The following is a 57,671-nucleotide window of genomic DNA, read 5'->3' as shown; positions in this document are numbered from 1 at the left end:
CATCATGATGTTGCTCAAGGGCTTTTATCTCAGTTGCAAGTATGGGGCTGTCAGCTTGTTGAACTCGATGCTAAAAAGCACGATGAAGCAATGCAAATTATCCAGGTAATGCGTCACTTAACTACGTTTGTGTATGGTCAGTTTTTAGCGAGGCAAGGGCATACTTTAGAGGAACTTAGGAGTTGTTCATCACCAATTTATCAATTGGAACTGATGATGGTAGGGCGTTTATTTGCGCAATCTTCGGAGTTGTATTCAGATATTATGCTGGCTCAGTTTGATAACGTTGAAGGGTTGCTCGCGCAATATCAAGATACTTTTGCAAGCACACTTGAGAAGTTAAGAGCGGGAAATAAAGCTGCACTTATTGAGGCATTTGGCGAAGCAAAGGCGTATTTCTCAGATTCTACAGCTCACTTTTTAACGCAAAGTCGAAGTTTATTAAATAAAGCAAATGATGCAAAAGTGCTTGATTAAATCACGTTCAATAAAAAAGGGCCTTATGGCCCTTTTTTTTAACCGTCAACACTCACGGCTTGAAGTGATTCACCTTGGTAGCACCCTAAAACACGAACATATTGCGTGTGTTGTTTAAGTTGCTCTAAGGCACTTTGTACATGATTGTCTACTAGGTTTGCTTCTAAATCGACATAGAATACTTCTTCCCAAGGATTACCTGGTACAGGGCGTGATTCTAATTTGACCAGATTAATGTTGTGCTCTTTGAAAATCATCAGTGCATCGGCAAGTGAACCAGCTTGTTGCTTGGTTGCCATAATTAAACTGGTTTTAGTTGGGATTTGTTTTGAGACTTGCAACGGTTGGCGCGCAACAACAATAAAGCGACTGTGGTTTTCTTGTTGATTAGCAAGGCCAGATTTTAGTACCTCTAAACCAACGTGCTTGCCTGCTTGTGCTGAACCGATGGCTGCACTATTTGGCGTTTCAAGTGCAGATTGGAGTGCGCTCGATGTTGAGTCACACGTTTCATGCTGTATCTCACCTAGCCCTTGTAAAAAGCGGCTACACTGTGCAAAAGGTTGAGGGTGGGCAAAAATTTTACTTAATTGACTCAGTTCGGTATCAGGTGAAGCCAATAAGCAATGCTCTACACTGTGAGTAACTTCACCAACAATAGAGACTTGCGCGTGCTGGAGTAAATCAAAAACTTCATTGATACTACCAGAACTCGTATTTTCAATAGGAAGCAAACCGAAATCTGCTTGCCCGCTTTCAACTTTTCCTGTTATTTGTTCGAAACTAATACACCCTAATTCCACCAACTTTCCAGGGCGGCGACTAAAGTACTTATGGCATGCCAACTGGCTATACGTTCCTTGACCTCCTAAATATGCAACACGGTGAGTTTCACTCATTGCACCAGGGTTTAGGTTTTTTTGTAGCATTGCCTGCTGATTTAACACAGAATCTTCTAATATAGTTTGAAAAACATTATTAACATAATAAGCATCTAATCCGAGCGATTTTCCATAGCCTATCAACTTCTCGAGCAAAGCTTGCTCTCTTGCTTCGTCACGGATTGGTTTATTGTTTGCTATTTTATATTCGACAACGCCATGGCTAATACGACGACGTTTAGCAAGTAATACAAGCAGGTCAGAATCAATTTCATTGATGTCATGTCTGAGTGTGTTTAATACATCATTTGTCATTTGGGTTCCTCATTCCAAAAGCTACCAATAGGGTAGTAAAAACAAAAAAGCCTCCCAGTTGGGAGGCTTTTGCTATTCGGTTGATTAAATCTCGCAAACAGGTAAGCCTCTTTCATCTGATAAAGAAAAAGAAGCTAATAAACGTAAATGTGAAACGCGAGAAATGTATATTCATATCTTAAATGTATGTAGACTGATCATTAAAGTCAACACTCTATTGTGTTTAATAGCGCATTCGTACTGCTTTATTCTCATATTTAAGTTTTTTTGTGAATATTTACAAAAAATTTATAAATCTAAATAGGGATCTGGTATATTTCTGAGTGTAGATTCAAATAATAACAATTATTAATAAATAAGGTTGGATTGTGGTGTATAGACGCCCACCATCACGTTTTGGTGTTAACTCATTAAGTATGAAGCTTTCGCTGCTTATATCAGCAATTTGTTTAATTGCAGGTATCTGTGCAGCTGCATTAATGCTCAAGTCTGAAGAAAAACAGCTTGTATTTGAAGAGCATGAAGTATTAAAGCTTTCAAGCAATCGGTTAAATCAGCAATTTAATAATTTAGTGAAAACCAAAATTAATATTGCAGAGCAAGCAAACAGAGTGGTAACAAACCAACTGTTTTATAGCTCTTCGCAGCTGGCTGATAACCAAGATGCGGTATTAAGTTTTGAGGCAGACGGCAGCATTCGTAGTTCTTCTAACGATGGCTTTTCCGCCGCGTTTTTACCCCAAAAAAATTACTCCCCGTTTTATAAAAAGTTACTACATGACTCTGAGTCGCTTTGGAAAATACTATCTCCTACTCTTATTGAAGATTTCTCAAACTTTTATTTAATCACTAAAGATAACTTTATCCGCATTGCACCATCGAATTGGGCGTTAAGCGTTGCTGGTGATCATCAATTTACTAAAGACAGTAATTTTAACTACGCACAAGAAGCGCAAAACCCCACACGTAAAGCGGTCTGGTCTAATGTATATTACGATGAAATTTCGCATAAATGGGTCATCAGCATTCTTGTGCCTATTTATATTAATAATGAATTCCTCGGTGTGACTGGCAGTGATTTAGCTTTAGATACGTTAATCTCTCAACTCCCTATTGGTGACAATGATCAACACCTCTTTGTGTTTGACGGCCAAGGCCAATTACTTTCACACCCTAAGTTGACTAAAAATAAGTATGAAGATTATGGACAACGCGGCAAGCGACTAAATAGTAATGACTTTGTAAATGCCGATTTGCAAGAGCTTATTAGCCAAACAATTAAAATGAAGTTACCTAAAAATGCGGACTCTTTTATTCAAGATGGTGAAACACACATCATAAACATCCGTAAAGTAGAACATTTGGATTGGTACATCGGCATATATAAAAAACGCTCCTCGGCATTATCTGCGTTACAAGAGCTAAAGGTGAAGTTTTTTGGGCTGTTTATTTTATATGCCATTCTTGTTGCTTTATTGCTTCATCAAGCACTGTATCAGCTAGTACTGAGGCGTATACATTCATTAGTTCATGCAGTAACCAGCTTTGGTAAAGGTCATTTGCAAATTGAATTTCCTAAAGAAAATAAAGATGAAATAGGCACGCTTAACGGCTCTTTTCGTGACATGGCCGTTGAAATTCGTAAACTTATCGATGGCTTAAATCAACGCATTACAGAAAAAGAAATTGCCGAAAAAGCCGCAAATCGGCTTTCAAAGGCTGTGTCTTTTTCTGGTACTGGGGTTGTGATCACCGACCATAATTTTGTGATTGAATACGTAAATCCGAAGATGCTGGAAATGTCCGGTTTTGAGGAAAGCCACTTTTTGAATTCAGCCTTGCTGAGTATTGTGGCTGAAGAAATGGCTATATTAGTCGATGATATTGATATTGACCTGCGCAGTCGTAACTATTGGCGGGGTGATACCTTAATTCAAGGGCTAAACAAACAACCAATTTGGGTATCTTTGAGTATTTCACCTATACGTGAAGACAGTGGAGAGATCAGCAGTTACGTTGCATCCGCACAAGATATTTCGTTTGTTAAAGAAAGCCAAAGAAAAATGGAACAACTGGCTTACTTCGATACCTTAACAGGGCTTGCAAACCGTACATTTTTTAGAATGCAGTTACGTAAATCTATGGCGCTTGCTGAGCGTGGCCATTACGCATTTGCATTGTTTTATTTTGATTTAGATGAATTCAAACGTATTAATGACACATTAGGGCATGATGCGGGTGACCAACTTCTGGTGGAAGTAGCTAATAGATTGAAGAAACGCCTGCGTGCTGAAGATACTATATCGCGATTGGGCGGTGATGAGTTCGCAGTATTGCTCAGCGGAATTGAACATCAAGATCACGCAACAGAAGTGGCTAACACGATTCAAAAAACCCTAAATGAACCTATCATGTTGGGTAACAATGAAGTGATCATCAGTGCCAGTATTGGTATCACCATGGCGCCATATGATAGCCAAGAAGAAGACCAGTTACTCAAGCATGCAGATTTAGCAATGTATGAAGCTAAAGCAAAAGGCCGCAACACTTACCACTTTTATAGCCAAGAGTTAGATGCAGCTGCAAATGAACGGTTATTTATTGAAAATGAATTACGCAGTGCTATTAAAGAACGTCAGTTTGTTTTGTATTACCAGCCACAAGTTGATTGTAGAACAAATCAAGTGGTTGGCTACGAAGCATTGACACGCTGGTTCCATCCAACAGAAGGTATGATTCCACCGACCAAGTTTATTCCTATTGCAGAGGCAACAGGTTTGATTGTGGAGCTTGGTGCTTGGGTACTTGAGGAGTCGTTTGAATTTGCAGCAAGGCTTGCAGCGCAAGGTCGTGAAAATAACATTTCGATTAATCTATCAGCTCGTCAGTTCAAAGACTCTAAACTAGTACCGTTACTGGCATCGATGATTCAAAAAACGAATGTACCTGCAAAGAGCTTACATTTAGAGTTAACAGAAAGCATGTTGATGGGGAATGTTGAGGCTGCAATAACACAGTTACACCAGTTAAAAGCTCTGGGCGTGTCTATTTCTATTGATGACTTTGGTACGGGTTACTCGTCGTTAAGTTACTTGAAACGTTTCCCTGTTGATATCCTTAAGGTTGATCGTTCGTTTGTACAAGACATACCTGAAGATTCTAACGATATGGAAATCACCGCGGCGATTATAGCCATGGCACAAAAGCTTAAACTTGATGTGGTCGCTGAGGGTGTTGAAACTATTGAGCAAGTTGAGTTTTTACAAAACAATAACTGCTTTATTGTGCAAGGCTATTTCTACAGTCCACCTATCCCCGAGCGAGAGTTACCTAAGTTATTTGATAGGCTCAGTAACCTGAGTAAAAGGCACTAGTTTAATTTGTTTGTTAACTAAATAATTGCTAACACCATTGTTAATCTGAGCACCAACTAACAGCTGTTAGCCAGAGCCTTTTCGCTGCATTACACAAGTACAATAAATAAAAACGGCACCTAAGTGCCGTTTTTATTTAACTGCTAAACTGGCTAACCAATTGCTGGGATAAGTCCTGCCATTTGCATTCCTTGCGCGCTGATAATAAGCACTCCACACAGTGCAGCAAGCACTAGTCCAACATTTCCACCAATCACAGTGTAACCTATATGCGCTTGTTGGCGTTGTTTATACACCATAGCGACAGGTAAAAATACCGCTAATACAACAAGTGCAATTGCGGCGTAGCCTAACGCCATTATAAAACCCTGAGGATAAAAAAGTGCAAATCCTAGAGGAGGAATAAACGTAATAAGAGCCGTTTTGATGCGATCTTTACTTTTATCACCTTTTTTAAATGCATCGGCAAAAAAATCAAACAACCCTAAGCTCACGCCCAAAAATGAAGTGGCTAATGCCAAATCGGCAAATATATTAACAGCAGAAGCGACGGCTGAATTGTTTGCAATATTAGCCATGCTTGCAACAAAACCTGGCAGCCCAGTACTTGTTAGTAGCTCACTTTGGCTCATGATCCCTTGGCTAATAAGTTGCCAAAAGATATAAATAGCGAGCGGTAATGAAGCACCTGCGATCATCACACGGCGCAGTGTTTTTATATCGAGCCCCACATACTTAACAATCGAAGGAATAGAGCCATGAAAACCGAATGAGGTAAATACAACTGGAATAGCGGATAAAATGAGGCCTTGCTCAATTGGCATTTCAAGTAAATGCTTTCCATGTACATAAGGCGTAAGCATGTAAAATAAACTGGCAAGTACAACAATTTTAACGGTAAATAAAATTCTGTTAAGTTTATCTACTTTACTTGTTCCTAGTGTAACAACAGTACCAATGATTAATGCAATAATGACAGAGCCAACTTGTGGAGCGATATTAAGGTTAAGACCAGTATTAATCTTTTCTTGTAATTGCGCGCCGCCACCCGCTATATACGCAGCACAGAGTGCATAAAACAAGAACATAACCGAAAAGTTGGCAAGATACTGTCCGCGTTTGCCAAGCCATGATTTTGCTAACGTGTTTAAAGTGGCTTCACGTTCTGCATGTTGATGTAATTCAAGCATAAGCAGGGCGGTGTAGGTCATTAACACCCATGTTGCTATAATTAATACAAGTGCAGTACTAAACCCAAGTCCTGCACTTGCTATTGGCAGCGCGAGCATTCCTGCGCCTATCGTGGTACCTGCAACAATTAACATGCTGCCTATTGTTTTATTTTTAAGCACTCTTTTGCCCCTGAAACTTCGTGAGAGGCAAGCAAGATATAACTAGTTGGCGCAAACTTAAATAGTTTTGTCATAAATCAAAGAAAATAAATGTAACCTATGATTTACATGGGCAAAACAGATTAAATAATTTAACCGAGCATTGAGCGCAAAGTGTTGACTAATTAACCAAATCTGGTACTAATGGTTTTCGCTTATGCAGCTTTATTAATTCAACAAACAAAGAAAATTAAATGCAACTAACTAACCGAGTCCATACAACGCTTTGCTCATGGCTGATTTCATCAGTGATGCGCTCGTGCATGGATTGCGGTAAAGTATAGTCCTTATATTTAACCGCGGTATAACGCGGTTAGAATCTTTTCCCTCCTGTCGTTGTACCGCTTCCTAAAAGGAATAGTCCGGTGAACGTAAAAATCTCGTATTTTTTTATGGTGTTAGTATGGTCAACAACACCACTAGGTATTGTATTTAGTAGCGCAACGGTAGAACCAACTTTAGCCGTGTTATTACGCATGCTGATTGGGCTTATTTTGGCTGCGTTTGTGGTCGCAATAGCCAATATAAGAATACCTTGGCATAGACGTGCGTGCTTTTTATATGGCTATTCAAGTATGGGAATTTATGGCGGTATGTTACTCAGCTATATGGCTGCTCAAACTGTTCCGTCAGGATTAATCTCACTAATATTTGGCTTGGCTCCCATTTTATCTGGGTTGCTTGCACAGCGCTTACTAAATGAACCTAAGTTTAGTTTAATAAAAAGTTTAGCGTTGCTCTGTGCGTTATTTGGCTTGTACTTGGTGAGTAAAGAACACATTCAGGGCTCGATGTTACAAATGCAAGGATTGGTCTATGTAGCTTTAGCTGTGTGCTTTTTTAGCCTTAGCGGTGTAATGATAAAGCGCATACGTATCGCAATACACCCAATGGCAACAACATTTGGTTCTTTAATTTTTGTGACGCCGCTATTTTTTATTACTTGGTGGTTTTTTGGCGGTCAGCTTGATAGCCAAGCATGGTCAGCTAAATCTATTTGGTCAATCGTTTACTTGGGGGTTTTTGGCTCGTTAGTCGGGGCATTGGCGTATTTTCATGTGCTGCAAAAGTTGACAGCAAGCACGGTTGCGCTGACCACTTTAATTACACCTAGCTTTGCAATTGCCTTGGGGGCATGGTTAAACGATGAACCTATTAGCATACAGCTTAGCGTTGGGGCAGGAATTATTTTGATTAGCTTAGCAATTTTTCAATTTAGTGAAGGGTGGGTGAATAAAAAAGGTAAGCTAAAAAAGCTTACCTCTTAATGACTTAAAATTACATTTTTGCTATTTGAATAACCAAGCGACGGTTTTTATCACGGCCTAAAATGTTGTCATTGGTTGCGACATGGCGTTTTTCACCAAAGCCCTGTGTTTCAACCTTTGACTCATCAACACCAAGGCTTACCATATAATCTTTTATTGCCTTAGCGCGCTTTTTGGAAAGCTCAAGATTATTCCAGCGGCCACCGTAGCTGTCAGTATATGAATCAATTGATATAGATGAGATGCTTGTATCATGCTTTAAGTATTCAGCTATTTTATCTAATCGTTTTTGTGACGATTTAGTAAGCTTACTGGTATTGGGTTGATAATTCATTATCGTGAATGAAATATCCTCAAAATTATAAGGTAATAACTCATCACGGCATTGCAAAAAAGCCCAGTAAGCTTGTTTAAAATTAATACTTGAAAGGCCAACGGCAATTTTATCGGCACTATTTTGCCAGTCTTGGTAATAAAAAGTGGGGTGATAGCCTTTTTCAAGTTCCGTAAGCATTTCCCATGCGGTTTGGTTGCCCAGTTCGCCGTCAAACTTACGCAGTAGCTTCATATTTGCAAGATCACGTGCAGGACGGCCCGCTCGCCACGCCGGAGGGACAGCCTTGAGACCTGCCACACTGTAATTATCTGGCCTCACAACCATGTCTAAATTAAAGAGCACATCTTTATTTTTACTAGCATTTGCACTAAAGATAGCTTCCCCGTAATAAGGAACCTCATGATTTAATTGACATTGTAGTCGTGTTGTTTTTACAACATGCCATTGCGATGTATCAGCGTTGGCGCTGTACTGTCGCATTGCAGCTGATGCTACGCAGCTTGAAAATAGGGCAATTGTTGTAATACCAACAGAGAGTAATGATAATTTCACAGTAGTGGACTCCAACAATAAATTACTTTGTAAAAATGCCTGTCAATACTTTGGCTAGTCAGCAAGTATAACAGTTACTCAAAGCCTTGTATTAGTATGAACATTAACATTAAAGTATTAAGCAATTTATATGCCCATATTCTAATCCTTTAATTAATACTTAAACCCTCTAGCCTAGAGGGCATCAACTTTGTCATAATAGAAAGCTTACATTCATAAACCAAGAAGACTATGGCAAATACTGAACAAACACTTTTCGCAAAACGTTTCCGTGGCTTTTTCCCTGTTGTTATAGATGTTGAAACAGCGGGTTTTAACAAAGAAACTGATGCGCTACTAGAAATTGCTGTATCTATTTTAAAGATGGATGACGAAGGGTTGTTGAGTATAGATCACACCGTGCATTTTCATGTTGAGCCTTTCGAAGGGGCTAATATTGAGCAAGCCGCAATTGAATTTAATGGAATTGATCCACATTCACCTCTTCGTGGTGCGGTGCCAGAAGATGAAGCAATAAAAGAAGTTTGTAAGGCGGTGCGCAAAGCTCAAAAAGCGGCAGGGTGTCAGCGATCAGTTGTGGTTGCCCATAATGCGGCGTTTGACCATGGCTTTTTGAATGCAGCTATTGAGCGAAATAATATCAAGCGCACGCCGTTTCATCCTTTTGTTAGCTTTGATACTACCTCGCTTGCAGGCTTAGCACTTGGGCAAACTGTTTTAGCAAAAGCGTGTCGTGCAGCAGGAATCGAATTTGATAACAAACAAGCTCACTCTGCTTTGTACGACACTGAACGTACGGCTGAGCTTTATTGCTTAATAGTCAATCGTTGGCAGCAGCTCGGTGGATGGCCGCTCGCTGAAGAGGCACTAGAAGATGGTGAACAAACCACAATAGAAGACTCAGCCGCTAAAACGACTGAGTAATCTTTCCTTCGCTCATTTTTACTAAATGAGGTGGATAAATACGCGAAAAGTTTTTCGAATCTTTAGCTATTTTGAGCTCTACGCCAGGGTGCATGAGCTCATTAACCTTAACCCTACTAATAGACAACAGTTGTGTTATTTTTTGCTTAATTAGGTGCTTTTTACGTTTAGTATTAGCAACTTTAATGTTTATTTGCTCTTCACTGGCCGTAATTTTATCGAGCAGTAATTGCCTCTTTTCAGGAAATGGGATTTTAATGGCTTTTTTTCGAGCTTGTTTAAGCGCTGCAGATTTTGTAGTTAACAGCTTTTCAAAGTCACTAACCTGCACTTGCTTTTGACGTAAATCATGCCAGTTTTGCGCAAGATATATTCGTGTTTTGGTCCCCGATGGCGCGCCTAGCTCACCTGTTTCAATTCGCATCGCATTTAAAACACTTCCACCTATTATTTTACCGCGAGGGTTACTTGCTTTACCAACTCTGATCAAACGGCGTGCGCTTAAGTCACAATGTAATGCTTGGCGCTCAATAAATAAATCCTGCTCACCTTCGACCGAGCAATATTGTGCATATCCAATTGAAATTGTTCGGGCTGCTTTGATTTTACAACTAAATGCTTCGTTATCTTCGCGTTTTCGACCAATTGCACCTTGCATTACGGTCACAGCACTTGCACTTTCAATAGTACCAGATTCAACAAAGCCCAGTACTGTGACATCACCGCTTGCACACACTTGCATGCCGTCTTTGATATCTCCGCTGATAATAACACTGCCGTCAAAATCAACATGACCTGTACCAATATCCACGTTATCGAAGCACAGTACATCATCAACACGCATACCTCGCGGTAGTGCAACAGGCACACCTTTACAATCTGCAATCAGAATGTTTGAGTTATCAGGGTCTAACTTAGTACCTTCAAAAGGCTGCAATGGTAAATCTTTGCCAGGGCAAGCAGGTATTAAGTCACCAAACACAGTATAACCATCTTCGCCATTGGTTGCTGCGACTCGCTGCATCAGAGGCGTACCCGGCTTCACTGTTATAATTGCACCTAAGTTGCGCATATCAACCTTGCCGCCTTCTTTAGCTTGCGGGCTTAAAACTCTGTCTTGTGCCGTTGAGCATAAACGTACAAACTTTGCATCTGCACCTTCTTTAGGGCGACGGCCATGAGCAACAATTGCTGAATAAGACATACCGGGCGACTTTTCGAATTGTTGACCTAAAAATGAGTCAAGGGCACGAGCACTTATACCTTGTACAACACCCGCTTCTAACAGTACTTCACGAGCTTTATCCACAGACATTATCTCACCACCACGCGCTGTGGTAAGGGTTGCTTCTGCAACCATGTTTTTTTCGTCAATTTTTATACTGATCGAGGCGTCAACAGCCTTTGCTATGTGAAGAGAGTCATTGCCTAATCCATTACTAGGAGAAAATAACTTCCCTATATTTGCAGTTATCACTTCATAATCAGCGAATTGAGATTGTTCAATTAATTCTATTAATTGTGAGCCTGTGACAGGAAAGCCACTCTTTTTAGGGTGCTCGGCAATAGACACAAAACCAGATTGTGTATCATGGATAAACAGCGACATTTATGACTTCCTATAAAACTATGCCTGTTTTTATTATCATTCACCAAGGTGTAATACTAAATGGCGATTATGTATGCTATTTGAGCACAAGAATGGTCTTATGTTAAGTAAATGTTCTAATTATTTTTCCGAAAGTGTAGGCTTGTTTACAAATTTACCTGTAATTAATTATAAATAAAGCACTTTTACTAGGGTCTGTTGACCTTTGCGGATTAAAATTTGTTCAAACTAGGAGCGGTTTAATCGCGGCGTGAGGTTTGTAACCTAGCGGGCTAAGTCAAAACCGAACAACAAAGAGTAAATCGCTCTTGGGCAGAACCCGAAGGGCAGCGCCTGTTTGGCATTTATGCTGCGTTATCACCTATTTATGGGGAACAACCACACCACATAGGTGCTGCCTTGCCTAAATACCAAACAGACTGCTGCAAATTTAACCTTGAAAGGTCAACAGACCCTAAAATAAAGTTGTTTAGAGTCTTGAGTATCAGCGCCTTAGTCAGTTATACTGCTCGCACACTCTGAATGAGTTTACTAATTCAGGGGCTGATTAGGATTCGACGGAATTCAAGAAGCCCGAGGTGCATGTCGAGGTGCGGTTTGCCTCGTAAAAAAGCCGCAAATTAAAGTAATCGCAAACGACGATAACTACTCTCTAGCAGCTTAGGCTGGCTAGCGCTCCTTCCATGTATTCTTGTGGACTGGATTTTGGAGTGTCACCCTAACACCTGATCGCGACGGAAACCCTGGCCGGGGTTGAAGCGTTAAAACTAAGCGGCCTCGCCTTTATCTACCGTGTTTGTCCGGGATTTAAAGGTTAATTAAATGACAATACTAAACATGTAGTACCGACGGTCGAGGCTTTTCGGACGGGGGTTCAAATCCCCCCAGCTCCACCAATATCGGTTTTTAAATTCGTTAGTTTAAAAACCCTAAAAAACCCGCAACTTGAGCAATCAAGCTGCGGGTTTTTTTTAAACATAATTTTACAAAAGATGATTGCTAACTGTACAAATTGATTTTTAAGGTGCTATTTTAATGCGTGCTATTATACCCTTAACACCAAAGCAATGAATTATAATAATGCCTAACTATTTACCGCCTTTTACTTTATCAAACAAAACAATGATGGTTTAAATGAAGGTTTAAATGCGGGTTTAAGTGAGGGTTTAAAACTATCTGACGTTGATAAAACCATTTTGGCGTTTATTGAGCAAGACCGCTATATCACCAATGTCCAGCTTGCTGCAAAATGTGGCAAGTCGCAAAGCACCATCGAAAGGCGCATAAAAGTTTTAAAAGACGTAGGCTTGATAACTCGTATTGGCGCAAAGAAAACAGGGCTTTGGCAGGTTAACTCCCCCTTTTAATTTTAAACAACCGTTAAACTAGTAATGCGCGAAACGCTTTGTTGATACTTAATGAGATCCATAAAAAGTCAGGGCCATTCAAATACATACGATGTTTCACCTGCTAAGTTTGAGGAAGATTCTGAGTTAAAAGCCGTCTAGTGAAAGCTGGGAAGCCCAGTTGTAGTAAATGAAGAAGGCGACGTTTAATATCGCCTTATTATGCCTAGGTAAGGCTTTAGTATTTAAAAAGACCCAGTTTTTCGACAATGCCTTTTTCTAGTTCGTTTAACTGCTTTATTGTGCCGTCAAGAAGCTCTGCTTCTTGAGCCAATGATTTTGCCCCATGATTAATTTTTTCCATTGTAGATAAAATACCTTCAGTGGTGCACGTTTGCTGTTCTGAACTTGCGGCAATTCGCTCGTTCATGAGGTTTATTTCATCGACTTGCTCTGCAATATTATGAAAAACATGCTGGCTTTGTTCATTGGCTTGAATTACTTGGCTGCTAACGTGTTTGCTTTTTTGTGATGCTTGTACGCATTCACTGGCGTTGGTTTGCAATGCGCTAATGATGCTCTCAATTTCAGACGTTGAATGGTACGTTTTACTTGCCAGTGCGCGTACTTCGTCTGCAACCACTGCAAATCCGCGACCAGATTCACCCGCTCTTGCAGCTTCTATAGCGGCATTGAGGGCAAGTAAATTAGTTTGCTCGGCTATACTTTTTATTACATCAAGTACTTGGCTTATTTCACTGCTTCTGCTGTCAAGTTGTTCAACCACACTCGATGTATGATCTAACTGATTTTCAAGCTCGTGGATCAGTGTGCTGTTGTTACTCATGCTTAATTGGCCATCTTGGCAGAGGGTCTGTACTTTTGTGGTTTGGTCGGCAGTTTGTGTTGCGCCAAATGCAATTTCTTTTGTGGCTTCACTTAGTTGGCTCAAAGATGAAGTAGCAGCATCAGTTAATGCATATTCTTGCTCGGCTTCGTATTTAGATCTCACCGTGGCTTCGTTTACAGAGCCTGCAATAATCTCTAATTCAGTGGCTGTTTTACCAAGACTGGCAATAATTTGTTGTACTTCGTTAATAAAGCGATTAAACCCAGCCACTAAGTAACCAATTTCGTCACTCGATTGATAGTTAATACGCTGAGTTAAATCACCACCGCCACGCACCAGCTCATCAACTAGTTGGTTTACACCAACAATAGGTTTAATAATGATAAAGCGACACACGTAAATAATTGTTACACCGAGTAGTAAAAATGAAATAGCTAAAGTAATTACCATGGTTTGAACTGCATTGAAAATACCTTTATTGAGCTCATCTTGGCTGTATTTTATATTTATTGTGCCAATTTTTTGTTCTGAAACAGTCAGGGGTAATTGATGAGCGATCACGTTTTTCGCATTAACAAGTTGCCCCACGTTGCCTAAAAGTTTATTTCGATGATCAACTACTTCAATATGCTGAATATTATGGTTTTTTGCAAAAGCATTAATTATTTGTGCGATTAGCGGCTTATCATAGGAGAAAACAGGCTCAGCTAAAATAACGGTTAATTGTTGATCCAGTGCTGTGATGTTTTCTTGCCATTGCGCTGTTTCACTATTTTTTAATAAGTAATAGTTAACACTCACAACAAAGCCAAATATGATGATGAGACAAATACTTAATGCGACGGTTATTTTGTATTGTAATGATTTCATTGTGTTGTTGTGCTCTCATTAAGTGGGTCGAACCAAAGCTCTGTGCGAGACAGGGGAGTCATTGAACTTAAATTAGGGTTGCTTAGAGGAATAATAATACGCTGTTTTAAATTGGCCTTTTGTAAAACCATTTGTACTTGGCTGTCACTAAAAAACATGCGGGTAAAGCTGCCATCTTCAATCATTTTATTTAACGATTGCGTTAGTTTTTGTGCAAGTTGTGCGTTCTTTTTTGCAACAAAAAAGTACAGCGGTGCGGTGTATTTTAATAGTACATAGGGATCTACGGTTAGATTTAGCTCTTGGTGATTAACTATTTCATCCCAGGGCTCATTTACACCACGAGGAAAGTAATCGAAACGACCACCTTCAAGCATAGGGAATAAATTTGGGTACTTTAATGTGGTGACTACATTTAGGCCGTTTTCTTTTAAAATGGTTGTATCAGGCCACGTTTTTCCTTGACCAGCACGAAACCTTTTTAAATCATCTATGCTACTGACGTGCTTAAACAGATCTGCATTTTTTTGGGTGACGATTGCTAAGCGCATCCCTAGCAGGCCTCTAAAAAGTGGAATGTATACCGCTTGGTAATCTTGCTCAAGTGATTGTGAAGTCATGCTCCACATAACATCGAGCTGGCCTATTTTTACATCATTTAAAATGCGGGCATTTGATATGTCTTTATCGCTTTCATATGGATGAATATAGTCTAATTGTGCTTTGTTTAGCGCCTCTTTAAGTAATTTATGCGGTAAAGAGGTATCGCCAGAATAGCTTTGCAATTTAATGGGTTCTGCGAAGCTTAAAAAACTCATGCAGAGCAAAAAACTTGAGAGTAAATAATACATAAAAACCGTGTTGTTATAATTGTGTGAATTACAAACTACGGTTGTTTTAGTGGCAGCTCAACTGTTTGTTTTATGCATACGTATTCAGTATTTTGGCAAGTTAAAAACTACTGGGTGATCATTATTGCGATATCTGTTTTGTAATCATGCTGAAGTAGACTAATACGAACCGTTTTACCTTCTATAGAGTAAAATAAGGTTGAATTACTTGCATAACTGCGATTTAAATCAGGTTCGCCAAGTTGTTGGTTATAAAATGTGACAATATCAGGTATAGACTGCGCAGAGTAGCCTGTTTGTACCATTGGGTATTGATTATCAACATGCATTGTTAATTTGTAGTCTGCTGGAACGGGCACTAAGCTTAAGTTTGCGGCGCTTGGCCATACAGTAAATGCCAGAGCAGCACACATGAAAGTTATTATTTTTCTCACAATTTTTCCTTATTAATTAGATTTTCGCTCGCTATCAAGTGAGGCTACATACGATTAAATTTTATTACGTATTAAATCTCGGACAATAAACCGTGCAGGGTGAATTGCTTGATTTACTCTCTCACTAAAAGGACTTGGAGCGCCACTTAAGTGGCTTACTAAATGTTCCGCAGCTAAGGGGGCGCTGCATAAACCGCGGGCACCAAAACCCGTTAATATATGTAAGCCCTGTTGAGTCTTTTTTAGAGGCTGATATTGATATCGCTTACCTTGGCGCAGGTTTGCAAATGCTTTTGTGTAGTCTGCTTGCTCTGCCCATTCTCCTGCCATAGGGAGATGATCGATAAAACTGCATCTTACTGCCGCTTTGGCGTCGGTGATATTACCTAAGCTTGATGCAAATTCGCAATGATTATAAAAATTAAGTAGTTGCTCTCGGTTCGTTTTATTGTCTTGCTCGGTGACGTTGCGGCTTTTTGAGTTTTTTTCAAAGGTCGCGCCCATACAATGGTGCCCTAAATAGGCAGGAGTAAAGTAGCCTTTGTGGCATAAAACAGTTTTAAGTTTATCAGAGGCTGGGCTTGCCTGTACATGCGATACTTGGCCGCGTACACCTACAATTGGCAGTGCTGCTGTTTGAGCAAAACGATCGCTGTGTTCGCCTGCACAGATAATCACATCTGAAAAAGGGCCGTATTGTTTTTCGCCACTTTTTAGTAACCACCCATTGGGTGTTTTTTCAAGTGCATCGATATCACAGTTAAAGTGGCTGTTAATGCTTGCTAATGCCGTTGCTTGGTTATAAAGCGCTTTTACAAGTTGCGGTGGATTAACCCAACCAGCTAAAGGGAAGTGTATTCCAGCATACCCGGCTTCAATACCCGCGATATCATCTGCTTGTTCGGCCGTTACAGTATGCATTAGCTCCTTTGGCCATAGCTGTTTCGTTTCAATATTTTGATGGCGTTCAGCTAATGGTTGCTTTATGGCATGTTGCAACACACCACACCATTGATGGTCGTAACTATAGCCATTATCAGTTAACTGTTGATACAAACGTTTGGCATATAAAAAACTGTGCGCAAAAAACTCACTGTGGGGTGAGTTTTTTGCTTGCAAATGTGGGTAAACGGCACCTTGCACATTGTGGGATGCCCCCATTGCGAGCTGTTCATCCTGGCAAAATAGCTGACTGTTTACGCCCCGTTTGGCTAAACTATAAAGTACTGCACTGCTGGCAATGCCCCCGCCGATGATGGCAACGTTGGTCAATGAACTGGTATCACTTGCATAGAATGGGGGAGCTGAACGCGTTTTGTTTGACTGAGCCAGTGCGCCAATTAGCATCTCACGCTTTCGGCCAAAACCTTTGGCTTTTTGCATGCTAAAGCCTGCCTCGTTAAGCCCTCTGCGGACAAAGCCCGCAGCGGTAAATGTTGCCAAAGTGGCGTTTGAACGTGAAATATCGACCATTAATTCAAATAGTTGTTGTTGCCACATATCAGGGTTTTTACTGGGGGCAAAGCCATCTAAGTACCAAGCATCGACGACTCCTGAATGTGAGTAACTCATGTTATTTATAGAGTCTTGTACATCACCAAAGTATAAATCAAGAATTATGCGGCCATGATCAAACTCTAGCCGATGGCATCCAGCTAAATTAATCGGATAATGCGTGAGTAACTGGTTACTATATTGGGCTAATTCAGGCCATGCTTGCAGTGCTTTTGCAAGGTCGGCGTGTTTTAAAGGGTATTTTTCAAATGAGATAAAATGTAAGCGTTCAACCGTTTTACTTTGTTTTGTGGGAACTTTATTTTGCTTAAGTTGCCTATTAGCCAAATGAGCGTTAAATTGCAGCCACGTATTAAGAAAATTAAGCCCAGTGCCAAAACCTGTTTCAGCAATAACAAAATGTGGGCGGTCATGGTTTTGTAATCGGGCTGGGATATTGTTTTGTTGGTAAAACACGTAATCGGATTCAGCTAATCCATTGTCGTTAGAGAAATAGACGTCGTCGAAGTTATCCGCAACAGGAGTGCCTTGGCTATTAAAGTGAATATCAGCGTGTTTTATCATGGCCTGCAATTAATTAATGTGTACTTTTTTTAATTATTTTACGTGTTTTCTTTGAAATAGTCTGGCGTTATTTATAAGCTATGCATTCAGAGTACATGTGTACGCTAGAAAGCTGACCACTTAGTTATAAAATTCAGCGTAAAATAGATCACAATTTAGTATCAAGCTAAGGTAATTACCCATGAGAAGAGCCGTTATTACGGGCATCGGTGTTGTATCAAGCATCGGCAACAACAAAGAAGAAGTATTAGAATCGTTAAAAACTGGTAAAAGCGGTATTGCTTTTAACCAAGAGTTTGCAGATTACAAGTTACGCAGTAACGTATCTGGTAAAATTGATATTGACGTTAAAGAGTTTGTTGATCGTAAAGCTATGCGCTTTATGGGCGATGCAGCTGCTTATTCATATATCTCAATGGCACAAGCAATCGAAGATGCTGGCCTAAATGAAGAGCAAGTTTCAAATGAGCGCACAGGTCTTTTAGTGGGTTCAGGTGGTGGTTCATCAAAATGGCAAGTAGAAGCGGCTGACATTTTGCGTGAAAGAGGCGTTAAACGTGTTGGCCCATATATGGTACCGCGTACTATGGCGAGCACGACTTCTGCCTGCTTAGCCACACCGTTTAAAATTAAAGGCGTGAACTATTCAATCAGTTCTGCGTGTGCAACTTCAGCGCACTGTATTGGCCATGCCGTTGAGCAAATCCAACTTGGAAAACAAGATGTAATTTTTGCTGGTGGTGGTGAAGAGTTGCATTGGACCCTAGCGATGGAATTTGATGCGATGGGCGCACTTTCTACTAAATATAACGAAACGCCAGAGCAAGCATCTCGTACGTATGATGCAAATCGCGATGGTTTCGTTATTTCTGGCGGCGGCGGTATTGTTGTTGTTGAAGAGCTGGAGCATGCCCTTGCTCGTGGCGCGCATATTTATGCTGAGATTACCGGCTATGGTGCGACTTCTGATGGTTTCGACATGGTTGCGCCATCAGGTGAAGGTGCGGCACGCTGTATGCGCCAAGCAATGCAAGGCCTTGAAGGCGGCATTGATTATTTAAATACCCATGGTACGTCTACACCTGTTGGTGATGTGAAAGAGCTTGGCGCTATTCAAGAAGTGTTTGGTGGTAACTCACCGCTGATTAGTGCAACTAAAGCGATGACAGGTCACGCGTTAGGTGCAGCGGGTGTGCATGAAGCTATTTTCTCACTATTAATGCTTGAGCACGGGTTTGTTGCTCCTTCAATTAATATTGATGAGTTAGATGAGCAAGCAGAAGGCCTTAATATTGTCACCGAGCGTAAAGACGTTGAGCTAAACACTGTTATGTCTAATAGCTTTGGTTTTGGTGGAACGAATGCCACACTCGTAATGAGTAAATACAAAGGCTAATTAAAGCCCGACCTATTTTAAAGCCGAGCAAAATGCTCGGCTTTTTCGTTTGTGTAACAAGGTAGTTGTTCGTTACAATATTACTTCTTACTGGTAACCGAGCTCATGAATGAAAATACTTGCTGATCAAAACATGCCTTTAGTTGAACAATACTTCGCTGAGCTAGGATGTGTAGAGCGTTTTGATGGCCGTTCTTTAAAGAGTGAACAGCTAATTGATGTTGATGTGCTTTTAACGCGCTCTGTTACGCAAGTGAATGAAGCGTTATTAAGCGATGCAAATAAGCTCAAATTTGTTGGCACCGCTACAATAGGTGTTGATCATATTGATACCGACTTACTTAATCAACGAGGCATTACATTTACCAGTGCACCTGGTTGTAATGCGGTGGCAGTAGCTGAATATGTATTAAGCAGTATGTTTGCTTTGATGCAAGAAAATGCATGCACACTTGAAGGCAAAACGATTGGTATTGTTGGTGTAGGCAGCATTGGTAGTTGTTTACGTGAAAAGCTTTCTGCATTAAATGTCACTGTTTTACTGTGCGACCCACCTAAGCATGATGTAGGTCAATTAGACGAACACTGTGATTTGGATACACTTCTTGCACAATCAGATATTGTGACTTTTCATGTGCCATTAGTAAAAGCCGGTGTGCATAGTACGCTTCATTTAATGAATAAAGCACGTTTGAAGGCCCTAAAAAGCGGCGTGATTTTAATTAATGCCAGCCGTGGCGATGTTATTGATAATCATGCTTTACTTGAGGTTATGCAAAATGGGGCAAGTCTTGATTTAGTTTTAGATGTTTGGGAAAACGAACCCACAATTTTAACTGAATTACTTGATTATGTGCGCTTTGCCAGTGTTCACATAGCAGGCCATACTCTAGAGGGCAAAGCACGCGGTACCCAAATGCTGTATCAAGCATTGTGTAATTTAGAAGGGCTTACAGCAAATAAGTCTTTGGCTGATTTTTTACCTAAACCAAGTGTTACAGATGTTTTATTGCAAGACACATTTAGCATTGATGATCTTGGTCAGTTAATACACCTAGTTTATGACGTGCGTCGTGACGATGGTATTTTACGTCGTCATTTGGCACAACAAGGTTTTGATAGCTTACGAAAAAACTACCCAGTTAGACGTGAATTTAACACTGTAAATATTCGTGGAGCGGGAGCAAATACGTCAATGCTCTCAGCGCTTGGGTTTAACATTTTAAACAGTGGCCATGACGGCGGCTGTTCTTAGAGGAATATACATGTCACAGAAATATAATGTTGCCGTATTAGGCGCTACAGGCCTAGTGGGTCGTCAGATAATTGAAACACTTGAAGATCGCAAATTTCCAGTTGATCAGTTATTTTTATTGGCAAGCAGCCGCAGTGCAGGCGAAGATATTAAGTTTCGTGGTGAAAACATTGAAGTACAAGATGTAGAAGGCTTTGATTTTAGCCAAGCTCACATCGGCTTATTCTCAGCTGGTGGCAGTGTATCTGAAAAATATGCGCCAATTGCAGCAGATGCAGGTTGCGTGGTCATTGATAACACATCGCATTTTAGAAATGACTTTGAGGTGCCATTAGTTGTGCCAGAAGTGAACGCAGCGAGCCTAGCTGATTTTAGAAACCGCAATATCATCGCCAACCCAAATTGTTCTACAATTCAAATGATGGTCGCGTTAAAGCCAATTTATGATGCTTATGGAATTGATCGAATCAATGTATCTACATATCAAGCGGTATCGGGTGCAGGCAAAGAAGCGGTTGATGAGTTAGCTAAACAAACGGCGAACTTAATGAATGCACGTCCAATGGAAAATGAACTATTCCCTAAGCAAATTGCGTTTAATGTTATCCCACAAATTGATAGCTTCGAAGAAAATGGGTATACACGCGAAGAAATGAAAATGGTAAACGAAACCCATAAAATTTTAGGTGATACTACGGTCGCGGTTAACCCAACGTGTGTAAGAGTGCCTGTGTTTTTTGGACACTCAGAGGCGATTAGTCTTGAAACACGTATGCCGTATGACTTTGAGCACGTTAAACAATTACTTAATGATGCGCCTGGCCTTGAGTTAATCGAAGATGCGGGGGATTATCCAACACCTGTTTCAGACGCAAGTGGTAACGATACGGTTTATGTGGGCCGATTACGCCAAGATATTTCACACCCACATGGACTGAATATGTGGGTTGTTAGTGACAATACGCGCAAAGGCGCCGCGACTAACAGCGTACAAATTGCTGAAGAGCTGATAGCAAATTACCTTTAGTCACACCTTTTAAAGCGGCACATTTGCCGCTTTTTAGTTTTAAACTGCCAAATAATTGCCGCAACGTAACTAAAAGCGTATAAACTTAACCATAACAATAAAAAACTCTTTCTACAGATTAAGTTTAAGCTATTACGTTTCAAAGTCTTGCAATGGATATTACAACCTAACTGGTTTATAGTTTGTAACTGGAATAGAGCTTGCAGGAAAATTTAATTAACTATTAATTTATGTAAGTCATTTTAATTTACGTAAGTTATTTCTGTATGAAATAACCAATGTTTAAGCGCTCATACTCGCTTTGTAGCAGCGCTGCGTTAACATTTAAACATTAAAGGATCAGCATGCGCGGTTTAGCAACACTTCTTTTATTAGCGTCTGCATTGGTGGTTACACCAGTTTTCAGCCAAGATGGTGCCCAACTTAAAGGGCCTAAAGGCGTTGACTATGGCGTCCAAGGTCGCTCTATAGGCCCAATTAGGCCAACAGACACGCTATGGCGTATTGCTGCAAAAGTGCGCCAAGATAACTCTGTTAGTATTTATCAAGTCATGCAAGCTTTGTATGAAAAAAACCCTAACTCATTTCTAGATCAAAACCTCAACCATATGCGTGATGGCGCATACTTAAAAATCCCTACGCTTGCTGAAATTCGTAGCGTAAACCCTGAGCTTGCAAAACAACGCTCGGAGCAAGATGACGAACTGTGGGAAAAGAAAAAGAACGGTACATTAACGAAGAGTGAAATCGTTGCGTCGCAAAAAAAAGTAACACAAGCACGCAAGGTTGATGTTGATGAGGCAAAGCAAGAGTTAAAAAATGAAATAAACTCGATAAAAACAGAGCAAGGCACACAGCTTGTTGAACTACAGGATCAATTTAAATCCTCAGTTAAAAATGTTGAAGAGATTTTAGTTGAAAATAATAAGCTCAAAGCACAGCTAACAGGTATTTCAAAAGAACTAGAAAATGTTCGAAACCAGTTAGGGCAAGATAGTGAAATCCAACAACAGCTCAAAGAACTTATAGATAAACAAAATGAGATCATAGAGCAGCAAAAAGCAAAAAAGTTAGAGGAGGAGAGTGAGTTTGATTTTGGCGCACTGCTAGAAAACCCATTTGTCCTCATACTACTGATGACAATACCCGCATTGTTAATTATTTTTGCCGTGGTTATGTTTTTGCGTAAACGCGCAAACCAAAAAGAAGAAACAAGTGATGATGAAGAGTTTTTGCCACAAAGCCCCGTGCAAAGCGATGAACCTGATTTAGGCCCTTCACTTGACCCAATTATTCCAGATCCAGTGGAAGACGACTTAAATGATTTGAGTGTGCAGCTTGATGACGATCTTGACGACGACATGCTACCGGAAAACGACGATATTATATTTGATGATAATATTGACGATTCATTTGAAGAGAGCGATAGCTTATTAGGACAAGATGAGCTTGATGGTTTACTTGGTGACGACATCGTTTTTGACGATGAGCAAACCGCAGGGGAAGATGATGAAGTTGATATATTTTTACAACAAGACTTCGATCAAACAGATGACAGCCTATCTGATGACATTGACTCAGCTGATAACGATGGCGATATATTAAGTGCAAGTGATCTAGACGACTTATTTGCAAATGATGAAGATTCATCGGCTGATGAAGCACAGTTGGAAAACACTGAAAAAGAATCTGCCGAACTAAGCGAAGAAGACGATGACTTTGATATCGACTCGCTCATTGATGATGCTGCGCAAACCGATGCTGAACCCGAGCAGCCAGCTGAATTAGCGGAAGAAGAGGACGAATTTGATTTAGATGATATCGACTCACTCATTGATGATGCTGCGCCAACGAATGCTGAACCTGAGCAGCCAGCTGAATTGGCTGAAGAAGAGGACGAATTTGATTTAGACGATATCGACTCGCTTATCGATGATGCTGCGCGAAGCAATGCACAGCCCGAGCAGCCAACTGAATTGGCTGAAGAAGAGGACGAATTTGATTTAGATGATATCGACTCGCTCATTGATGATGCTGCGCCAGCCAATGCTGAACCTGAGCAGCCAACCGAATTGGTTGAAGAAGAAGACGAATTTGATTTAGATGATATCGACTCGCTCATTGATGATTCTGCGCCAAGCAATGCTGAATCTGAGCAGCCAGCTGAATTGGTTGAAGAAGAGGACGAATTTGATTTAGATGATATCGACTCGCTTATTGATGATGCTGCGCCAGCCAATGCTGAACCTGAGCAGCCAACCGAATTGGTGGAAGAAGAGGACGAATTTGATTTAGATGATATTGACTCGCTCATTGATGATGCTGAGCAGCCAACTGAATTAGTGGAAGAAGAGGATGAGTTTGATTTAGATGACATCGAAGGTTTAATCGATGATGCTGAGCAGCCAACTGAATTAGTGGAAGAAGAGGATGAGTTTGATTTAGATGACATCGAAGGTTTAATCGATGATGCTGCAACAAACGAACAACCACAATCAAACCAAGAAGCGCAACATACAGCGAATGAGCATGACTCAGAACTTGATGAAGCGTTGTCAGATTCAATGGAGGACTTGTCAGCTGTTGAAGATGAGTTAAACGTTGATGACGTAGAAAATATAGCGTCTTCTCTCACTGACGAACCAGATTTAGAAGAGCTTGAGGAAGAGCCAGAGCTTGAAGAAGAACCAGAGCTTGAAGAAGAGCCAGAGCTTGCAGCAGAGCCAGAGCTTGCAGCAGAGCCAGAGCTTGAAGAAGAACCAGAGCTTGAAGAAGAGCCAGAGCTTGAAGAAGAGCCAGAGCTTGCAGCAGAGCCAGAGCTTGAGGCAGAACCTGAACTTGAAGTAGAGCCAGAGCTTGAGGCAGAACCTGAGCTTGAGGCAGAACCTGAACTTGAAGAAGAGCCTGAGCTTGAAGCAGAACCAGAGCTTGTAGAAGAACCTGAGCTTGAAGAAGAGCCAGAGCTTGCAGAAGAACCTGAGCTTGAAGAAGAGCTAGAACTTGCAGAAGAACCTGAGCTTGAAGCAGAGCCTGAGCTTGAAGAAGAGCCTGAGCTTGAAGAAGAACCAGAGCTTGTAGAAGAACCTGAGCTTGAAGAAGAGCCAAAACTTGCAGAAGAACCTGAGCTTGAAGAAGAGCCAGAACTTGCAGAAGAACCTGAGCTTGAAGAAGAGCCAGAGCTTGAAGAAGAGCCAGAGCTTGAAGAAGAGCCTGAGCTTGAAGAAGAGCCAGAGCTTGAAGTAGAGCCAGAGCTTGAAGTAGAGCCAGAGCTTGAAGTAGAGCCAGAGCTTGAGGCAGAACCTGAGCTTAAAGTGGAGCCAGAGCTTGAGGCAGAACCTGAGCTTGAGGCAGAACCTGAGCTTGAAGAAGAGCCAAAACTTGCAGAAGAACCTGAGCTTGAGGCAGAACCTGAACTTGAAGTAGAGCCAGAGCTTGAGGCAGAACCTGAACTTGAAGTAGAGCCAGAGCTTGAAGAAGAACCTGAGCTTGAAGAAGAGCCTGAGCTTGAAGCAGAACCTGAGCTTGAAGAAGAGCCTGAACTTGAAGCAGAACCTGAGCTTGAGGCAGAACCTGAGCTTGCAGAAGAGCCTGAGCTTGAGGCAGAACCTAGGTTATCTGAATTACCAGAGGGTGATGACTCAAACGTTATTATGGATGAAGAAGACCTTCTGGATGAATATGATGATCCTGCTCTAAAAAGTGTTGATGAATTACTCAATGAACTGCAACAAGAGGACGATTATGTTGCTGATCCACAGTGGTCTTCTATAGATGATCTTAATGATGATATTGAAGAAGTTGAAATAGATTTAGGGGATGACCCACTCGACGAAGAGGGGATTTCATCAGATATTGATTTAGCAGCTGAAGATGAATTACCTGAAACTGATGATGTAACCCCGAGTCAAGAGCTTGAAGAATACCCAGAGCTTGAGCTTGACTATGACGACATGGATTCACTTGAAGGTGATGCAGAACTTCCACTAAGTCAAACAGAGCAAGATCTTGCAAATGCGATGGCTGGTGGCCAAGAAATCGATAATTTAGAACATGATTTTGATGATGAACAGTTAATTGAAGATGACTTTATTAGCAACGAAGCATTAGAAGATGAACTTGATGTTCCAGAGTCGAGCTCAGAGCTCGCGCAATCAATTGCACCAGAAGCTAATGAAGCAGTTGACATAGGCCTCAATAATGAAAGTGAAATAGACGCTTTAATTGATGATTCAAGCCAGAGAAATGAATTAGAAACACTAGCGCAAGATAATGCTGTTGATGATACTGAATTACAATTAAGTCAAGCTGAGCAAGACTTAGCTGAGGCTATGTCCACAAATGGAAACTCTGACACTTTAGATCAAGATTTTGATGATGAGCCCCTGATCGGGGATGAATTACTTGCTGATGATGAAAAGAAAGAGCCGGTGTTTGACAGTCAACTTGATGATTTTAATGAAGATGCCCTTGGCGAGATAGCTAACGATGACGTTGCTACAGAGTTAGAAAGCAGTATTGATGAAACAAGTTTATCAGATGATGAACTTGATGATGACTTTATGGCCGATCTTACTCAAACTGATTTTGATGCTTTACTCAGTGAGTTAGGAGAGCCTGAGCCTTTAAATATTGAAGACAGTGATGATTTTGATGTTGATTTTGATGCTTTATTAAATGAAGACCTAACAGAGCTTAATGGGTTAACTGATGCGCCAACAGGTGAATTAGAAAATCCTCAAAGTACCTCTGATCCTATTAGTGACGAATTTGTTGATATCGATGCCTTGATAGAACAAAGTGATGATGCAAGCCCTGAACACGAACCTTATGACGACATTGATATGGATGTAGGGTTAAGTGAATATGATGCATTATTGGCGGGAGAAAACCCGACTGATGTTGATTTAGAGAGCGGAGGCTACTCTGCCAAGCTTGATTTAGCGCGCGCATACATTGAAATAGATGATATGGACTCAGCGCTTGATGCAATTGAAGATGTTATAGCGAATGGTCCTGAAGAAGTGCAGCAAGAAGCGCAGAGTTTGAAAGCTAAAATAGTCTGATAGCATTTATATAAACAAAGGGTCTAAATTTACGTTTAGGCCCTTTTTTATTTACACCTTCAAAATGAAAGGAGGCTTGTTTATTTGTATAGTGTCACTTTTATTAGGTTGCTATATAGCATAAAATGCCTCGTTCATTAGCACAGTAGGTAAAGCAGTAATTATGCGAGTAGCACTTGGAGTTGAATACAACGGCGCACGATACAGTGGTTGGCAGCGTCAATCGCACGTTAACAGTGTACAACAAGAAGTAGAAACAGCGCTTTCGCGTATTTGTAATCACCCAGTTGAAATTGTTTGTGCAGGAAGAACCGATGCGGGCGTTCATGGTACGGGTCAGGTGGTGCATTTTGATACTGAGGCTGATCGAGAAATGGTTGCTTTTACTATGGGCATGAACACACTCTTACCAAAAGATATTGCTATTCGATTTGCGAAACCTGTCAGCGAAGATTTTCATGCTCGCTTTAGCGCAACAGCAAGGCGTTACCGCTACGTTATTTACAACTACGCTTACCGCGGGGCGATTATGAATGAAGGTGTTACTCATTTTTATCACCCGTTAGACGAAGTACAAATGCAACAAGCGTGTCAATACTTGATTGGCGAGCATGATTTTACATCGTTCCGTGCGCTGCATTGTCAAGCAAATACAGCAAAAAGAACGATCCATCACTTATCTGTTAAACGCCAAGGCGACTATGTAATTATTGATATCAAAGCGAATGCTTTTTTACACCACATGGTGCGAAATATTACAGGCTGCTTAATGGATATCGGATTACATAAGCACCAGCCGGTATGGCTTAAAGAGCTACTTGATTTAAAAGAGCGCGCAAAAGCCAGTGCAACGGCTAAAGCTGCGGGTTTATATCTTGTCGATGTTGATTATCCTGCGCAGTTTGAGATCCCATCGACAACGCTTGGCCCTCTATTTTTAGCAGATTCTGATAAATAAGTAATTTCCAAGCCGGTAAAAGTCAAGGTCATTTCACTACTAAGACCAGTTTTTTATACCGTCGGCGTGTAATTCATGTTTTAATTGAAAAAATTGTCTGCCTGTATATACGGGCAGGAAGCGACACAGAACAGTATTAAGAGAGTTGCAAATGAGTTGGTTAGAAAAAATCTTACCTAAAACGACAAAATCTTCTGGCCGTAAAGAGATCCCAGAGGGGGTTTGGGCTAAATGTACAGATTGTGATTCGATTTTATATAAAGCAGAGCTAGAAAAGTCACTGAATGTATGCCCTAAGTGTGATCATCACATGCGCGTTAGTGGACGTAAACGCCTAGAGCATTTTCTTGATGATGCAGATCGTCAAGAGCTAGGCATCGAGCACGAACCAAAAGATGTTTTAAAATTTAAAGATTCTAAAAAGTATTCAGACCGAATTAGCGCAGCGCAAAAATCAAGTGGTGAAAAAGATGCCTTAGTTGCTATGAAAGGTCGCTTAAAAGGTATTCCTGTTGCAGCTGTTGCATTTGAGTTCTCATTTATGGGTGGCTCAATGGCGTCGGTTGTTGGCGCGCGTTTTGTAGATGCTGTTGACCAATGTTTAGAGCACAACATGCCGCTTATTTGTTTTTCTGCTTCAGGTGGTGCACGTATGCAAGAGGCGCTTATGTCGTTAATGCAAATGGCCAAAACCAGTGCTGCACTTGCTAAAATGAGTGAAAAAGGCTTGCCGTTTATTTCTGTGATGACTGACCCTACTATGGGTGGTGTATCGGCGTCATTAGCAATGTTAGGTGATATTAATGTAGCTGAGCCAAAAGCGTTGATTGGTTTTGCTGGGCCGCGCGTTATAGAGCAAACAGTGCGTGAAACCCTACCAGATGGTTTTCAGCGCAGTGAGTTCTTACTAGAGCACGGTGCAATTGACATGATTGTAGACCGTCGTGAAATGCGTGATACGCTAGCGCGTGTGCTGGCTAAATTTATGAACTTGCCTTCTACCGAACAAGAGCATAGAGTAGCGTAAATTTCAGCTTAACTGATTACACGCTATGACAAAAAACATTCCTAGCCAATCATCAAGCCTTGATGATTGGCTTTGTTATTTAGAAAGTGTTCACCCTGCAAATATTGCTATGGGCCTCGAACGCGTAGCCGACGTTGCCAACAACATTGGTTTATTAGACACCTCAAGTAAAATTATTCTTATTGGCGGAACAAACGGCAAAGGCACCACTGCGCGTTGTTTAGAGTCACTATTATTGGCTCAAGGGTACAGTGTGGGCACTTATGCTTCTCCGCATTTAATTCATTACAATGAACGCGTACGCATTAATGGTGCTGAGCTTGATGATCAATTTCATGTTGATGCTTTTGATTTGTTAGAGCAAGGCCGTGGTGAAACACCATTAACGTATTTTGAGTACGGCACTTTGGGTGCGCTGGCTATATTTAAACGCCATAGCGTGGATTACGTACTGCTTGAAGTGGGACTCGGTGGCCGTTTTGATGCTACAAATATCGTAACCCCTTATGCAAGTGTTATTACTACAATAGATTTAGACCATAAAGAATACCTTGGCGATACCCGTGAATTAGTTGGCTACGATAAGGCGGGTATCTTTAGGGTTGATACGCCAGCCATAGTTGGAGATTTGAATATACCTCATACAGTGACTGATTACGGCACTGAAGTTGCGGCGAATATGTATCTTTCTGGTAAAGATTTTGTCTTTAAAGAAAATCAAAATAGCTTTATTTGGCAATTTAATGAATTTGACTATGAGTTTGTAAAGCCAAGTATTCCTTGTCAAAATGCAGCCACTGCATTGACCACACTTGCTGTGCTTAACTTATTACCTAGCAAAGAAGTAATCAATGAGTGTTTAACTAATTTAGTGGTTGAAGGGCGCTTTCAGAGGCTAAGTTCATCACCTTTGGTTTATACTGATGTTGCACATAACCCTGAATCAGCACGTTACTTAACCAAAAAATTAAAGCACTTAGCAGATCAAGGCTTTAAAGTTCATGCGTTAGTCGCTATGCTTAAAGACAAAGATAAAGTAGCTGTTTTAAATGAAGTAAGCCCTATTATAGACCAATGGCATTTAGCTGGTCTTGATTGCTTTAGAGGCGATACAGTAGAAAACTTAGCAAATGCAATGAATAATGTAAAATCTCATGCACCGCTGGCGCAATACCAGAATGTTGAGAGTGCGCTAAATGCTCTGCTACCAAAAATGGATGAACGCTCAGTGCTCATTGTTTTTGGTTCATTCTTTACGGTTGCAGCAGCAATTCAATATTGGAAAAAATAGAGAGATATACTGTGAACTCAGGCTTTATAAATCGTTTAGTCGGCACTAGCATTGTAGTGATTGCAGCTATCATTTTTATTCCAAATATTTTGGATGGTGAGAAGGTGCATTACCAAGAAGGGTTTAAGGCCATACCTGAGCGTCCTGAGTTCAAAACCATTGATTTGCAAGAAGCAATAGATGACTCGTTTGCCAATGCTGAGCAACCTAAAGCTCAAGTCGTTGAAGATATTGCCAGTGATGATCAATTACTTGATGACAGTAAAGCAGGTAAGGCGGCTGAGGTTATAACTGCAGAACCTGAATTTGTTGCAGCAACAACGGATAGCAATGAGCCAGTAAACACAAATCCAACTCCAGCGAATAATACTCAAAAACAGGTAAAGCAAGCCCCTGAGCCTGTTCGTAAGCCTGAAGAAAACCTAACAAAAATGGCGTATGTTATTCAGTTAGGTAGCTTTTCTCATGCAGCGAATGTTAAATCTCTACAAGCTAAACTCAAGGCTAATGGTTTTAAAACCTTTACCCGTCCAGTTAAAACTCCAAATGGTACTTTAACCAAAGTTTTTGTTGGTCCGTCGCTAGATAAAGCACAACTTCAAAGCAAACTGCCTGAATTAAAAGAACTTACAAAGTTAAACGGCAAAGTTACGCAATTCGAAGTAACAAAATGATCTGGCAATTGGGCGGGTTGTCTTATAGAATGCGCCCCAAATTAACGACTAGTTGGTTATTATGATCTGGGTTGATTACGCCATTCTTGGCATTATTGCACTGTCTACTATCATAGGTTTAATTCGTGGCTTTATTAAAGAAGCAATGTCTTTAGCTGTATGGGCAGGCGCTTTTATCATTTCTAGTTTATTTTACCAATATTTAGCCTCCTTCCTAACCAGTATTTCTGAACCCCTTTTAAGAAATGCAGCGGCCATTGCCATATTATTCTTTGCGACGCTATTGTTAGGCGGAATGTTAAACTACCTCTTAGGTGAACTTGTACAACGTACAGGCTTATCTGGCACCGACCGTGTCTTTGGCATTGTGTTTGGTGCACTGCGTGGCGTGTTGGTCGTGAGCGCGTTACTCTTCTTTCTTGATGCTTTTACCGGTGCGCCAAATACGCATTGGTGGGGTAATTCTATTTTGATCCCAGAATTTGGCTTTGTTGTTGAGTGGTTTTTTTCGTACCTCGAAAACAATTCAAGCTTTTTAAATTCGGTCAACCGTTAATCACCGAGGAAAAATTGCATGTGCGGTATCGTTGGAATAGTCGGAACATCTCCTGTAAATCAGGCGATATATGATGGCTTAACTGTTTTGCAACACCGTGGTCAAGATGCTGCAGGCATCATTACCATAGAAAACAACACGTTTAGTTTACGTAAAGCAAATGGCTTAGTGAAAGATGTTTTTCACACTCGTCATATGAAACGCTTACAAGGGACTATTGGTATCGGCCATGTACGCTACCCAACAGCTGGTTCATCTAGCTCGTCAGAAGCACAACCTTTTTACGTTAACTCGCCGTTTGGTATTGCTTTAGCTCATAATGGTAACTTAACCAATGCAGAGCAGCTTAAAGAGCAATTATTTTCTGAAGCACGCCGTCACGTTAACACGACATCGGATTCTGAAATTTTACTTAACATCATGGCTCATGAATTAAGCAAAGCTGACAAGCTAAAGCTTGATCCTGAAGATGTGTTCACTGCTGTAACTGAGGTTATTAGCAAAGTACAGGGTGGCTATGCAGCCATCGCAATGGTAATTGGCCATGGTGTGCTTGCGTTTCGTGACCCAAATGGCATTCGTCCACTAGTATTTGGTAAGCGAGAAACAGCAACCGGTACAGAGTACATGTTCGCTTCAGAAAGTGTAGCACTAAAAACTGATGGTTTTGAGTTTGTACGTGATGTAGCACCAGGTGAAGCAATTTACGTAACCGAGGCAGGTGAGTTTTATTCTCAAGCTTGTGCTGAAAAAGCCTCTTATTCACCATGTATCTTTGAGTTTGTTTACTTTGCTCGCCCTGATTCAAACATTGACCGTATGTCAGTTTATGCAACGCGCGTAAACATGGGTACCAAGTTAGGCGAAAAAATAGCACGTGACTGGGCTGACAAAGACATTGATGTGGTTATTCCTATCCCTGAAACATCGTGCGATGTAGCGCTAGAGATTGCTCGTGTGCTTGAATTACCTTACCGTCAAGGTTTTGTTAAAAACCGTTATATTGGCCGTACTTTCATTATGCCAGGCCAAGAAATGCGTAAAAAGTCAGTGCGCCAAAAGCTTAATGCTATTGATCGTGAGTTTAAAGGTAAGAATGTTTTACTCGTTGATGACTCAATTGTGCGTGGTACTACTTCAGCTCAAATCGTTGAAATGGCTCGTGAGTCAGGTGCTAAGAATGTTTATTTTGCATCAGCGGCACCTGAAATTCGCTTTCCTAATGTATATGGTATTGATATGCCATCGGCGGCTGAGCTAATTGCTCACGGTCGTGAAGTAGAAGACATTAACGCTAGCATTGGCTCTGATGGTTTAATCTTCCAATCACTTGATGACTTAATTGCGGCAGTTCGCCAAGAGAATCCAGAAATTAGTCGGTTTGAGACTTCTGTATTTGATGGCCAATACATTACTGGTGGTATCGATCAAGATTACCTTAATCGTATTGATAGATTGCGTAATGACTCTGCTAAATCAACACGAGAAAGTGCAATGTCTTCAGGGTTAGAATTACATAACCAAGAAGAAAACGGTTCAGATTAACTGAATTTGAATGCAAAAAAAAAGGAGCTAATTTAGCTCCTTTTTTGCATAGGAAAGGAAAAATAACGAAACACATTTAATAACTTATATACGCCTGTTTTCTACTTCATAAGATTCTTAGTGATTGCATGGGTTAACTATGTAAATGTAGGATCAATAATACCATTCGTCCATAACATGGCCGTGACTGCTAAAATAATTACCAATAGTATTAAGCCGCATGTAACAACTGAACTTGCGTAAATGAACCCTCGTTCTTCTGGTATGTGCATTAAAATTGGTACGCCTGTGTACAGCAAATAGACCGAATACGCTAATGCGACCATACCTGCGCACACAACGAACCACAACTCGGGTATAAATGCCGCTAGTGCAGACATAAATACAGGTGTAGATGTGTAGGCTGCAAGCTCTAGTGTTTGCGTAAACGTAGGTTTAGCGCCAAATGTAACGGCCATCCAGTGAGACAAATAGGCAAGTGCAAAAACACCTACAATTAATGCCGCATACATGGCAATTGCAATTAATACAGCACTGTCATGTGTTAAAAACACAGGGTTTCCAGCGCCAATGCTCCAACCTAAATACACTGAGGAGTAGTAGCCCATTGCAGATGGGAATAAAGCAATAAGCAGGATATGAGAAAGGCTATAGCTTAGGCTTTCATGGCGGTTATCTATGGTTTGCCACTCTTCAAGTGGATGAGCATATATGCCCCATAAATGGTTTAAAATCATTGTGTGCCCCTTAAGAAGGATAAATGTACTGTTTTATTTTTATACAGCTTGTATTAAGTTATGGTTCAGTAATTGGTCCTTGTCAAGAAAGTGCTATTTGCTAAGGTGAATTAGACATTAGTAGGGGGTTAGCTGATTTATTTTAGTGGATGTTCCGTGGTAATATACGGTCTCTATTATTCTATTTTATGAGCAATTCCAACTGTGCCACATAGCGAACTTTTGCAACCCATCAACGACTTTTTAAACTGTGAAACGCCAAATGGTTGGATCGATAAAGCAACTAAAAAAGAAAACCTACCTGTAATTCTAATCGATCACTTAATTTGTGAGTTAAAAGCCGCGCAAAGCGCAATGTTTTTAATAAGAAAATACGCAGTAGACAAGGAAAGTGGTGATGCATTATTGGCGTGGCTTAAACCGTTTGAAACGCTTATTTACAAGCGTGAGGGAAATTGGCGTGATTTAGCATCCAAAAATAAACTAACTAAATCGATCATTCCTAAATCTAACTCACCTTATGGGCAAGACTTAATTGATAAAATGGTGATGCTGATAAAAGAAGAATTACATCATTTTTATCAAGTGCTTGAAATTATGGATGAGTATGGTGTTGAGTATCAAAGTATTACGCCGTGTCGTTATGCAAAAGGTATGTTGCGTCACGTCAAAACATTTGAGCCAGACGCATTAGTGGATAAACTGATTGTAGGTGCATATATTGAGGCCCGCTCATGCGAACGGTTCGCAAAACTTGCACCGCATGTTGATAAGCGTCTTGGTGACTTTTATATTTCATTGCTCCGCTCTGAAGCACGTCATTACCAAGATTATTTAACACTCGCACAAGAGATAGCGGATTTTGATATTGTGCAACGGGTTGAATTTTTTGGTAATCTGGAGGCCGACCTCATTTCAACGCCGGATGAAGATTTTAAGTTTCATAGTGGGTTACCCACCTAAAAATACATAAACCATCACGCATTTAATTAATAAGACATGAGCTGTTTTCTAATGCACTTAGTATCTTCTTGCTTTGTGTATTAGGGTACTTACGTTTTTAGTTTTATAAATATTTCTTCTTCCTTTGAATCTATGATTATTTAATACATTTTTTTGATTTTTCTTGAATTTTTTAGTTTTTCTTAGGTTCGTTGTTTCAGCGCCATATATAGGGGCGCTTTGGCGTTAACGAATACTATATAACTTACCAAAATAAAACATATTTATTGCCTATGTCCCTTTTATTTCTAAAACAAATTGGACTCTTTTTCATCTCTCTTCTAGTGTTAATTTAGAGTGTTCTCTGAACGGGTATTTAATTCAATTGTTGAGATTTATTTATAAGGTTTATGCCTTTGTTTAACTTTGGTGAAATGTATGAGTGATAAAAATGGACTATTTGTATTTACTGAAGAAGAAGACGCAGTAGGTAAAAACTTAAAGGTATGGAAAATTTTAAGCGTTGAAGATGACTTAGATTATCAGAATGCATTAATAAACAGCTTAAAAGTTCTCAATGTCAAAGATGGTTATAAATTTGAGCTGCTCAGAGCAAACTCTGTATCAGAGGCTGCACTTGCGTTAAGTATGCATCCTGATATTGCTTTGATTTTTATTGATGTAGTGATGGAAGATGATGATTCTGGTTTACGCTTAGTCAATACAATAAGAGAAGTTATTGGTAATGCAGAAATGAGAATTGTCCTGTTGACTGGACAACCTGGCTTTGCGCCTGAGGCTGAAGTAATGAAAATGCTCGACATCGACGAGTATTGGAATAAATCAGACATTACTGCTGAAAAATTACAATCAATCGTAAATAGTAATATTCGGACTTGGGAGTATATCTCTCAAATAAAATCAGCCAAACAAGGCTTGCAGTTAGTATTAGATGCCTCTCGTAGTATTAATAGCAAGCATGACATGGCTTCATTTTCATATGCTGTGCTTGAAGAAATTAGTAATATTTTAAATATTACACAAGGAGGCGGCATTTTTTGTTCTAGCAATTCTTCTATTGATTGCAAAGCAACAATCCTTTCCACTCAAGGTTGCTTCAAAGGTGCTAAAGGGGCGTTACGAGAAAATACTTTATCTGAAGAGATTTACCAAGATTTTCGATCCGCGATTGAGTGTCGCCAACATATTTTTGCTAAGCATCACAGTGTGTTTTTCTTTGGCGCCCCAGCAAAAGGGGAGGTTGATTACATCACAATTGTAAAATCAGATAACCCCATCAATGAACAGCATGAGTATTTACTAAAGGTGTTTAGTGAAAACGTTAATACTGGCTTTTCAAACATTTCATTGTTGAACCGTTTAACTGAGCTGGCTTATACCGATGTCACACTGAATCTTAAAAATCGAAATTGGTTAATGCGAGAAATAAAAAACATGAACTCGCGTGAGCGCTTGAAAACCCGATTATTACTTTTTGATATTTATCAGTTTGATGAAAAATCATTCACGTTTGGCCATGAGTTTTGTAATAAACTTATTAAGTTAGTGCACGATAGTATCATATCAGTTTTCGCGCAAGAGATGCCTCGTATTGCGCTTATTAGTAATAGGGCATTTGGTTTGTTAGTCAGTGATGATTTTGATATAGACCAAGGAGTCAAGCTGTTTCAGAGCAAACAGCAATATGTAATTGAAAACGTAAAGCAATTTATCGATGTCAGTACTTTGGAGCTTGATCTAGGTTCAGTGATAGAATTATCACCAGATAAAATTATCAATTTGGCTGAGTCGAGTTTAAGTACAAAGTCAAATCAAGTTCACTACATCAAACACACAAAAGAAAAAACACAAGAAATCGCGAGGCGCTATCAGTTAATGGCGCAACTAAGAACAGCGATTGGTACTCAAAGTTTAGAAGTGGCATTGCAACCAAAAATGAGCTTATCATCGTTAACGCCGGTTGGTTTTGAAGCTTTAGCAAGATGGCGATTAGCTGACGGCTCGTTTGTGCGCCCTGATGAGTTTATAGAGCTTGCCGAGACCGCTGGTTTGATTAATGAGCTCGACAATGTAGTTTTTGAAAAAGTATTGGAAAGTATCAAAGTGTTAAATAGCCACGGCTTTAACTTACCTGTTGCATTTAACGCCTCTTCATACGATTTAGTTAACCCAGGGTACTTTGATCAGGTAAAGTCAAAAATCGAGGAGCATGGAATTTCTCCTTCACAACTTGAAATCGAGGTAACAGAGACACAAGCGATAAGTAACTATGGTGTGATAAAAGAAGCATTAGAGCGATTTAAGACCCTAGGCTTGAAAGTTAGTATTGATGATTTTGGTACTGGGTACTCATCGTTGGCACACATAAACGAAATACCCTCTACATCAATAAAGATTGATCAGTACTTTGTTACTAACCTCGAGTCTAACGAAAATAACCAGTATATGATTAAAATGATCCTTTCTTTAGCGGAGCAATATAATTTTCTTGTCATTGCGGAGGGAGTTGAAAATGAGTTTGAGGCTAGCTGGTTACTCGAACAAGGATGCCAAACAGCGCAAGGTTATTATTTTTCAAAACCCCAATTTATGGATGACTTGCTCATTTGGTTAAACCATTATAACGACAAAAATGAATAACACCGACCCTATTCCTACAGTTTCAAATAAAGGTTTAATATTAAAGTCTTTGTTTAGCGTATTTATCAACCTATTAATTATGTGGTTGATTTACGAACAGCTTTATCAAAGTGAAATAAATGAAATTAATGCTGTACAAGATGAAAAGCTCACATTGATTAGTAATAGTCTGACGAGGGAAATAAGCAGTATTGAAAAATTGACAAAAATACTCGGGCAGGGCTCAGTTTTAAAAAAAAATGGATCCGATTCGTTATCAACAATTTATGAGAAAAGGCCTAGCATAAATGAATATTTTTTAAATTTTGCGGCAGCAACAAATAATATTTCTCAAGTAAGATGGATTGACTCACAAGGCCAAGAGCGCTTTAGGGTTGACATAGGTCAGAATAAAAACAAAATTGTTAAACAACGCTTCTTACAAAATAAAAAACATAGGTATTATTTTACCCAGGGCATGCAAGTCGAAGCACCAAATACATTCACCTCACAGATTGATCTAAATATTGAACGTGGGAAAATAGTTAAGCCACATGAGCCTACAATTCGCGTAACGTATAAAACAAACCGGGACGAGTACCTCATTGATGGTCTGATAGTCGTGAATTTTAACCTTGATTATTTGTTTAGAGAAATACAAACGTATAATCAAAAAATAGCTCAAGTAAGTATTTTAAATCAAGATGGTTTTTGGCTTTTAAATAAAGATCCTGCGTTAGAATGGGGGTTCATGTATAACAAACCCAGCAATAACTTAGCCGTACAATCTCCTGTGCTATGGAGTACTCTGACACAGAGTCAAACAAACATAAATACCACCTTAATTGATAATATGCTGTTTACATACCGGCGTTTTTCTATGCTTTCAATACATGAAAGTAAAAATAATATCAGTAATGCGAATAAAGAAATAACCATTCTATTAAACAGTCCAAATGGTTTGATTAATGATGAGAAACGCTTTGCCGCACAATTAACGGTTACACTTGGTATATTGTTAAGCTTGATTAGTTTTGGTTTGATTTATCGTGATCATAAATACCAAAATAAATTATTAAATCTTTCGCATAAACTCTCTGTTGACAAAGTTGAACTCGCAATTGTGAACCGTCAATTAGATACGACACTTAAACAGCAGTTAGCATTACAAGCAGGTTTAATTGAAGCGAGAAAACTTTCATCGCTAGGCCTGCTTGTTGCAGGTGTTGCACATGAAATGAATACGCCTATTGGTGGTGCATTAATCTCAGTATCTAATGCAGATATGGCATTAAAAAAGTTAAGCAAAGCAGTGGAAGAAGGGTTAACCAAGTCGATGCTAGACGAAACAATGTATAGTATTAATGAGAATTTAGTTCTCGCGAAAACAAATTTAGATAAAACGGCAGTTTTAGTTAAAAGCTTTAAAAAAATGGCTATTGATCGCCACACTGATGAGCTTGAGTTGTGTGATATAGAAAAACTAATAAAAGAATTACTCCTTTCATTAAATTCACGGTTAAAAAATTCGCCTATTAAAATTAGCACCCAATTTTTAACACACAGGCATATAGCCAGCCGGCCGGGTATTATTTCTCAAGTTATTGAAAATTTAGTTATGAATGCGATGAATCATGCATTCGACGAATTTCAAACGGGCTTAATTAACATTAAAGTTGAGCAATATAAAGGCGAAGCTATAAGACTTACAGTCTCTGATAACGGGTGTGGCATAAATGATGACGTAAAAAGTAATATCTTTGAGCCTTTTTATACAACAACTCGCGGAAAAGGGAATACAGGTTTAGGTTTGTATATGGTACACCAATGGGTTACTGAGGTATTGTACGGTGAAATAACATTAGATTCGGACCCCCAGACTGAGGACTTCTATAAAACCCAATTCATTGTAATCATACCCGATTTAGAGTGAAGAGATGTTACTGCCTTTTTAAAAGGGAGTCGAAATTAATTTTTGAGATTTAGGCGTCACAATTAAGTATGACCCTTGCGTGTACCAATCGCCGAGTACTGTGCGAGTCAGGACCTCACCTTGTGCTTTATAATGATGTACATCGGGGCGGTGAGTATGCCCGTGGATCATATTATTCACCTGGTGTTTTGCAAAAACATTTAGTACGGCGTCTTCGGTTACATCGAGGATGTCTAATGATTTTCCGGCTTGGTTTTGCTTTGATTTTTCGCGTGCTTTTTTTGCCACACTTCGGCGATACCACAACGGGAGTGCCAGCATTAAACGTGGCCACCACCAGCCTCGACCTTTTTTACGAAATTTTTGGTAGTCAATATCTTGAGTACACATTTCATCGCCATGCAGTATGACAGTAGGTGTGCCATATAAATCAATCACCGTTTGCTCATCGAGTATAGTCATACCGGCTTTTTTGGCGTAGCCATCACGCATGATAAAGTCACGGTTACCGTGGATAAAAAATACCGGCGTGCCGTTTTCGCTAACTTGCTTGAGCCTTGCAGCTACCTCAGTTGATAATGGAGTGACATAATCATCGCCTACCCACACTTCAAAAAAATCACCCAAAATATACAAAGCATCGACATCTTTACTAACAATGTGGCTATCTAAAAACTGGTAAAAAGCAGCGGTAATATCTGGGCGGCTTTCAGATAAGTGTAGGTCGGCTATAAAGTAAGTTTGGCGCATTTTGACTCGAGTGCTGGATCTTAATAAATAAAAAGCGGATGATTTCACCCGCTTTTATAATATACCCAAACCACCTCAAGATGCGAGATATGCATTTTTAAGTAGTTTGGGTGTAAGCCTAACTTAGTCTACAGTTACGCTTTTGATGATAACATCATCAAGTGGTACATCTTGGTGGAAACCAGAGCTGCCAGTTGCAACAGACTTGATTTTCTCAACTACATCCATGCCTTCAACAACTTCAGCAAACACGCAGTAACCCCAACCTTGTGACGTTTCGCTGCTAAAGTTTAAGAAGTCATTGTCGTTCACGTTAATGAAAAACTGAGCTGTCGCTGAGTGTGGATCAGGCGTACGTGCCATTGCTAATGTACCTTTTTTATTTGAAAGGCCATTGTTTGCTTCGTTTTGAATAGGATCATGTACTTCTTTTTGCGTCATACCTGGCTCAAAACCGCCACCTTGAACCATAAAGCCATCAATTACACGGTGAAAGATTGTACCGTCGTAAAAGCCTGCATTTGCATACTGTAAAAAGTTTTTAACAGTGTTAGGTGCATCTTCTTTATGCATGTTTATGGTGATATCACCAAAGTTTGTATGTAGAACAACCATGAGGTTTCCTATTAGCTGATTTATTTAACGCTATTTTATCTTAGTTAGCTGAGATTAACAAAGTGCTTATTGATTTGATAAAGCGCTAGAGCAGGGGCTTTGCAAGTGTTAACATAACCAATCAAGTAAACAGTCAAGGACTTAAAATAAATGGTAAATATCTACAACACACTCACGCGTCAAAAAGAGCAGTTTAAACCTATGGTCGATGGGAAAATCGATATGTATGTGTGTGGTATCACCATTTATGATTACTGTCACATTGGTCATGCACGTACATTTGTTGGTTTTGACGTTATCGTGCGCTATCTTCGCCACCTTGATTATGATTTAAAATATGTGCGTAATATTACCGATGTGGATGATAAAATTATTAAACGTGCGAATGAAAACGGTGAAGCTATTAATGACTTAACCACTCGTATGACCGTTGCCATGCATGAAGACTTTGATAGTTTAAATATGTTGCGCCCTGATATCGAACCAACGGTAACAGGCCACATGGACGAAATCATCGAAATGGTTGAACGTTTAATTGCAAAAGGCCATGCTTATGTTGCTGCGGATGGCGATGTATTGTTTGATGTTTCCACGTTTGAGCAATACGGTGCGCTCTCACAACAAGATTTAACTATGCTACAGGCAGGTTCACGCGTTGAAGTTGCACAAGATAAAGATGATCCACTTGATTTTGTATTGTGGAAAAAAGCCAAAGCAGGTGAGCCTTCGTGGTCGTCACCTTGGGGCGAGGGTCGCCCTGGTTGGCATATTGAATGTTCAGCAATGAGCTCTAAGCATTTAGGCGAGCATTTTGATATTCACGGTGGCGGTTCAGACTTGCAGTTTCCGCATCATGAAAACGAAATCGCGCAATCGTGCTGTGCAAACAATGGTAAATACGTAAATACGTGGATCCATACTGGTATGGTGCAGGTAAACAAAGAAAAGATGTCCAAATCATTAGATAACTTTTTTACCGTACGCGATGTACTTAAAGAGTATGATGCTGAATCGGTACGTTACTTTTTGATCTCAGGTCATTATCGTAGCCAACTAAATTACTCGCAAGAGAATTTAGATCAGGCACGCTCTTCGCTTGAACGTATTTATACAGCACTTCGTGGTGTTGAGCCTATCGCGTGTGAGCTTGAAAATAACGAGTATGTCGCTAAGTTTAGAAAAGCAATGAACGATGACTTTAACACGCCTGAAGCTTTACCAGTGTTATTTGAATTGGCTAAAGAGCTTAACCGGGTTAAAGACTCAGATGCAACACAAGCAGGTAAGCATGCTTATGTTTTACGTTGTCTTGGAGAAGTGCTTGGTGTTGCACAGCAAGCCCCAGAAGCGTTTTTACAAGGCGGCCAAGCTGATGAAGAAGTTGCCCAAATCGAAGCGTTAATTGTTAAACGTAACGATGCCCGTGCGAATAAAGATTGGGCTGCTGCGGATGAAGCTCGCGATGCACTCAATGCACTCGGTGTTGTGCTTGAAGACTCTGCTGGTAAAACTACGTGGCGTAAAGCGTAGGTAAATAACCAAACCACCTCAAAGTTTGAGTGTCGTTAGAATTAGAAGCGATTTAGGCAAGGCATTGATTTGTAAGTAACAGTGGTTCTATTGTTAAAATCAATAACGTAGTATAAATCGCTTTTTAACCAACACCTTGGGCGTTCACAGAGACTTACTCTCATCGTTGTTCCTTCTTAAAAGGGACTGCCATTGTTGTAAAGTAAGACCTTGATATTGAGCCCAGTGAAACACTTAATTCTGCATCTTAAGTCGGCTTAGGTATTTTGGTCAAAAGTTTAAAAAGGTTGCCACATTGGCAGCCTTTTTTTGTTTTCAGCCCCTAAAGCATCTACTTTAGTTCAATAGGCTTTGTCTATCATGTGGGGTAGTCACTTTTGGCAGTGAGGGTATTTTGTTGATACGTCAGGCATAAACGAAGAAGTAATACGAAGGTATGTGAGGCATTAGTAGAAAGAGAAAACCAAGAACAAGCTTAACATTAGATTACACAACGCCCCCTTTTAGAAGCGTTGTGTAAGACGAGTATTACTTCTTCTGGTTTAATTCACGCGTTAGTTTAGCGTGCTTACTAAGCTCTGGTAAGCCAAGTTTTTCATAGCTTTTTTCCATCATCTCGAGTGCTTGATTCAAATAACTGCTTTGAGAATAATGTTCAACAACGTATTTACCTCTATTTGCAGCAGCCAGGTAGGCTTCACGCTCATAGTAATAGTCAGCCACTTTTAGTTCATAACGGGCCATTTTATTTAATAACCAAACTAAACGTCTTTTTGCTTCAGGCGCGTAGCTGCTGTCAGGAAAGCGATTTACTAATGTTGATAAATCAGTAAATGCTACTCGTGTACGCTTGGCATCGCGGTCAGCTCTGTCAACACCAAAATATTCTTGGAATGCATTTTCGTCCGCTTTGATATTCACCAGACCCCGCATGTAGTACATGTAATCCAAGTCTTTATGGTTTGGGTTTAATCGAATAAAACGATCAATTGTTGCAAGTGCTTGCTCAGTGTTACCTGCTTGATAATGAGCAAACACTAAATCCATTTGCACTTGCTTTGACATAGGGCCAAATGGGTAGCGAGAATCAATGGCGCTTAGTAACTCAATTGCTCGTGCATATAAACCAGAATCCAGCGTTTGTTTAGCATCTTCATAAAGCGCTTGTGCAGACTTATTAGGAACGCGTTGTATATCTTCTTGATCTGGAGCTGATGAACATGCCCCTAAACCAAGTAATGAAATTGTAAAAACGATGGCGAATGCACGTTTACCTATTCTATTTATCATTTTATTTGTTACCTTCGATGTCTTCGGCTAGGCCAAGTGGGTAAAACCGAGTAAACTATACTTATTATATAAATGCTTTTACTAAAAGCGATTCTAACCCAGTCGAGCACAGCTTGCACTGGTAAATTGGGTAAAGTTACTAATGTCAGAACAAATTTCACTTCAAGCCGAGGTGCCAACTGAGTTAGGCGGTAAACGTCTAGACCAAATATTGGCGCAATTGTTCCCTGATTATTCACGTTCACGTATAAAAACGTGGATTTTGGATGATAAAATCACCGTAGATGGTGAAATATTCAACACACCAAGAGAGAAACTGCTTGGTGGCGAAACAGTAAACGTTGAAACCAGCATTGAAGCGCCAAGAGAATATGAAGCGCAAGATATAAAATTAAACATTGTTTATGAAGATGATGATATTTTGGTTATCAACAAACCAATGGGCTTAGTCGTACACCCTGGGGCAGGTAATCCAGATGGCACGGTGTTAAATGCGCTATTGCATCATTTTCCAGAAATCATCAATGTTCCACGTGCAGGTATTGTGCATCGTCTAGATAAAGACACGACAGGCTTGATGGTGGTGGCTAAAACAATTCCAGCTCAAACACACTTAGTGACGGCATTGCAAAAGCGTGAAAACTTTACACGTGAATATGAAGCAATCTGTAATGGGACAATGACCGCTGGTGGTATGGTTGAAAAGCCAATTGGTCGTCACCCAACTCAACGCACGCACATGGCCGTTCATGAGCAAGGCAAGCCTGCTATCACGCATTACCGCGTAGCTGAAAAATTCCGTGCGCATACCCGTTTACGTCTACGCTTAGAAACAGGGCGTACACACCAAATTCGTGTACATATGGCGTTTATTAATCATCCACTTATTGGTGATCGCTCATATGGCGGACGTCCTCGCCCACCTAAGGGAGCAACACCTGAGTTATTTGAAATGCTCAGAGCATTTAACCGCCAAGCGCTACACGCTGTAAAACTTAGTATTGCGCACCCAATTACGGGTGAAATGATGACGTGGCAAGCGCCAATCCCTGATGACATGGTTGCTATGACGCATGCTTTGCGTGAAGACACAAAAGCTAATCCTAATATTGATATTTAGTGATGCATTTGACACCTACATGGCATGCGCCAAATAACATTGGTGCAATGAGCACCACTCGAGAGGGTGGTTTTTCTGATGCCCCTTTTGCAAGTTTAAACTTGGGGCTTCATGTAGGTGACAATCAGCAACATGTACAACAAAATCGACAAATACTTACCACAGATTACTTACCGGCAAGCCCTATATGGTTAAATCAAGTACATAGCAGTGATGTGGTCATTGTAGATGAGCACTTTGATTATAAATCCATTTTAACGGGGGACGCGCTTTTTACGCGCGAACAGAATCAACCTCTTGCTATCATGACAGCTGATTGCTTACCTATTTTACTTAGTACCCAATGTGGCAGCGAAATTGCTGCAATACATGGAGGGTGGCGAGGACTTAATGCGGGTATTATTGCGAACACGGTGTCTAATTTTTCATTCCCTGCCTCAGATATTATTGCGTGGCTAGGGCCTGCAATAGGCGCACAGCAGTTTGAAGTGGGCGCTGAAGTGAAAGCTAGCTTTATTGAGCAATCAGTTGAGTATGAACAGGCTTTTAAATTATTAAAAGCAAACAAATACCTTCTCGATATATATGCCATAGCACGACTTCAACTAAGACAAGTTGGAGTTAAAACTATTAGTGGGGGTGAGCACTGTACAGTGAGTCAGCCTGAAATGTTTTTTTCATACCGACGAGACGGTAAAACAGGCCGAATGGCATCTTTGATCTGGCGCAAGTAATTGTGTTCTACGCGGATTATATTTCTTCTCACACCTTGAACAAATCATCAAACATACCCATTAATTAACTAATTAATTTTTTAATAGGTAACCCCTCATGCGTTTAGATAGATTTACCAGTAAATTTCAATCTGCGCTTTCTGATGCCCAATCATTAGCGCTTGGTCGTGATCACCAATTTATTGAACCTGTGCATTTGATGTACTCATTGCTACAACAAAGTGGCTCAAGTGTTCGAGCGTTATTTGCACAAGCGGGCGTCAGTGCTGATGAGCTAAATACTAAACTATCCAAAGAGATAGAAAAGTTATTCAAAGTGGAAGGTGTTGGCGGTGATGTTCAATTATCAAACAACATGGTTTCACTGATCAATTTATGTGATAAATATGCACAAAAGCGTAAAGACAAATTTATTTCCAGTGAACTATTTGTGCTGGCTGCGTGTGCTGATAAAGGCCCTTTGGGGGACGTACTTCGCGCGTTAAACGTAACCGAACCCAAGATAGAATCAGCGATTGAAGCTATTCGTGGTGGCCAAAAAGTTGATGACCCTAATGCTGAAGAAACACGACAAGCACTTAAAAAGTTTACTATTGATCTAACAGAGCGTGCCGAGCAAGGCAAACTCGATCCTGTGATTGGCCGTGACGATGAGATTCGCCGTACTATTCAAGTGCTGCAGCGTCGAACTAAAAATAACCCTGTATTAATTGGTGAGCCGGGTGTTGGTAAAACTGCGATTGCCGAAGGGCTTGCACAACGTATTATTAATGGTGAAGTACCAGAAGGGCTAAAAAATAAGCGTGTACTCTCCCTTGATTTAGGTGCATTGGTGGCTGGCGCCAAATACCGTGGTGAGTTTGAGGAACGTTTAAAGTCTGTACTAAATGAACTAGCTAAAGAAGAAGGCCAAGTCATTTTATTTATTGATGAAATTCATACTATGGTAGGCGCTGGAAAAAGTGATGGCGCTATGGATGCGGGCAATATGCTCAAGCCCGCCCTAGCCCGAGGTGAGTTGCACTGCGTAGGCGCAACAACTTTAGATGAGTACCGCCAATACATTGAAAAAGATGCCGCACTTGAGCGCCGCTTCCAAAAAGTATTGGTTGAAGAGCCATCCGTTGAAGACACTATCGCTATTTTACGTGGTTTAAAAGAGCGCTATGAATTACACCACAGCGTTGATATAACCGATCCTGCAATTGTGGCTGCAGCGCATTTATCGCACCGATATATAAGTGACAGGCAGCTACCCGATAAAGCCATCGATCTTATCGATGAAGCGGGCTCGTCAATTCGTTTGCAAATAGATTCAAAGCCAGAATCTTTGGATAAATTAGAACGTCGAGTGATTCAGTTAAAACTTGAAGATAACGCGCTTGCAAAAGAAAAAGACGAGGCCAGTCAAAAGCGCCGAGCGGAAATGCAAGAGCTAATCAGCGATTTAGAATCACAATATCGTGAACTCGACGAAGTGTGGAATGCAGAAAAAGCTTCCTTACAAGGCACGCAAGTAATTAAAGCAGAGCTTGAGCAGGCACGTTTAGATTTAGAAGTCGCAAGACGTGCAACGGATCTTCAACGTATGTCAGAGCTGCAATACGGTCGAATCCCTGATCTTGAGCGTAAACTTGATTTAGCGTCGCAAGCTGAAATGCAGGATATGAGCTTACTAAAAAACCAAGTGGGTGAAGACGAAATTGCTGAAATTTTATCACGTTGGACCGGTATCCCCGTATCCAAGATGTTACAAGGGGAGCGTGAAAAGTTATTACAAATGGAGGAGCAACTTCATGCAAAAGTAATCGGTCAGGATGAAGCGGTTGTTGCTGTATCAAATGCTATTCGACGTTCACGTGCAGGGCTTGCGGATCCTAATCGTCCTATTGGCTCATTTTTATTTTTAGGCCCAACAGGGGTAGGTAAAACTGAGCTGACCAAAGCGCTTGCAACTTACATGTTTGATACAGAAAGCGCGATGGTGCGTATTGATATGTCAGAGTTTATGGAAAAACACTCTGTGGCACGCCTTGTTGGTGCGCCTCCTGGTTATGTAGGTTATGAAGAAGGTGGCTATTTAACAGAAGCCGTTCGCCGTCGCCCATACTCTGTTATATTGCTTGATGAAGTAGAAAAAGCACATCCTGATGTGTTTAATATTTTACTACAAGTATTAGATGATGGTCGCTTAACAGATGGTCAAGGTCGCACGGTTGATTTTAAAAACACTGTGATTATTATGACCTCAAACCTAGGCTCAGATATCATTCAAGAGCAAGCGGGTAATAACGATTACGATACCCTAAAAGAAAAAGTGATGGGTGTTTTAGTCAGTCAATTTAGACCAGAGTTTATAAACCGAATTGATGAGACGGTTGTTTTTCATTCGCTGGCGAATGAGCATATTAAAGAGATTGCTGATATCCAATTAACTAAGTTACGTGAGCGTTTAACGCAGATGGGTTACTTACTTGAAATTAGCGAAAGCGCATTGGAGCGCATTGCTGAAAGTGGGTTTGACCCTGTTTATGGTGCGCGACCGCTCAAGCGTGCTATTCAACATACTATCGAGAACCCACTAGCGCAGAAGCTTTTAGCTGGGGAATATCAAAGTGGTAGCATGATAGTCATAGATGCCGATGAAAACGGACTTATCTTTACCGCACGTTAGTGTTTTGGGTATAAATAAAAGGCCAGTATTTAGCTGGCCTTTTTCTCAGTGACTATTTAACCTGAACTCTGGTTAAGAGATGTACTAATGTATTGATAATAAATCAAAAATAAATTTATTATCCAGAGTTCAGGTTATTTATACCTTAAAGGTTTGTAATATATCTCTGACTTTTGCTGAACCTTCAACAAGGTGAGCTGCATCTTGCGCTACTTTATAACTCATATTTAAATTCTCATCACTAAAGCCTTTAATTTGCTCAATATTGTTGCTTATATCACCACTGACAACCTGCTGCTCTTCTGCTGCGGTAGATATCTGTGTTGCTAATTGAGAAATCTCACTAATCTGTGCAAAAATACTGTCGAGCTCCACTTGGGTATGACCTGTTGTATCTACGCATTGATCAGCTTGGGTTTTGGTGTTTTTCATAACAGAAGACCAGCTAAATAAGGTGTCTTGAATTTCTTTTATAGAATTATGAATTTGTGATGTGGCTTTTTGAGTACGAGATGATAAAGCACGAACTTCATCGGCTACTACTGCAAAACCACGGCCATGTTCACCTGCTCGAGCAGCCTCAATCGCAGCATTTAATGCAAGTAAATTAGTTTGCTCAGCTATGCCCTCAATTTCAGTCATTACTTGACCAATTTTATCTGCTTCAGTAGCTAATGCGTTAGCAGTACTGGCCGCCTCTTCTACTTGAACAGCAAGGCTAGAGACCATAGTGCTATTGTCTGCTATATGAAGCTTAATATCAGAGCAACTTTGATAAGTTACATTTACTTTTTCTGCAGTATCATGTGTGCTACTAGAAATTTCACCAATTGTGGCGCTCATTTGTGACATAGCAGTAGCAATTTGACTAAGGCGCTCGCCTTGAGCAGAAATACCTTGTTCAGTAAGAGATGACTGATTGTCTAAGTTTGAAGCAATTGAATTAAATGTCGCAGTGGCATCTTTTATGCGGCCCAAAACTGTACTTAGCTTCGCGTTCAGCATTTCATGATTATAGTGACTGATACTAAATGGATAAGCACCAACATAAATATAACGTGAAACGGAATCAAATGTCGCTTTTTGTTGTTTTAATAAGGCAGGGGTAACAAAAAGCTCATCATAATTGAGTGCCATGACAACCAAACAAAATATGGAGGTAATTAATGCGATAGTCATAGAAGAGTAGATTGCTAATAATACAAGACCAATAAATGCCACTATTGCAGATAAAGACTGCCTTGCAGTAACAAGCTCACGATAAGAAGTAACAGATTTACCGGCGTTAATTTTTTCGTAAAGCGCTGCTGCACGTTGCTTTAATTGCGTTGTGGGTTTACTTCTTACTGATTGATAGCCAACTAATTGGCTATTTTCAAAAATAGGGGTGACAAATGCATCCACCCAATAGTAACGACCATCTTTACACCGATTTTTTACCATTCCGCGCCATGAGTGACCCGCTTTTAATTTTTCCCACATTTCTTTAAATGCTGCTTTTGGCATGTCTGGGTGGCGAACGATGTTGTGGTTCTTTCCCATTAACTCTTCAAGTGAATAGCCGGCAATGTTGCAAAATGATTCATTAGCATAAGTTATAATGCCTCGTAGGTCGGTTGTTGAAACGAGGGCTTGATCTTGCGAAAATGAAACTTCTTCATTTATTAATTGTTGGCCACGACGCATGGAATATCCTTAAGTGCTCATTAATTATGACTATTATAGAGTCTAAAAGACTATTACACATCTAAAATACTAGATTTTAGGCGAGGAGTTAGCTTAAAGTCTACTATTTGTTCTAAATGAAAGTTTAAGGTGTACCATGATTAACCTTATTATAGGTGAATGATTTTATAAATTTATAAGGTCTACTATTACTTATTAATAGTGGGGCTTATATAGTGGCACGACAGTGGTGCTATCAAAGCAATTGTATAATCCCCTTTTCAATGGCAAGATTAATGATAGTGAAAAAGTGTATGGGCATTGGTCATGCGTTATATGTCGTATTCTTTCATTAACAGTAAGTAATAGATATTCCGGTGATCCTGATTGTTTTGCCTTGAGTATTATCATTTCGCCCCCATAGACTTAGGATTATGCCACGTGGCTCGAGGAAGTATTTTTTGACTACACATGAACTAACTACAACGTTAACAGCGTTATCTTCAGAAAAAAATAAACACGCCATAAAAGGTATTCAACGTGGTATTGAGAGGGAAGCTCTCAGAATTAAGCCTAATGGTGTTATCTCTCAATTAGGGCACCCAAAAGGAGTGGGCTGTGCGCTAACAAATGGCCATATCACTACTGACTTTTCAGAATCTCTTCTAGAATTCATTACGCCTGTTAGTGAGTCTGCAGAAGAAACTCTTAAACAACTACAAGACTTGCAAAAATTTACACTATCCAAAATGGATGATGAATTACTGTGGCCAATCAGTATGCCGTGTTTTATCGATCATCAAGACGATATTGTGCTGGCCCAATTTGGTGAGTCTAATGTTGGCCGCATGAAAACTTTATACCGTGAAGGTTTAAAAAATCGTTACGGTAGTATGATGCAAGCGATTGCTGGTGTTCATTTTAATATCTCATTTCCTAAAAGCTTGTGGCAATCACTCCAAGCTTTAAAGGGAGACACAGGACCTTTAGATACATTTATTTCTGCAGGCTATTTAGGGCTTATTCGAAACTTTAAGCGCGAATTGTGGTTAATTAGTTACTTGTTTGGGGCTTCACCCGCATTATGCAGCTCTTTTTTGCAAGGTCGTAAAACAGATCTTCCGTTTAAAAAGCTGGGTAAAGGTACGTTGTTCTTAGAAACAGGCACTGCGTTACGTCTTGGTAATCTGGGTTACACTAATAGCGCGCAATCATCACTAAAAGTCATGTATAACTCATTAGATGAATATGTTGCAGGCCTAAAGCGAGCTATTAATTCACCTTCAGATATTTACGCTGATATTGCTGATTATAAAAGCGATGAACCAAAACAGTTAAATAAAAATATCTTGCAAATTGAAAATGAGTTTTACTCGCCGATTCGTCCTAAGCGAAATGCGCAAAGTGGTGAAACTCCGACTGATGCTCTTTTACGCGGTGGTATAGAATATATTGAAATACGCGCTTTAGATGTTAATCCTTTTAGTGAAACAGGTATTTCTTTAGAGCAAATACACTTTTTAGATGTGTTTTTAACTTATTGTTTATTAAAAAATTCCCCTGAAATGGATTGGGATTCGCAAACCCGCAGTACTGAAAACCTAGATTCTGTAGTGAATAATGGTCGAGATCCATCCTTGTTATTGAATAAGTCTGGCAATCCAACGAACTTAGTGCAATGGGGTGAAGAGATATTCGCTCAGTTAGCCGATGTAGCAAGCTATATGGATACAGCCTACGGTACGAATCATTATGTGAAAACCGTTGCACGATTGAAAACATGGTTAAATGACGCGTCACTCACGTATTCAGGTCAATATGTTGCCCAGCTGAAAGAAAAAGATGTTGATAATGGTCACTTTGCATTAGCTCTTGCGCAAAAATACAAACAAAGCCATCAAGTAACGCCTTATCATGTTTATTCAGATGCTTACTTACATCAACAAGCTAAACAATCTATTATTGATGAGCAAGCAATAACGGCGGCTGATAGTATTTCTTTTAAAGCTTTTCTGACTGAGTATTTTAAGGGGCATGAATAAGCAAAAAAAAGCAGCCCAATGTGGGCTGCGTAAAGATTCTTCAGGGATGAAACAATGCTAAACTGCGCATTCAAATAATCTGACCCACACTTTTATAAAAAGTTCAGCGAGAACGCAAAAAAATGAAAAAAAGTTTAATAATCCTATCGCTGGGAGCTATTTTAACTGGTTGCGCAACAGCTCCCCCTAAGCAACCTAATGATATATGTAAAATTTTTGAAGAAAAAAACGATTGGTATTATGACGCTCGAGATGCTCAAGAAAAGTGGGGATCGCCTAAACATGTTCTAATGAGCATGATGTACCAAGAAAGTTCTTTTCGCCATGACGCAGCGCCGCCGATGGAGTATTTTTTATGGATAATTCCAACAGGGCGAGCCAGTTCAGCATACGGCTACTCACAAGCAAAAACCCCCACGTGGTCAGATTACATTCGAGAAACCGGTAACAGTGGTGCCGACAGAGATAACTTTGATGATGCCATTGATTTTATGGCGTGGTTTGTTTATAAAACCAACAAAGTGAATGGGGTATCTAAATGGGATGCCTACGCACAGTACCTTAACTACCACGAAGGGTGGGGCGGTTATAAGCGCGGTACCTATAAAAAGAAAAAATGGCTAATGAGTGTTGCTAATAAAGTAAAAAACCGCGCAAGTCGTTACGGTGCACAACTAAAAAAATGTGAAGATGATTTAGACAAAGGCTGGCTAGAGCGTATATTTTCATAGCAATCATATTTTACACACATAAGCTTCTCTTTTGGCAGCTTAAAAGGCTAACTGCCGAAAACGGGGCAAGATAAATTGCCCCTCCTCTCTTAGAATTTTATTAGCGGTAATGAGCTGTTTTTTTGATCTGTCCAGTGTACTAATTGAGTTCCAGAGTTGGACTTTATTGGCGATAATTCACTGATTTCTATGGCATCTAAAAACCGTTGGTTGCTGGTTAATACAACCCATTCAGAGCCTAGTGCCGTTAACTTGTTTGCACTATGCTTAAACTTTATTAATGCTTTATCAAAATAAGCACTGTGTGCTTGGATCACTGGTAGTAAATCTATATGGTTATTTGATATATGAATGATTAAAATGCCATTTTTACTTAATCGTTGCCAGTAAAGCTCAAACGCTTGTTGAGTTAATAAGTGGGCGGGAATAACATCACTTGAAAATGCATCAATAACCAAAGCATTCATTAAAGGAGCATTACTTTTAAGCTCGTTTACTAATGCGATTCTGCCATCACCAATGGTGACATTTACTTTAGCTTTGCTGTTTTTAAGGTAATCAAAATACCTATTTGCCATTGTGTATACCGCGGGGTTCAGCTCATAAAAATGCACTGAATCGTGCTCATCAGCGAGACTAGCTAACACCCCTGCACCTAAGCCTACCACGCCCATGTTGAGCTTTTCTTGGCTTTTAAGTATCGCGAGCGACTTAGCGACGCCTGTATGCTGATGATAGTAACTGCTAGCAACTACATTTTGACCAGGCAAGGGCTGCGAGCCATGTATCGTGGTGCCATCAATTAAGCGCCTTTGTGCAAGATCGGCCGTATTGATATCTTTGACTGTGAGGTAACCATAAAAATTTCTTTGCGATGCAACGTTATATTGATTAAAACTAAAATAAAGAACTAAATAGCAGCCACACCACAGAGCTGTAGCACCGAGCAATATCATATTTATTTTTTTAAATTGAGTTAGTTGAATGTAACTAATAAGAATAAGTAGCACTGCTAAAGCGACGATATACTCGGTGATTTGTTCAAACAGTATTGGAGCAAATAACGTTGTAAATAAACTGCCAAGTGCGCCACCTAAAGCAATATACAAATAAAAGTGTGTCAGTAATGTACCTAGTGGTGCGAGCTGTCTAAGTTCTCCGTGGCAAATCATGCAGCCACTCAATAATATAAAGCTATAAATAATAATTTGCGCAATTGCATTAAACTGACTTCCTAAAAAGTACATTATTAGACCTGCAAATGCGCTGAATATAAAAGCATATACCCAAACAGAACGGTTATAGTTGTTTTTATTGGCAAACGTATAACTAAAACTACCTAAATAGATAGCGAGTGGCACCACCCATACAAGTGGCATAGGTGGGATATTGGTGCTGATCATTTGCGTGGTCGCAATTAGCAGAATTGAGCTTGTTGCGGATAAAATAATCCAAAGCATATTTGGTTTTTTGAGAATGGTTTGTACGTGTGGTAGCGGTGAGTTATTTTCTTTGCTGCTCTTGCTTAAAAGTTTATAAGCTAAGCAGATTAATAGTATGCAGTAGGTAAGCAGCCCTATTTGCCAGTAATGTTTTTGTTGTGGCAGTGAAAAAAGCACCTCAAATACGATTGGGTAGCTTATTAAGGCTAATAAAGACCCAAGGTTAGAAACCGAATACCAATGATAAGGCACGGTATTTTTACCATGTTCAATGTACCATCGTTGCATAAGCACACTTGTTGCACTTAGTAACATAAACACTAAGCCAATTTGATTTAGTAAGTTTGCCATTACGGACCAGTTAGGGGCTAAATCTAAATTAACGTGAAACTTGTTTAGGCTAATTAAGCTTGCTAAAACAACAAGCGAAATATGGATTACCATTTGTTTTTTTAGTGAATAGCGACTTAAAAAGTGCGCATAAAAGTAGCCAAGTAATAAAACAGTTTGATAAAAAAATAGACTAGCTGACCACACTGATGCACCGCCTCCAAATCGTGGTAACAGCTCTTTAGATAGCATAGGTTGAATTTGAAATAGCAAAAAGGCGCTAACAAAAATGGTTAATAAGAATAAGATACGAAGCATGGATTTTAATTATTAATGAATCATGTGAGCAGCATTGCGGGTAACAGATCAAGCAGCAATGGAATTAGCCTAGAGTTTCTCTTAAGAAAACCTTAATATATGATTTATAATAATTTATTGGAGTAGCCAGTGGGCAAGTTTGTAATAGGGGAATTTGCTATAGATGTCAGTCGATGCAAAATATCATCAGCTGACACAGAGCAAGTCGTTGAACCTAAAGTCATGGATGTACTGCAATACCTTTATTCACACCGCGGTACTGTGGTTAGCCAGGAACAAATTTTTTCAGCCGTATGGCCCAATGCGACATTTAGCCCCAGTTATGTACAGCGCTGTATTGCATTGCTAAGAAAAGCATTGAGTGAAGACTCAAAAAATCCACGCTATATTATTACTCACCCAAAGCGGGGTTACAGCCTCGAAGTAGCTGAGCCTCAGTTAAATAAACCCAAGCGTCTATATTTATCTGCGTTGGTAATTTTAATGGTCACGTTGATTGGGATTGTAAGTTGGTTTTATCCCGATACACCGCAAGTAAAAACACACTTTACTAAATTGATGCCCATTTCTTCGAGTGAAGAAAATGAATCCAGCATTTCCTTATCACATAATGGTGAATATATCGCTTTTGTGCGTGGTGATAAGCCAAACCAAACTATCTGGTTAAAAAACTTACGCTCAGGAAAAGAAGTTAGATTAACCCAAAAGCAATCAACCTATCACAGCCTAGGGTGGAGCAGCGATGACAGTGAAATCGCATTTGTGCGCCAGCAAGATACTCAAACACTGGGGTATTTCACCTTAGATAAACTGACATTACAACCTGCAAACTATAGAGGAATATATACTTTTAAAGACTTTACAGTGTCGAGTCAGCAGTTAGAGTGGGCCCATGACAACCATATTTATTTTATTGAAAAACGTCAAAGCGATAACCACACTCAACTAAGTGCAATTGATTTAATAACCCAAGAAAAACGTGTCATTAAATCATCCGCTGGGCAAGATTGGATGAAGTTGCATGCTTTATCACCGAATCAGCAATATATTGCGCTAGCTTCTGAGGCAGGGCAAAATAAATACAGAATTGATTTGTTCGATGTTGCAACAAGTACAACGAAAACATTAGCGATTGTTGAAGATGCAGTACAAGGGTTGAGCTGGCACCCCGATGAACACCAATTATTGATTAGTAATAAGCATGAGCTCCAGCTATTAGATTTACAGGGTCAACTAACAGAGTTGGCGTTTAATAACTACCACATTATTAGAGACGCGCATTTTTCGCTTTCAGGTAACGACATATTAATGGAATTAGTTAAGATTGATGTGGATATAACCCGCTCAACTCGTCAAGAACCAACGCAATTTGAAACACTTGTAGATACCTCATCGGTCGACTTTTTACCTGTGTACTCCCCTGATTCGTCTAAATTTGTATTTGAATCTCATCGGTTTGGTATAAAACAGTTATTTTTGTATGAAAATGGCACGCAAACGCTGATTTTTACTAACCCAAACAATGAAGAACTATTTGGTATAGTGTGGTCAAAAGACGGGAAAGAAGTGATTACTGCTAGTAAAAATACGCTCTTTAGAATTAATCTAAAAGAAGAAAGCTTTGTGAGTATTCCCCATTCTTATCATTCATTTTATCTACGAGAAATGTATCACCACGAAGACGCTATTTTAGTTTCATATCGCGCTGCAGACGGTGTTACTTTTCATCCTGCTAAATTTGACTTAGAGACGCTTGAATTAACCCCTTATACAGGCTCTGGAAAGCGGTTGGCATGTTATGCAATGGATATTGATGAACAGGATCAGGTTTACTTTTCTAATGAAAAACAAGTCTTTAGATTGAACAAAAACAAAGAGCTTGAAACTGTTTGGCAATCACCAGCAAAAGAGATCATCGGCCTGAGCGCAGAAGAGTCGACGATGACAGTCACACTTGCAGATAAGGACGGTTATGTGATGAATGAAATAGATCTTAAAACAGGTAGTAATAAAACCATATTCAACGGCAAAGATGATGGGAAAATGCTAATAAACGCATCCCATGATTTTCAGCAATTCCTTTATTTAACAGAGCCAAAAAGAACACGTACCTTAGTGCGTTTAAACTAAAAACTCCGGCAAGTGAGTTGGCGTTAACTTATGATGAGGTTGTTATGAAGACGAACAATGAGCACCAAGCATCGTTAAAACGCTTAGAAAGGTTTAGCCGATTTACCGATAGCAGTATAGGTATCCCTTTTACAAAGTTTAAGTTTGGGATAGAAGCACTGATAGGAATTATTCCCGGTATTGGAGATGCTGCCGGACTAATACTTTCAAGTTACGTACTTTTTGAGGCTCAGCGGCTTGGCGTTGGGTGGCGAGTAAAGTCTCGTATCATTTTAAATATGCTCATTGACTTTGTAGGTGGGTTAATCCCATTTTTTGGTGATATTTTTGATGCATTTTTTAAAGCGAACACGCGAAATACTCAGCTGTTAAAGCGCTATCTTGATGAGCGAAGTAAGAAAGAAGATTTATAAATTTGTAACTTGGCACTAGCTCATATTTGAGCTTACAGATTAAGTGAATAGGTTTAGACTGTCATCTCACAGACAGCCATGAGTGAAAATCGGTCAGTCAAAAACGGTGATGCATGACATCACTTTTGATTTATCCATAGCCCTCACTGTTAATTGGTATCTTGCCATTTACTGGTATGATGAATGATCTAAGTGTGGCGACAAATAAAGTAGCGCGAACGAGTTAGCAGCCTTGCTTGCTGCATCAAATCAATAAGTTAACCTGCTTAATTGCTCAGGCTAATAGCGACTATGCGAGCGAAAAATATCCTTGCTTAACGGTTAAACATTCGGTTTAATGAATAGATAATAAACGCTGAGCAATGCAGGGAAAGCTTACATAACACTCGCTAAGCTGATTAAATTAGCGAGGAAAGTGAGAGCCTCTAAAAAGCAAATTCCCATAGCATAAACAACACCAACTCTGACACACCGAGCAGGTAGCGCCTCAGTCCAACAAGCGATTATGCAACACAAACTGCGTGTCGCATAAATACTAAAATGTTAAACACATAAATGAAATTGACAGAGTTCCACAACTTTATAACTGAAGTAGCCAATGGACTGCCTGAAAAAGAATCGAAAGAATTAATTGAGATTCGCGATTCGCTCGAAGAGTTAGGGCCGAAAGAATGGAGTATTAGCATTGCAAAATATGCGGATCGATTACTTCTCGATGATATTGGCGATTCACAAAAAAATTCACTGTTATTGGCTGAAGCAGAAAATGTTGGTTCCATTGAATTAAAGTCTCGTTTCGTATTCTTGACGATTTTGGTCATTATCCTAGTCGTGTATTATGTTTAACAAGGCGCGGCTTTCGACAAATAACAGCGCTACGCAAATTTGCGACAGCGCTTGGCGTTAAATGCACTTTCAATTCTGGCGTAACCTGAGAGAACTATGAGTATTGAATTTTTACAAACGGATTTTGAAAAGGTCAGTTATTTAGCTAGTTTATTAACTGCTCACGCTACAGGAAAAGATGCTTCTGATTCTGAGTTTGAAAAACTTCGTCACGAGTTATTAAGTAATACTTCATTACAAGGTTTACTGCCATCATGGTTAAAGGTTCATAGAAACTTAGGATCGTTTTGGGGTTTTATACAGCCTAAATTTGGTACTTACGCCGATAGGCGTAAATTCCTAGCAGAAGAGTTTTCACCTGCTCTAAACCTTTTAGAGTTTGGTCATACCGTAGAAATGGAAAAAACAGAGGAGTTTCCTGTAACTCATAACACTTTTA

At 40.0% G+C, this 57,671-nt stretch carries 42 protein-coding genes, 1 other RNA gene and 1 pseudogene (2 of these 44 only partly in view); 30 read left to right on the top strand and 14 right to left on the bottom strand.

What is annotated here, in order from left to right:
* A protein-coding gene (gene tyrA / locus ACFI4Z_RS07835) for a bifunctional chorismate mutase/prephenate dehydrogenase (RefSeq protein ID WP_462670096.1) crosses the window boundary here: on the top strand, nt 1–477 show its end. The gene continues 657 nt to the left of window position 1, outside the view; only the last 477 of its 1,134 coding nucleotides appear in the window; the start codon falls outside the window, past its left edge; the stop codon is at nt 475–477.
* A gap of 38 nt (nt 478–515) precedes the next feature.
* On the opposite strand, the gene ACFI4Z_RS07830 is transcribed toward tyrA, so the two are convergent.
* On the bottom strand, nt 516–1,673 hold the full coding sequence (locus ACFI4Z_RS07830; RefSeq protein WP_462670095.1) for a chorismate mutase: 1,158 nt from the start codon (nt 1,671–1,673) through the stop codon (nt 516–518).
* Nucleotides 1,674–2,041: 368 nt separating this feature from the next.
* Between ACFI4Z_RS07830 and ACFI4Z_RS07825 the strand changes: the two genes are divergently transcribed.
* The gene (locus tag ACFI4Z_RS07825; protein WP_462670094.1) at nt 2,042–5,047 is read left to right on the top strand and encodes a bifunctional diguanylate cyclase/phosphodiesterase; all 3,006 of its coding nucleotides are present in this window, start codon (nt 2,042–2,044) and stop codon (nt 5,045–5,047) included.
* A gap of 152 nt (nt 5,048–5,199) precedes the next feature.
* On the opposite strand, the gene ACFI4Z_RS07820 is transcribed toward ACFI4Z_RS07825, so the two are convergent.
* On the bottom strand, nt 5,200–6,399 hold the full coding sequence (locus ACFI4Z_RS07820; RefSeq protein WP_462670093.1) for an aromatic amino acid transport family protein: 1,200 nt from the start codon (nt 6,397–6,399) through the stop codon (nt 5,200–5,202).
* A 404-nt stretch (nt 6,400–6,803) separates the two neighbouring features.
* Here ACFI4Z_RS07820 and ACFI4Z_RS07815 point away from each other — a divergent pair, with 404 nt between their 5' ends.
* On the top strand, nt 6,804–7,706 hold the full coding sequence (locus tag ACFI4Z_RS07815; protein WP_462670092.1) for a DMT family transporter: 903 nt from the start codon (nt 6,804–6,806) through the stop codon (nt 7,704–7,706).
* 10 nt (nt 7,707–7,716) lie between these two features.
* Here ACFI4Z_RS07815 and ACFI4Z_RS07810 read toward each other — a convergent pair whose 3' ends face one another.
* Nucleotides 7,717–8,595: a flagellar protein MotY gene (locus ACFI4Z_RS07810; protein ID WP_462670091.1), complete on the bottom strand. Its 879-nt coding sequence runs from the start codon at nt 8,593–8,595 to the stop codon at nt 7,717–7,719.
* Nucleotides 8,596–8,826: 231 nt separating this feature from the next.
* On the opposite strand from ACFI4Z_RS07810, the gene rnt reads away from it, so the two are divergent.
* A complete protein-coding gene (gene rnt, locus ACFI4Z_RS07805; RefSeq protein WP_462670090.1) occupies nt 8,827–9,519 on the top strand; it encodes a ribonuclease T in 693 nt (230 codons plus the stop codon).
* Here the strand turns inward: rnt and ACFI4Z_RS07800 are convergent.
* Nucleotides 9,503–11,128 (bottom strand): DUF342 domain-containing protein, encoded by a 1,626-nt coding sequence (locus tag ACFI4Z_RS07800; RefSeq protein WP_462670089.1) that lies wholly within the window; start codon nt 11,126–11,128, stop codon nt 9,503–9,505. The two genes, rnt and ACFI4Z_RS07800, sit on opposite strands and share 17 nt — an antisense overlap.
* Before the next feature lie 539 nt (nt 11,129–11,667).
* Between ACFI4Z_RS07800 and ssrA the strand changes: the two genes are divergently transcribed.
* Nucleotides 11,668–12,024: a transfer-messenger RNA gene (gene ssrA, locus ACFI4Z_RS07795) on the top strand.
* 213 nt (nt 12,025–12,237) lie between these two features.
* Nucleotides 12,238–12,495, top strand: a complete 258-nt coding sequence (locus ACFI4Z_RS07790) for a winged helix-turn-helix transcriptional regulator (RefSeq protein WP_462670233.1) — start codon at nt 12,238–12,240, stop codon at nt 12,493–12,495.
* A 217-nt stretch (nt 12,496–12,712) separates the two neighbouring features.
* Here the strand turns inward: ACFI4Z_RS07790 and ACFI4Z_RS07785 are convergent, their stop codons facing one another.
* The 4 genes from ACFI4Z_RS07785 to mnmC all read right to left on the bottom strand — a co-directional run bounded on the left by ACFI4Z_RS07785 (nt 12,713) and on the right by mnmC (nt 17,558).
* On the bottom strand, nt 12,713–14,194 hold the full coding sequence (locus tag ACFI4Z_RS07785; RefSeq protein WP_462670088.1) for a methyl-accepting chemotaxis protein: 1,482 nt from the start codon (nt 14,192–14,194) through the stop codon (nt 12,713–12,715).
* Complete coding sequence (locus ACFI4Z_RS07780) at nt 14,191–15,012, bottom strand: substrate-binding periplasmic protein (RefSeq protein ID WP_462670087.1); 822 nt, start codon at nt 15,010–15,012, stop codon at nt 14,191–14,193. The genes ACFI4Z_RS07785 and ACFI4Z_RS07780 overlap by 4 nt, the downstream gene beginning before the upstream one ends.
* 140 nt (nt 15,013–15,152) lie before the next feature.
* Entirely contained in the window at nt 15,153–15,479 is a 327-nt protein-coding gene (locus ACFI4Z_RS07775; RefSeq protein ID WP_462670086.1) for a hypothetical protein, read from the bottom strand.
* Between the two features lie 54 nt (nt 15,480–15,533).
* Entirely contained in the window at nt 15,534–17,558 is a 2,025-nt protein-coding gene (gene mnmC, locus ACFI4Z_RS07770) for a bifunctional tRNA (5-methylaminomethyl-2-thiouridine)(34)-methyltransferase MnmC2/FAD-dependent 5-carboxymethylaminomethyl-2-thiouridine(34) oxidoreductase MnmC1 (protein ID WP_462670085.1), read from the bottom strand.
* Between the two features lie 181 nt (nt 17,559–17,739).
* On the opposite strand from mnmC, the gene fabB reads away from it, so the two are divergent.
* From fabB to purF, 10 genes are all read left to right on the top strand, one after another.
* Nucleotides 17,740–18,954 (top strand): beta-ketoacyl-ACP synthase I, encoded by a 1,215-nt coding sequence (gene fabB, locus ACFI4Z_RS07765; RefSeq protein ID WP_462670084.1) that lies wholly within the window; start codon nt 17,740–17,742, stop codon nt 18,952–18,954.
* Nucleotides 18,955–19,063: 109 nt separating this feature from the next.
* Nucleotides 19,064–20,209: a 4-phosphoerythronate dehydrogenase gene (locus ACFI4Z_RS07760; protein ID WP_462670083.1), complete on the top strand. Its 1,146-nt coding sequence runs from the start codon at nt 19,064–19,066 to the stop codon at nt 20,207–20,209.
* A gap of 10 nt (nt 20,210–20,219) precedes the next feature.
* A complete protein-coding gene (locus ACFI4Z_RS07755; protein WP_462670082.1) occupies nt 20,220–21,236 on the top strand; it encodes an aspartate-semialdehyde dehydrogenase in 1,017 nt (338 codons plus the stop codon).
* Nucleotides 21,237–21,580: 344 nt separating this feature from the next.
* A complete protein-coding gene (locus ACFI4Z_RS07750) occupies nt 21,581–26,299 on the top strand; it encodes a FimV/HubP family polar landmark protein (RefSeq protein ID WP_462670081.1) in 4,719 nt (1,572 codons plus the stop codon).
* 163 nt (nt 26,300–26,462) lie between these two features.
* Nucleotides 26,463–27,257 (top strand): tRNA pseudouridine(38-40) synthase TruA, encoded by a 795-nt coding sequence (truA, locus tag ACFI4Z_RS07745; RefSeq protein WP_462670080.1) that lies wholly within the window; start codon nt 26,463–26,465, stop codon nt 27,255–27,257.
* A 151-nt stretch (nt 27,258–27,408) separates the two neighbouring features.
* The gene (gene accD / locus ACFI4Z_RS07740; protein WP_394193069.1) at nt 27,409–28,284 is read left to right on the top strand and encodes an acetyl-CoA carboxylase, carboxyltransferase subunit beta; all 876 of its coding nucleotides are present in this window, start codon (nt 27,409–27,411) and stop codon (nt 28,282–28,284) included.
* Between the two features lie 25 nt (nt 28,285–28,309).
* Complete coding sequence (gene folC, locus ACFI4Z_RS07735) at nt 28,310–29,575, top strand: bifunctional tetrahydrofolate synthase/dihydrofolate synthase (RefSeq protein WP_462670079.1); 1,266 nt, start codon at nt 28,310–28,312, stop codon at nt 29,573–29,575.
* 11 nt (nt 29,576–29,586) lie between these two features.
* Nucleotides 29,587–30,249, top strand: coding sequence for an SPOR domain-containing protein (locus ACFI4Z_RS07730; RefSeq protein WP_462670078.1), 663 nt, complete (start codon nt 29,587–29,589; stop codon nt 30,247–30,249).
* 61 nt (nt 30,250–30,310) lie between these two features.
* A complete protein-coding gene (locus ACFI4Z_RS07725; protein WP_058561253.1) occupies nt 30,311–30,805 on the top strand; it encodes a CvpA family protein in 495 nt (164 codons plus the stop codon).
* Nucleotides 30,806–30,823: 18 nt separating this feature from the next.
* Nucleotides 30,824–32,350, top strand: coding sequence for an amidophosphoribosyltransferase (gene purF / locus ACFI4Z_RS07720; RefSeq protein WP_462670077.1), 1,527 nt, complete (start codon nt 30,824–30,826; stop codon nt 32,348–32,350).
* 137 nt (nt 32,351–32,487) lie between these two features.
* Here the strand turns inward: purF and ACFI4Z_RS07715 are convergent, their stop codons facing one another.
* A complete protein-coding gene (locus tag ACFI4Z_RS07715) occupies nt 32,488–33,087 on the bottom strand; it encodes a Yip1 family protein (RefSeq protein ID WP_394193065.1) in 600 nt (199 codons plus the stop codon).
* Nucleotides 33,088–33,291: 204 nt separating this feature from the next.
* Here ACFI4Z_RS07715 and miaE point away from each other — a divergent pair, with 204 nt between their 5' ends.
* The 3 genes from miaE (at nt 33,292) to ACFI4Z_RS07700 (ending at nt 38,602) form a co-directional block, all read left to right on the top strand.
* Entirely contained in the window at nt 33,292–34,050 is a 759-nt protein-coding gene (gene miaE, locus ACFI4Z_RS07710) for a tRNA isopentenyl-2-thiomethyl-A-37 hydroxylase MiaE (protein WP_462670076.1), read from the top strand.
* 417 nt (nt 34,051–34,467) lie between these two features.
* Nucleotides 34,468–36,690 carry an EAL domain-containing protein gene (locus ACFI4Z_RS07705; protein WP_462670075.1) on the top strand — a complete coding sequence of 741 codons (2,223 nt, stop codon included), beginning with the start codon at nt 34,468–34,470 and terminating at the stop codon, nt 36,688–36,690.
* Entirely contained in the window at nt 36,683–38,602 is a 1,920-nt protein-coding gene (locus ACFI4Z_RS07700; protein ID WP_462670074.1) for a sensor histidine kinase, read from the top strand. Before ACFI4Z_RS07705 ends, ACFI4Z_RS07700 begins: the two co-directional genes overlap by 8 nt.
* 18 nt (nt 38,603–38,620) lie before the next feature.
* Here ACFI4Z_RS07700 and ACFI4Z_RS07695 read toward each other — a convergent pair whose 3' ends face one another.
* Together ACFI4Z_RS07695 and ppiB are read right to left on the bottom strand one after the other, a co-directional pair.
* A complete protein-coding gene (locus ACFI4Z_RS07695) occupies nt 38,621–39,352 on the bottom strand; it encodes a UDP-2,3-diacylglucosamine diphosphatase (RefSeq protein ID WP_462670073.1) in 732 nt (243 codons plus the stop codon).
* Between the two features lie 123 nt (nt 39,353–39,475).
* Nucleotides 39,476–39,967: a peptidylprolyl isomerase B gene (gene ppiB / locus ACFI4Z_RS07690; protein ID WP_099296124.1), complete on the bottom strand. Its 492-nt coding sequence runs from the start codon at nt 39,965–39,967 to the stop codon at nt 39,476–39,478.
* 150 nt (nt 39,968–40,117) lie between these two features.
* Between ppiB and cysS the strand changes: the two genes are divergently transcribed.
* Both cysS and ACFI4Z_RS07680 read left to right on the top strand, forming a co-directional pair.
* Nucleotides 40,118–41,497 carry a cysteine--tRNA ligase gene (gene cysS / locus ACFI4Z_RS07685; protein WP_462670072.1) on the top strand — a complete coding sequence of 460 codons (1,380 nt, stop codon included), beginning with the start codon at nt 40,118–40,120 and terminating at the stop codon, nt 41,495–41,497.
* Nucleotides 41,498–41,857: 360 nt separating this feature from the next.
* A pseudogene (locus ACFI4Z_RS07680) lies at nt 41,858–41,947 on the top strand (transposase); the annotation flags it as partial.
* A gap of 78 nt (nt 41,948–42,025) precedes the next feature.
* On the opposite strand, the gene ACFI4Z_RS07675 reads toward ACFI4Z_RS07680, so the two are convergent.
* Complete coding sequence (locus ACFI4Z_RS07675; protein WP_135473059.1) at nt 42,026–42,787, bottom strand: outer membrane protein assembly factor BamD; 762 nt, start codon at nt 42,785–42,787, stop codon at nt 42,026–42,028.
* 142 nt (nt 42,788–42,929) lie between these two features.
* On the opposite strand from ACFI4Z_RS07675, the gene rluD reads away from it, so the two are divergent.
* The 3 genes from rluD (at nt 42,930) to clpB (ending at nt 47,315) form a co-directional block, all read left to right on the top strand.
* Nucleotides 42,930–43,907, top strand: a complete 978-nt coding sequence (gene rluD / locus ACFI4Z_RS07670) for a 23S rRNA pseudouridine(1911/1915/1917) synthase RluD (protein ID WP_462670071.1) — start codon at nt 42,930–42,932, stop codon at nt 43,905–43,907.
* Between the two features lie 2 nt (nt 43,908–43,909).
* Nucleotides 43,910–44,641, top strand: coding sequence for a peptidoglycan editing factor PgeF (gene pgeF, locus ACFI4Z_RS07665; RefSeq protein WP_462670232.1), 732 nt, complete (start codon nt 43,910–43,912; stop codon nt 44,639–44,641).
* Between the two features lie 97 nt (nt 44,642–44,738).
* The gene (gene clpB / locus ACFI4Z_RS07660) at nt 44,739–47,315 is read left to right on the top strand and encodes an ATP-dependent chaperone ClpB (protein ID WP_462670070.1); all 2,577 of its coding nucleotides are present in this window, start codon (nt 44,739–44,741) and stop codon (nt 47,313–47,315) included.
* Nucleotides 47,316–47,453: 138 nt separating this feature from the next.
* Here the strand turns inward: clpB and ACFI4Z_RS07655 are convergent, their stop codons facing one another.
* Nucleotides 47,454–49,001, bottom strand: coding sequence for a methyl-accepting chemotaxis protein (locus ACFI4Z_RS07655; RefSeq protein WP_462670069.1), 1,548 nt, complete (start codon nt 48,999–49,001; stop codon nt 47,454–47,456).
* 440 nt (nt 49,002–49,441) lie between these two features.
* Here ACFI4Z_RS07655 and gshA point away from each other — a divergent pair, with 440 nt between their 5' ends.
* A complete protein-coding gene (gene gshA, locus ACFI4Z_RS07650) occupies nt 49,442–51,022 on the top strand; it encodes a glutamate--cysteine ligase (protein ID WP_462670068.1) in 1,581 nt (526 codons plus the stop codon).
* 122 nt (nt 51,023–51,144) lie between these two features.
* A complete protein-coding gene (locus ACFI4Z_RS07645; RefSeq protein WP_462670067.1) occupies nt 51,145–51,753 on the top strand; it encodes a transglycosylase SLT domain-containing protein in 609 nt (202 codons plus the stop codon).
* A gap of 89 nt (nt 51,754–51,842) precedes the next feature.
* On the opposite strand, the gene ACFI4Z_RS07640 is transcribed toward ACFI4Z_RS07645, so the two are convergent.
* Nucleotides 51,843–53,798 (bottom strand): spermidine synthase, encoded by a 1,956-nt coding sequence (locus ACFI4Z_RS07640; protein WP_462670066.1) that lies wholly within the window; start codon nt 53,796–53,798, stop codon nt 51,843–51,845.
* A gap of 174 nt (nt 53,799–53,972) precedes the next feature.
* Here ACFI4Z_RS07640 and ACFI4Z_RS07635 point away from each other — a divergent pair, with 174 nt between their 5' ends.
* From ACFI4Z_RS07635 to ACFI4Z_RS07620, 4 genes are all read left to right on the top strand, one after another.
* Entirely contained in the window at nt 53,973–55,973 is a 2,001-nt protein-coding gene (locus tag ACFI4Z_RS07635; RefSeq protein WP_462670065.1) for a winged helix-turn-helix domain-containing protein, read from the top strand.
* 44 nt (nt 55,974–56,017) lie between these two features.
* On the top strand, nt 56,018–56,386 hold the full coding sequence (locus ACFI4Z_RS07630; protein ID WP_462670064.1) for a DUF4112 domain-containing protein: 369 nt from the start codon (nt 56,018–56,020) through the stop codon (nt 56,384–56,386).
* A 555-nt stretch (nt 56,387–56,941) separates the two neighbouring features.
* Nucleotides 56,942–57,232, top strand: coding sequence for a hypothetical protein (locus tag ACFI4Z_RS07625; protein ID WP_462670063.1), 291 nt, complete (start codon nt 56,942–56,944; stop codon nt 57,230–57,232).
* A gap of 96 nt (nt 57,233–57,328) precedes the next feature.
* Nucleotides 57,329–57,671 carry the beginning of a TIR domain-containing protein gene (locus ACFI4Z_RS07620; RefSeq protein WP_462670062.1) on the top strand. 455 nt of this gene lie beyond the right edge of the window, so the window shows 343 of its 798 coding nt (coding positions 1–343); the start codon lies at nt 57,329–57,331; its stop codon lies beyond the right edge, outside the window.

It is taken from the genome of Pseudoalteromonas sp. RWi3 (genome assembly GCF_054960735.1).
This window is presented reverse-complemented; position numbering and strand designations above follow the sequence as displayed.

Bases quoted from the DNA above. Each gene is read 5' to 3' on its own strand.
- ACFI4Z_RS07715 (WP_394193065.1), bottom strand. From the start codon at position 33,087: ATGATTTTAAACCATTTATGGGGCATATATGCTCATCCACTTGAAGAG.
- clpB (WP_462670070.1), top strand. From the start codon at position 44,739: ATGCGTTTAGATAGATTTACCAGTAAATTTCAATCTGCGCTTTCTGAT.
- ACFI4Z_RS07645 (WP_462670067.1), top strand. From the start codon at position 51,145: ATGAAAAAAAGTTTAATAATCCTATCGCTGGGAGCTATTTTAACTGGT.
- rluD (WP_462670071.1), top strand. From the start codon at position 42,930: ATGTCAGAACAAATTTCACTTCAAGCCGAGGTGCCAACTGAGTTAGGC.
- ppiB (WP_099296124.1), bottom strand. From the start codon at position 39,967: ATGGTTGTTCTACATACAAACTTTGGTGATATCACCATAAACATGCAT.
- fabB (WP_462670084.1), top strand. From the start codon at position 17,740: ATGAGAAGAGCCGTTATTACGGGCATCGGTGTTGTATCAAGCATCGGC.
- ACFI4Z_RS07725 (WP_058561253.1), top strand. From the start codon at position 30,311: ATGATCTGGGTTGATTACGCCATTCTTGGCATTATTGCACTGTCTACT.
- accD (WP_394193069.1), top strand. From the start codon at position 27,409: ATGAGTTGGTTAGAAAAAATCTTACCTAAAACGACAAAATCTTCTGGC.
- rnt (WP_462670090.1), top strand. From the start codon at position 8,827: ATGGCAAATACTGAACAAACACTTTTCGCAAAACGTTTCCGTGGCTTT.
- truA (WP_462670080.1), top strand. From the start codon at position 26,463: ATGCGAGTAGCACTTGGAGTTGAATACAACGGCGCACGATACAGTGGT.
- ACFI4Z_RS07630 (WP_462670064.1), top strand. From the start codon at position 56,018: ATGAAGACGAACAATGAGCACCAAGCATCGTTAAAACGCTTAGAAAGG.
- mnmC (WP_462670085.1), bottom strand. From the start codon at position 17,558: ATGATAAAACACGCTGATATTCACTTTAATAGCCAAGGCACTCCTGTT.
- purF (WP_462670077.1), top strand. From the start codon at position 30,824: ATGTGCGGTATCGTTGGAATAGTCGGAACATCTCCTGTAAATCAGGCG.
- cysS (WP_462670072.1), top strand. From the start codon at position 40,118: ATGGTAAATATCTACAACACACTCACGCGTCAAAAAGAGCAGTTTAAA.
- ACFI4Z_RS07800 (WP_462670089.1), bottom strand. From the start codon at position 11,128: ATGTCGCTGTTTATCCATGATACACAATCTGGTTTTGTGTCTATTGCC.
- ACFI4Z_RS07750 (WP_462670081.1), top strand. From the start codon at position 21,581: ATGCGCGGTTTAGCAACACTTCTTTTATTAGCGTCTGCATTGGTGGTT.
- folC (WP_462670079.1), top strand. From the start codon at position 28,310: ATGACAAAAAACATTCCTAGCCAATCATCAAGCCTTGATGATTGGCTT.
- ACFI4Z_RS07700 (WP_462670074.1), top strand. From the start codon at position 36,683: ATGAATAACACCGACCCTATTCCTACAGTTTCAAATAAAGGTTTAATA.
- ACFI4Z_RS07695 (WP_462670073.1), bottom strand. From the start codon at position 39,352: ATGCGCCAAACTTACTTTATAGCCGACCTACACTTATCTGAAAGCCGC.
- ACFI4Z_RS07780 (WP_462670087.1), bottom strand. From the start codon at position 15,012: ATGAGTTTTTTAAGCTTCGCAGAACCCATTAAATTGCAAAGCTATTCT.
- ACFI4Z_RS07830 (WP_462670095.1), bottom strand. From the start codon at position 1,673: ATGACAAATGATGTATTAAACACACTCAGACATGACATCAATGAAATT.
- pgeF (WP_462670232.1), top strand. From the start codon at position 43,910: ATGCATTTGACACCTACATGGCATGCGCCAAATAACATTGGTGCAATG.
- ACFI4Z_RS07755 (WP_462670082.1), top strand. From the start codon at position 20,220: ATGTCACAGAAATATAATGTTGCCGTATTAGGCGCTACAGGCCTAGTG.
- ACFI4Z_RS07655 (WP_462670069.1), bottom strand. From the start codon at position 49,001: ATGCGTCGTGGCCAACAATTAATAAATGAAGAAGTTTCATTTTCGCAA.
- ACFI4Z_RS07760 (WP_462670083.1), top strand. From the start codon at position 19,064: ATGAAAATACTTGCTGATCAAAACATGCCTTTAGTTGAACAATACTTC.
- ACFI4Z_RS07705 (WP_462670075.1), top strand. From the start codon at position 34,468: ATGAGTGATAAAAATGGACTATTTGTATTTACTGAAGAAGAAGACGCA.
- ACFI4Z_RS07785 (WP_462670088.1), bottom strand. From the start codon at position 14,194: ATGAAATCATTACAATACAAAATAACCGTCGCATTAAGTATTTGTCTC.
- ACFI4Z_RS07625 (WP_462670063.1), top strand. From the start codon at position 56,942: ATGAAATTGACAGAGTTCCACAACTTTATAACTGAAGTAGCCAATGGA.
- ACFI4Z_RS07675 (WP_135473059.1), bottom strand. From the start codon at position 42,787: ATGATAAATAGAATAGGTAAACGTGCATTCGCCATCGTTTTTACAATT.